The organism is Blautia hominis, from assembly GCA_002270465.1.
GTDB lineage: Bacteria > Bacillota > Clostridia > Lachnospirales > Lachnospiraceae > Blautia > Blautia hominis.
The window spans coordinates 807,401-865,071 of the sequence record NQOF01000003.1; the positions used below are offsets into that span (position 1 = coordinate 807,401).

A 57,671-nucleotide genomic window follows, 5' to 3' on the forward strand; every position below is an offset into this window, starting at 1 on the left:
GATACCAGCGGAAACCAGATAGCAGCTTTGCTTATGGCAGCAGAAGCGGGAGTGGACATTGTGGATACGGCCGTATCCAGCATGTCCTCCCTCACCAGTCAGCCGTCCATGAATTCCCTTGTAGCTGCACTTCAGGGGCAGGAGAGGGATACCGGATTGTCTCTGGAACGTTTGCAGGAACTGACGGATTACTGGAGTGATGTGAGAGAGAGATACCGTTCATTTGAAGGGGGAATCAAATACCCGGCAACAGACATTTACCGCTATGAGATCCCCGGAGGTCAGTATACCAACTTAAAGCCGCAGGTGGAAAGTTTGGGCTTAGGCCATAGGTTTGAGGAAGTAAAAGAGATGTACCGCACAGTCAATGAGATGCTGGGAGGACTGGTGAAAGTAACTCCATCTTCAAAAATGGTAGGTGATCTGGCAATTTTTATGGTACAAAATGACCTGACACCGAAAAATATTGTGGAACGCGGAGAAAATCTGACATTCCCGGACTCAGCAGTCAGCTATTTCAAGGGAATGATGGGACAGCCGCAGTGGGGATTCCCAAAGGAACTGCAGAGAGTGGTTTTGAAGGGGGAGGAACCTATTACATGCCGCCCGGGCGAATTGCTTCCGCCTATGGATTTTGAAGCGGCAAAAGAACGGCTGAAACAATTTGTTCCGGAGCCTGACTGGAGAATGGTCATAAGCTGGTGTTTTTATCCAAAAGTAGTGGAAGACTTTTTGAAGAGCCGCAGGGAATACGGTTATATCACCCGGCTGGGCAGTCATGTGTATTTCCACGGGCTTGCCGAGGGGGAGACCAATCGGGTGGAGATCGAAGATGGAAAGACACTGGTTATCAAATATCTGGGTAAGAGTGAATTGAATCCGGACGGGACCAGAACGGTATTCTTTGAACTGAACGGCATACGGAGAGAAGTGTCTGTACAGGATAAAGGTGCAAAGGTAACTGTGGAATCCATACCCATGGCAGACCCTAATGACTTGAGTCATGTGGGTGCCTCCATACCTGGTCTTGTGAGTAAGATACTAGTAAAGCCGGGAGAAAAAGTCAAGAGGAATCAGGTCCTGGCAGTGGTAGAGGCTATGAAGATGGAGACAAATGTAATTGCCCTCATGGATGGAGAGATGGATGAAATCCTTGTAAAAGAAGGAAAAGAGATTAAAGCTGGGGAACTGCTGATGACAGTTAAGACAGTAAAATAATTGACAGGTAAAAAATAACGTAACGATTCAGTAGGTCTGCGCATTCACTGCGCTGACCGTAAGAAAGTGTACCACGGCCAAGCAAAAATCCCATCGCCAAAGGCGATTTTGCATGGATTTTTGCCTGTAACTGTGAGGGGACTGAAAAGTTACAAAATAACTATAAAGGGATAAGTGCTGGTCTGAAAGGGCGGGAAAGTGCTTATCCCTTTATATATAGAAGGAAAAGTATTAGTATGGTAGAATGATTTTATACATTGCAGGTCTTTTTTACTATATTGTCTCACCTGTATTTTCCCATGTAAGAATAAAATCCAGAATTAAACTGGACTAAAATTGTTGAGTATACACTTCCTCTGTGTTACAATGTCAATGGCCCACATATCCGGATGGGATACATAACCGTGTTTGTGACTACCCGGTCATGATCATACAGGTATTAGAAAACAGACACAGTGGGCAGAATAGGGAAGAGGAGGCAGAAGAAAAACATGATCATTATGAAAAGAAATGGACAGTCAGAACCCTATGACATACAAAAAATTAAAAATGCGGTATTGCTGGCATTCAAAAGTGTCGGTCAGCCATATATGAATGAGGAGATTGAAAAAGTCGCAGAGCTGGCAGAGCATAAAATTGAAAAATATTGTATGGATGAGGCGCAAAGCGGACATAAGGAGACGTTGGAGTCCTGTCCGCTGCAGGTAGAACAAGTACAGGACATTGTAGAGCGTTCACTCACTGAACTGAATTACTACGAAGTGCTGAAAAGTTTCATATTATATAGGAACGAGAGAAGCAGAAGGCGGGAAGCAAGAGGAAAGATCATGGGGTATTTTGAGGAAGCCGGGGAACTGGATATGGTTCTCAAAGATATTCAGATCAAATATACAGACCATGTGTATCACCTGGAGCACCTGCTTGCCAAATTTCTCACTTTTTATAGAGAAGGGATCCAGGTGGAGGAACGCCTGGATTTACTGACAAAGGCTGCAGTGGAACTGACTACCCAGGAAGCACCTCTCTGGGAATTTGCCGCGGGCCGTATTTTACACCTGCAGTTTACCCGCAGATTAGAGCGTGAACTGGAAAAGTTTCAGATACACAATTTTTATGATAAGATTCATTGCCTGACGAAGATGGGTCTGTATGGCAGCTATATTTTGGAAAATTATTCAAAGGAAGAGATTCTCCAGTACGAGACATACATGCAGGAGGACAGAAATTATCTGTTCAATTATTCCGGTCTGGAGCTTCTTTTAAACCGATATGTGATCAAAAGCCGTCAGAATGTTCCCCTGGAAAGCGTGCAGGAGATGTTTCTGGGCATTGCCATGCATCTGGCTATGCCGGAAAAGAAGAACAGGGACAAGTGGGTCCGGCGTTTCTATGACATGCTCAGCACCTTAAAGGTGACTATGGCAACCCCCACACTGTCAAATGCCAGAAAACCATATCACCAGCTTTCCTCCTGCTTCATAGACACAGTGCCGGACAGTCTGGATGGGATTTACCGCAGTATCGACAATTTTGCAAAGGTCAGCAAATTTGGCGGCGGTATGGGGCTGTATTTTGGAAAAGTGAGGGCTGCAGGCAGTGATATCCGTGGGTTTGAAGGAGCAGCAGGAGGTGTTATCCGCTGGATCAAACTGGCAAATGATACGGCAGTGGCAGTGGACCAGCTCGGTGTCCGGCAGGGGGCAGTGGCTGTCTATCTGGATGTATGGCACAGAGATCTTCCTGAATTTTTAAGCCTGCGCACAAATAACGGAGATGACAGGATGAAAGCCCATGATGTATTTCCGGCGGTCTGTTATCCGGACCTGTTTTGGAAGACAGCGAAAGAAAACATAGAGGGCGACTGGTATCTCATGTGCCCTCACGAGATTCTTACCATCAAAGGGTATGCTCTGGAAGATTCCTTCGGTCAGGAGTGGGAGCGGAAATACTGGGAATGTGTGGCTGACAGCAGAATCAAAAAACGGGTGATTCCAATTAAGGAACTGATACGTCTGATCATCCGAAGTGCTGCGGAGACAGGAACTCCCTTTACTTTCAACAGGGATATTGTCAATAAAGCCAATCCAAACAGTCACAAAGGCATAATATACGGCAGTAATCTCTGCACGGAAATTGCCCAGAATATGAGCCCTATTGAGCAGGTGGAACAGAGGACGGAAGTTGTGGACAATGAGACTGTGGTTGTAACTGTTACACAACCGGGAGAATTTGTAGTGTGTAATCTGGCGAGTCTTTCACTGGGAAGGATTGATGTGGATAACAGACAGGAGATAGAGGAGATCACAAGAAATGCCATGCGTGCCCTGGATAATGTTATTGATCTGAATTTCTTTCCGGTTCCCTATGCCAGAATCAATAATATGAAATACCGCCCCGTAGGACTGGGAGTCAGTGGATATCATCATATGCTGGCAAAGAAGGGGATCCTCTGGGAGTCTGAGGAACATTTACAGCTGGTGGACCGGATTTTTGAGGACATTAATTTTGCGGCTGTGAGAGCGAGTTGTGAAAATGCGGAGGAAAAGGGAAGTTACACGTATTTTCCGGGAAGTGATTGGGAAAGTGGTGCTTATTTTGAAAAACGGGCATATGTTTCGGAGCGCTGGCGTTCTCTCAAAAACCAGGTGAAGTTAAAAGGGATGCGCAATGGTTATCTCCTGGCGGTTGCACCCACAAGCAGCACCAGCATGATCGCAGGAACAACAGCAGGTGTTGACCCGGTAATGAACCGGTATTTTCTGGAGGAGAAAAAGAACGGCCTTGTGCCCAGGGTGGCTCCTGAGCTTAATACAGACACTTATTGGTATTACAAAAATGCTCATCACATCAATCAGGAATGGTCTGTCCGTGCCTGTGGGATCCGGCAGCGCCATATTGATCAGGCACAGAGTATGAATCTGTATATTACCAATGACTATACTTTCCGCCAGGTACTTAATTTGTACCTGCTCGCCTGGGAGGAAGAGGTGAAGACCATATATTATATCCGTTCCAGGAGCCTGGAAGTGGAAGAATGCGAGGTGTGCGCAAGCTGATGGAAATGAAGAAAAAGCCTTTGTTTAATCCACAGGGTGACTGTGAAATACAGCACCGTAAAATGGTGGGAGGCAATACAACGAATCTCAATGACTTTAATAATATGAAATATACCTGGGTCAGTGACTGGTACCGCCAGGCCATGAACAATTTCTGGATTCCGGAGGAGATCAATCTGAATGTGGATGTGAGAGATTACCCCGGACTGTCACAAAAAGAGAGACGCGCTTATGATAAGATCCTATCCTTCCTTGTCTTTCTGGACAGTATTCAAACGGCCAACCTGCCTGCGGTCAGTGAGTATATTACTGCAAATGAGGTGAATCTCTGCCTGTCCATCCAGGCCTTCCAGGAGGCGGTACACAGCCAGAGCTACAGTTATATGTTGGACACTATCTGTGAGCCGCAGAAACGTACGGAAGTTTTGTACCAGTGGAGAGATGATGAGCATTTGCTGAAAAGAAATACTTTTATCGGCAGCCTGTATAATGATTTCCAACAGAAAAAGGACATGTTTACCTTTATGAAGACCATTGTAGCCAATTATGTATTGGAGGGCGTTTATTTTTACAGCGGATTTATGTTTTTTTACAATTTGGGCAGGAACCATAAAATGCCGGGCACTGCACAGGTCATCCGCTATATCAACCGGGACGAAAATACACATCTCTGGCTGTTCAGAAACATTCTTATGGAATTAAAAAAAGAGGAGCCGGAAATGTTTACGGAGGATAAAGTAAAAGTCTACCGGGAGATGATAAAAGAAGGTTGCGAACAGGAGATGACCTGGGGGGCCTATGTGATTGGGGAAGACATTGCGGGTCTTAACGGAGAAATGGTCAGGGATTATATAAAATATCTGGGTAATCTGAGATGTTTCAGCCTGGGATTTGATGGGATTTATCAGGGCCATGATACAGAACCGGAGAGCATGCGCTGGGTAGGTCAGTACAGCAATGCGAACCTGATCAAAACCGATTTTTTTGAAGCCAAAAGTACGGCCTATGCAAAGAGCAGCGCGCTGGTGGATGATCTTTAAGAAATATCGGTGCTGCCGGTGACAAGTATCAGATTGTGATTCTCAGTCCGATCATAAAAATAGTAGGCTGTGGTTTTTTCTGTCTGCGGCACAAGTGTTGTTTTCGGATTCTTTTTTATGTATAATTAACTGTATAGAAAAATGATTAAGGGAACATTTCATGCGGGTAAGTTACAGGGTGCAAAGGAAAAGCATCGAAAGAGTGCCGGAAAGGACAGTAAATGAGAAAGTATATAATGGGTATGGATCTGGGAGGAACGAATATCAAGACCTCTCTGTTTACAAAGGATTTCTCCCCGGTGGCTGAACAGAGGACACCTACCATGGTGCATCTGGGGGCAGAAGGGGTTTTGGAACGGATGCAAGAAAATATCAGGGAGCTGCTTTTAAAGGCAGGAACATCGCTTCGGGAAGTGGAAGTTATGGGAATTGGGGTGCCTGGTCTTCTGGATATAGAGAATGGCATATCCCTGTTTTCGCCAAATTTTCCAAAATGGGAAAATGTCCCCATTGTCCATTGGTTCAGGAAACGGTTAGGGATTCCGGTGTTCATTGACAATGACGTCCGTGTAAATCTGTATGGGGAATGTTTTTTTGGTGCAGGCAAAGGGAAAAAGAATGTTGTGCTTCTGACTTTGGGCACCGGATTGGGGGCAGGAGTCATGATTGATGGGCATATTCTATATGGGGCAACCGGCAGTATGGGTGAAATCGGCCATATGAATATGTACAGGGAGGGACGGCCCTGCCGCTGTAAAAGCTCGGGCTGCCTGGGACGGTATGTGTCAGCGTTGGGACTTTTGCGTACCGTGAAGGAAAAGATAGAGGCAAAAGAGGAGACCATACTTACAGCCTGGACCCATGACCCGGAAGAGATTACAGCTAAGATGGTATCCAGAGCCTTTGATGCGGGTGATACGCTTGCGAGAGAGGCTATGGAGGAAACAGGGGAAATCCTGGGGTATGGCCTTGTAAATGTGATCAACCTATATAACCCGGAGTGTATCATAATTGGTGGCGGCATGTCTGCGGCAGGGGAACGTCTGCTGTCAAAGGCAAGGGAGATTGTGGATACCCATGCATTGGAGAATTCCAGAAAAGCCTGCACAATTGTAACAGCCCAACTCGGCGACGCATCGGGAATGCTGGGGGCAGCCAAAGCCGCTGCTATTAAAAATAGTGACAGAACAGAGGTATAATATAAATATCCGGTTCACGCAAAGGAGTAGTCTCTGCATGAACCGGATATTTATATTTTTATCCTAGTGTTCCATCCAGTCAGAAATGATACTGCCAGTGCTGAATATTTTGTCAGCCTGCAAGGCGAAGGAAGGAGGCGGAGTGGTCCCTCCGCTGACTGACGACAACGCGGCAGATGGCAAAATAGGCAGTGCTGGCAGTATTGTTTCTGGCCGGATGGAGCACTAGCAAGGTCAGCCAACCAGTTTTTTTAGTTTCCATTTACCGCTCTGTACGCGGATAAAGGAGAATATAGCACCAATTCCCCAGCCGATGGGGATTGACCACCAGATTGCACTGGCACCGATGAAATGAGCCAGAAGGTATGCGATGGCAACTCTGGAAAACAGATTGGACATGGAACTCAGCATAAAGGCACCCATATCTCCGGCACCTCTCAAAAGGCCGTTGCCTACGAACATCAGTCCCATTAGTACATAAAATACGGAGACTGTTTTCATGTATTTCAGTCCGTATCCCATAGCACTTCCCTCTGAACCGCTGTTCAGGAACAGGCTGAGGAGCTGGGGGCCAAAGAGATAGATTATGCCGGTGATGATCAGAGAGAAAATAAGTACCATGAGCAGACACGCTTTATAACCCTGAACCACCCGTTTTTCTTTTCCGGCACCGATATTCTGCGCGGTATAACTTGACATGGCGTTTGAAAAGTTCATATTTGGCATCATAGCCAGCGTATCTATTTTTGTTGCCGCTGTATATCCGGCTACAAATACTTTGCCGTAGGAGTTCACCAGTCCCTGCATGAACATCATGCTCAGTGAGACAATGGACTGCTGCAGCATAGAGGGAACACCGACACGGGCGATTCTCCGGGCAGCGCCGGCTTCAAAAAGAGAAAACTTTTTATTTGCGGCAGCGGGTTCATTTTCCATATTCTTCATTCTTTTAATGAGTACAAAGAAAGAGGCCACTGCGCACAGGCCTTGTGCGATCAGCGTTGCCCAGGCGACACCTGCCACACCCATATGAAAACGAATGACAAAGAGCAGATCAAGCCCGATATTTGTAAGAGCTGATACCATAAGAAATTTAAGTGGTGTATTGCTGTCTCCCAGGGCGTTGTAAATGCCGTTTAATGTATTGTAGAGAAACAGGAAAACAGCGCCTCCAAAATAAATACGCAGATAGGTAAGTGAGTCTGCCATGATATCCGCATCTGTTCCCAAAAGTTTCAGAAGCGGTTCGGCAGCCAGCTCGCCGGCCGCCATGATCGCCAGTCCGATGACACCCAGAGCGATCAGTGCAGTGGAGATGGTGGTCTTCATTTCCCGGATCTGGCCGGCTCCGAAGAGCTGGGAAATGACAACCGTACATCCCATGGATAGGCCGGCAGCGATCGCTACAGCCAGAAAAACAACAGGGAAGGAGGAGCCTACCGCTGCAAGCGCATCCTCACCTACAAACTTTCCAACTACCATGGAATCCACCATATTGTAAAGCTGCTGAAAAAAGTTTCCGATAACCATAGGAAGAGCGAAGAAAAAAAGCAACTTCAGAGGTTTGCCTTCCGTCAGATTTTTTACCATTTAAATACCCCCTTTTTTTCTGTATGTAACTGCATTATCTGCAATTCGTTTGATGTGGTCCTGATGTATTTGCTGTTCCTCCTCGGAAAAGCCGGCATAGCATATTTGGTCCCAGGTTTTATAGATATCCCGGATATGTTCATAAATCTCCTCACCTTTATCCGTCAGAGATACAAATTTTTGACGGCGGTCGTGTTCATTGATCTTGCGGCATATGAGGCCTTTTTCCTCCAGAGATGCCAGGTTCTTTGCAATCCTGCCTTTATCCAGGTTCAGATACTCCGCCATTTCCTCTTGACTGCAGCTTTTATCCTTGAGGATACGGATCAGCCGGCCTTCCAGGGGGATCAGCCCGTATTTTTCCATCTCACCCCTTACATATGACAATTCGCAGCGTCGTATGATGCTGACAAAATGATTATTCATAAAACTGCCTCCTTGAAATTAGTTGTAATTTACAACTGTTGTATGAACAACTATTTATTATATGCATGTAAAAGGAAAATGTCAACATGAAATTTTTATATATGTTATACTGAGGTTACTATTCACGGCTGCTATCCCGCGAGGCGTTTTTATGCGCTTGCGCATGAAAATCCCGAGGCAGCCAGCGCGATATGGGGCAGAATGCTCCATATCTGTGCATCGCGAAGCGTGTTACTGTTTACAGAACTGCGTTTTTTGCAGGGCTGTGAATAGTAGCATACTGAGGATTAATAGGCGGCTGTTCATTGATGACAGTCCCGGGAAATATTTATAACATAAGGAGGCCGGGTGAGGCGGGGAAAATTTTTGGTTAGCCGGCCGCACAATGTGATTTAATGGGATCGTGAACAGCAGAAGAGAAAATCCTGTTGTGAAGGCATTTCTTTATGGGCTTTTACTCGTAACTGTGAAGGTAGGGAATAGTTATGCAAATTACAGACAATGTTCTGTCGGATTTTTCATCAATGGAGAGACTGTGGGATGAGAAAGGAGTATGAATGGAAAAAATAGTGGAGATCATGGATAAAAGCGTTATTACGGAATTGTTCGCAGGATGGGAGGAGACTTTGATCTGGTCTTGTCTTCAGGATTGTATGGGAAGAGCTTACGGAGATGATCCGGAGAATCCACGGTCCGCACAGATAGTAGTGGGAGATTTCTGCTTTTTTGCAGGGCGGCCGGCGGAGGCGCTTGTGCGAAATAAACCGGATGACAGAGAATCAGAGTTTATCATTATGGTGCCGGCTTCGGTAGAATGGGGAGATTTGATAGAGCAGGTTTATCAGGGATGTTCAAAAAAACGCAAACGATATGCTATCAGGAAAGAGTCGGATATATTTGACAAGGAGAGGCTCAGGGATATAGTAAAGCACTGTCCGGAGGGATTCTCCCTGCATAAAATTGACAAAGAGACTTACCGGCAGGTTATGGAGAATCCATGGTCCGCAGATCTGTGTTCTCAGTTTAAAGATTACGAAGACTACAGGAAACGCGGATTGGGGGTTGCAGCCTTCGATAATAAGATTCTGGCAGCCGGTGCGTCTTCCTACACGGTCTATAAAGAAGGGATTGAGATTGAGGTGGATACCCGTGAAGATTACCGAAGAAAGGGACTGGCGCTCTGCTGTGCCGCACAGCTTATTCTGGATTGTCTGGAGCGGGGCCTGTATCCAAGCTGGGATGCCCAGAATCCTGCTTCCGTGGCATTGTCAGAAAAACTGGGTTATCATTTTGATAAGGAGTATACAGCCTATGAGGTGTACAAATATACAGGGATAAAGAAAAATTAAATAGGTGAAAAATAGATAACGAATGATGCATTGGATTTCGGATTTTGGCAGGAGGGAAGATGTGGATTGATGATAATTAGTATATTTTCAGCAGATAGATACAAAATCGGAAAGTTTTAAGGGCGTGATTTTTCGCAGAGTTTACAAAAAATGTGAATATGCAATATGTCAATAGAAATATGCACTGCAATATGATAAGCTATACAGCATAACAGATAAAGTTTTATGTCTTACATCATTGCTGCCATGTCGATAAAAGCCGGCTCCCCATGACAACAGGTAAGACATGGGACACCAAGTAAAATAAATGAGTATTGGAAAGGAAGGGTACAATATGGGATTTACAACAGAGGATATCAATATGCTGGAAAAGTTGTTTGACAATAAGCTGCAGCCATTATATTTGCAGGTGGATGAAAAATTTGAACAGGTAAATAATCGCTTGAATGAAAACGCGGAAAGGATGGAGGAACGGTTTGAGCAGATAGATAGAAGATTTGAACAGGTAGATAAGAGGTTTGAGCAGATAGATGAAAAGCTTGAACAAATAGATGATAAATTTAGACAGATAGATAAAAGATTTGAATTAGTAGAGGAATCTATTAAGCAAATGAAAATTCAACTTAATAATGTTGAAACAAGGCTGGACCGTCTTGAGAAAGAGGTTGCGGCTGTGAGAGATGAATTGGAACAAACGAAATTTATTATAGAAAACGAAATTCAGAGAAATATTAAAATTATTGCGGAAAATCACGTTGATTTAAGCCGTAAATTTACAGATGCCCTGCGGGTTTCACAGACGGATGAGCTTTACCATTTAAAGGTTAACCAATTGGAATCCAGGCTTGTGATATTGGAAAGTAAATTTGATAGTTTGTCACAGGGGCAGAAAAAAGTTGTTTAATGTAACTGCTAGGCAAGTCTGTATATAGGCTGTATGTACTGTAAGGAAACGTTCAGCAGCCAGACGAAAACTCCATTGCCTAAGGTGATTCTCCATAGATCTTGCTGGTAATCATGCAGGTACTCAACCGTTAGGTTCAAACATAGAAGGGGAATTCCAAACCTGTCTTCATAGTAAGATAATTGTTTATTTTTGGAGAATCGAAATCCAGCAGCGGTATAACGCGGAGCCTGTCATCCTCAATTCCTTTTTTGACAAGGCTGAGAGGGAGAAAGCTGTAACCCAGGCCCGCCAGAACAAAGTCAAGAAGTTTTGTACTGTTGTCTATCTCAAAGGAAAAATGGTAATTATCAGGAAAAAGCTGACGGATAAAGAGACCCACTTCCTGCAGGGCAAAATTGCAGAAAAGGTAATTCAATTTAGGAAGATCTTTTCTGGTAATTCCCTTCTGATAGTTTATGTCACTGCTGCAACAGACAAGAACCAGTTCGTCTTTTTTAAAACATTGGCAGGTGAAACCTTGTTTCTTCAACGGAATATAGGTAAATGCAAAATCAAGCAAATCATCCTGGAGTGCATGAAGCAGTTCCATAGAATGGGAAATGGTGACTTTTGTATTCACATCCCTGTGTTCCTGCATATAGCCAAGGAGGGGTGCTCTTAAATGACACTCATAAATGGTGTTTGTTGTACCAATATGCAGATTCTCCCTGGAAAAATCCTGTGTGTTCAGCATCGTGACTGCTGATTTTTCCAAGGCAAGTATGCGGTTGGCATAATCAATAAACTTTATGCCGGCTTCTGTAAGTTTCAGGCTTCTCGGACTGCGGACAAACAAGGGCTGGCCAAGTTCTTTTTCCAATTCGGCAATTCTGTTTGTAACCGTAGACTGGGCTACAAAAAGTGCCTCGGAAGCTTTGGTAAAGTTTAAAATTTTACTGAGCGCTAAAAATGTTTCCAAGGATGTTGTATTCATATAAACTCCTATCGAAAAAACAAATCATAACAATGCGATTAATTTATTTTACAAATTATAAAGAATAAGATATAATTTGTCAAGAATTAAGTATGAAGACATTGTTATAAGGAGAGATAAAGATTATGGAGTACAATTTGAGAGAAGAGGGCTTTTATGGTAATATGGAGCCGGAACAAATTACAGAAATGTACGGCAGTCCGGTTTATGTATATAATGAAGAAACGCTGCGCTTACGATGTAGAGAATTGAAGAAAATGGTGAAATATCCTCACTTTGTCATTGATTATTCTATTAAAGCAAATTTCAACCCTGCCCTTCTGCAGATCGTCAAAGAGGAGGGGCTTGAGGTGGATGTCATGTCACCGGGAGAAATATCTCTGGCCAAAATGGCAGGTTATGAGGCAGATGAAATTTTCTATATCTGTAATAATGTATCTGAACAGGAAATGCGCTATGCCATAGAGGCAGGTGTGACTACCAGCGTGGATTCCCTCTCTCAGCTGGAACAGTATGGAAGACTGAATCCGGGAGGAAAAGTGGCTGTTCGCCTGAATCCCGGCCATGGTGCAGGACATCATCAGAAAGTCATTACAGCAGGCAAGAAAACAAAATTCGGAATTGATGTGGAGATGCTCCATGAAGTGAAGGCTATTCTTGCCCGCTATAGCCTTAAACTGGTTGGTGTGAACCAGCATATTGGCTCCCTTTTTTTAGAAAAAGAACAATATCTGAAGAGTGTGGATTCCCTACTGGAATGTGCAAAAGAATTTTCTGATTTGGAATTTGTGGATTTTGGCGGGGGATTTGGTATCGCCTATCATAAAGAGAATCAGATTCAGCGACTAGATTTGGCAGATCTGGGAAAATCCCTGGATGAGATCATGTACCGTTTTGTGAAGGAATACGGGAAGGAAATCACCTTCCGGGCAGAACCGGGCCGCTATGTAACGGCAGAATCGTCAGTCCTTTTGGGAACCGTAAATACGGTGAAAACCAACCACGGCAAAAAATATATTGGCACAGATATTGGATTTAATGTACTTATGCGTCCGGTATTATACGATTCTTATCATGAGATTGAGGTATATGAAAAAAATAGGAAGGTGTCAGGAAAAAGAGAGACAGTCACTGTTGTAGGCAATATTTGCGAGAGTGGTGACATTCTGGCAAAAGACAGGGAACTTCCCCATATAGAGGAAAAAGATGTGATTGGAGTTTTGGATGCAGGCGCTTATGGACATGTCATGAGCTCTAATTATAATGGAAGACTTAGGCCGGCAGAGGTTCTGGTAAGAACAGACGGAAAAATCCGCCTCATCAGAAAACGTGATACACTGGAAGATTTGGTGAAAAACTATGTATTGCTGCCATAACAGGCTGGTATCAGAAGGGAGCATTCTTCTCTGACGGGCAGAGTGGAATGCTCCCTTTTTTTCTTGAATTTTAGTTATCTTCCTCTGTCATGGTATATACCTGGCGTTTTCTTGCCATTTCATCGCTTGCCAGATATTCATCATAGGTAGTGATCTTATCGATAAGTACACCGTTTGGAAGTATTTCCATGATACGGTTCGCTGTGGTCTGTACAATCTGGTGGTCATGGGAGGCAAACAAAATGACACCGGGGAATTTTATCATACCGTTATTCAGTGCAGTAATGGATTCCATGTCCAAATGGTTGGTAGGCTCATCAAAAACCAGCACATTGGCACCGGATATCATCATTTTAGATAAAAGGCATCTTACCTTTTCGCCTCCGGAGAGTATACGGACTTTTTTTACACCGTCCTCACCTGGGAACAGCATACGTCCAAGAAAACCACGTACATAAGTCGCATCTTTTATTTCAGAATACTGCGTCAGCCAATCTGCTATCGTCAGGTCATTGTCAAACTCGGCTGTATTATCTTTAGGAAAATATGCCTGAGATGTAGTGACGCCCCATTTGTAGGTTCCTTCATCCGGCTCCATTTCTCCAATAAGGATTTTGAAAAGTACGGTTTTAGCCTGCTCATTTCCCCCGACAAATGCAACTTTATCATCATGACCGAGAGTAAAGGAAATGTTGTCCAATATTTTTACACCGTCAATGGTTTTTGAAAGGCCTTCTACCATGAGCACTTCGTTTCCGATTTCGCGGTTTGGACGGAAATCAATATACGGATATTTACGGCTGGAAGGACGCATATCATCCAGCTGTATTTTCTCCAGGGCACGTTTTCTGGATGTGGCCTGTTTGGATTTTGACGCGTTGGCGGAGAATCTGGATATAAACTCCTGTAACTCTTTGATCTTTTCTTCTTTTTTTCGGTTGGCTTCTTTCATCTGTTTGATCAGAAGCTGGCTGGACTCATACCAGAAATCATAGTTTCCGGCATAGAGCTGGATTTTACCGTAGTCAATATCCGCAGTATGTGTACATACCTTATTTAAAAAGTAACGGTCATGGGACACTACAATCACCGTGTTCTCAAAATTGATCAGGAATTCTTCCAGCCATTCTATGGCGTCCAGGTCTAAGTGGTTGGTAGGCTCATCCAGAAGAAGTATATCAGGGTTACCAAACAGGGCCTGTGCAAGAAGAACCTTCACTTTCTGGCTGCCTGTCAAATCGCCCATTATGGAATAGTGCAGTTCTGTTTCAATCCCCAGACCATTTAAGAGCTGTGCCGCATCGGATTCTGCTTCCCAGCCGTTCATCTCGGCAAACTCACCCTCCAGTTCACTGGCACGGATTCCATCCTCATCGGAAAAATCTTCTTTTGCGTAGATGGCTTCTTTTTCTTTCATAATATCATACAGACGTTTGTTGCCCATGATAACTGTGTCAAGAACCGTATAAGCATCATATTTGAAGTGATCCTGCTGTAAGAAGGAGAGACGCTGTCCGGGTGTAATGGTGATATCACCACTGGTGGTCTCAAGCTGACCGGAAAGGATTTTTAAGAACGTAGATTTGCCGGCGCCGTTGGCACCGATCAAACCATAACAGTTTCCTTCCGTAAACTTGATATTGACGTCCTCAAACAGTGCTTTTTTACCGATTCGTAAAGTGACATTATTTGCTGCAATCATGTTAATCCCTCACTTTATAAAAAACTTACAATTTTCTTTGCGTAATCTCTTCTTATTTTACAGTAAAATGTGGAATTTGCAAGCATTTCTTTTAAAATACTTGATAAATTAAGTATACAAAGGTATAATGGACACCATTAGGAAAAAAGAGGGACGAGAGAAGACCACAGAGAGTACAGGAAAGGAGCACAGGAAAAATGCTGATTACAAGAGAATGCGACTACGCGGTGCGGATTGTCCGGGCACTTGCTGGAGGAGATAAACTTTGCGTGAACCAGATATGCGAAAAGGAGGAACTGACTCCCGCGTTTGTATATAAAATACTCAAAAAATTGGAAAAAGGAGATTTGGTGAAGAGCTTCCGTGGAAGTAATGGAGGATATGCACTGAAGAAAGATATTGGCCAGATTACACTGCTGGATATCTACCTGGCAGTGGAGCCGGAATTTTACATGATCGAGTGTATGAATCCGGACAAGCCCTGTGTGCGCAACCAGGACGAAGAGGGATGTAAGGTCCATAAAGAGCTGTGCAAAATACAAAAAAACCTGCTCAGAGAGCTTGGTGCCAGGACGATTCGTGAAATTATGGAGGAAGAGTAGTCAGGATTTGTTTTTTTCAAAAAACATTCTACTTATTTTCGTTAAAAAATGGACATGCTTGGCGAATCGTGATATAATTTCGATAGACTTCGGGGAGCGAAGTGGAACATTGTTTATAACAATTTTCAAGGAGGAAAATAACAAATGGCTAGAAAGATGAAAACCATGGATGGTAATCATGCAGCAGCTCATGCGTCTTACGCATTTTCCGATGTTGCAGCGATTTACCCGATTACCCCGTCATCTGTAATGGCAGAGGCTACAGACGAATGGGCAACACAGGGAAGAAAGAACATTTTCGGACAAGAAGTACAGGTTACTGAGATGCAGTCTGAGGCTGGTGCAGCAGGTGCTGTGCATGGATCCCTGGCAGCAGGTGCCCTGACTACTACATATACCGCATCACAGGGTCTTCTGTTAATGATCCCTAATCTTTATAAAATCGCTGGTGAGCAGTTACCGGGTGTATTCAACGTGTCTGCCCGTGCACTTGCAAGCCACGCACTGTCAATCTTCGGAGACCATTCCGATGTATACGCATGTCGTCAGACAGGATGTGCTATGCTTTGTGAATCTTCCGTACAGGAAGTTATGGACCTGACACCGGTTGCACATATGGCATCTATCAAAGGTAAAGTTCCGTTCATCAACTTCTTTGATGGTTTCCGTACTTCTCATGAGATCCAGAAGATTGAGACATGGGATTACGAAGACTTAAAAGAGATGGTAGACATGGACGCTGTTGATGAATTCCGCGCTCGCGCACTGAATCCAAACCATCCGTGCCAGAGAGGTTCTGCACAGAACCCTGACATCTTCTTCCAGGCAAGAGAAGCATGTAATCCGTACTACGATGCTTTACCGGCAATCGTTCAGGAATACATGGACAAAGTAAACGCTAAGATCGGTACAGATTACAAACTGTTCAACTACTATGGTGCAGCGGATGCTGAGCACGTAATCGTTGCTATGGGTTCTGTAAACGATACAATTGAAGAGACTATCGATTATTTACTGGCAGCCGGCAAGAAAGTCGGTGTTGTAAAAGTTCGTCTGTACAGACCATTCTGCGCTGACGCATTGATCGAAGCTATTCCGGAAACTGTAAAACAGATCACTGTTTTAGACAGAACAAAAGAACCGGGCTCTCTGGGTGAGCCGTTATACTTAGACGTTGTTGCTGCATTAAAGGGAAGCAAATTCGATGCAGTTCCAATTCTTACAGGACGTTACGGCTTAGGTTCCAAAGACACCACACCGGCTCAGATTGTTGCTGTATATGAGAACACAGAGAAGAAAAAATTCACGGTAGGTATCGTGGATGATGTTACAAATCTGTCTCTGGAAGTTGGTACTCCTATCGTTACAACACCGGAAGGAACCATTAACTGTAAATTCTGGGGTCTGGGCGCTGACGGTACAGTAGGTGCTAACAAGAACTCCATCAAGATCATTGGTGACAACACAGATATGTACGCTCAGGCTTACTTTGACTATGACTCAAAGAAATCCGGCGGTGTTACTATGTCTCACCTGCGTTTTGGTAAAAAACCGATTAAATCTACATACCTGATCAAGAAAGCAAACTTCGTTGCATGCCATAATCCTTCCTATGTAAGAAAATACAACATGGTTCAGGAACTGGTAGACGGAGGTACATTCCTGCTGAACTGTCCTTGGGACATGGAAGGCCTGGAAAAACACTTACCGGGACAGGTAAAAGAATTTATTGCTAACCACAACATCAAATTCTATGTGATCGATGGTGTTAAGATTGGTATTGAGACAGGCATGGGCCCGACTCGTATCAACACAATCCTGCAGTCCGCATTCTTCAAACTGGCTGACATCATTCCGGAGGCTCAGGCTATTGATTTGATGAAAGCAGCAGCCAAAGCTACATACGGACGTAAAGGTGATGACGTAGTTGCGAAAAACTGGGCAGCTATTGATGAAGGTGCAAAACAGATCGTTGAAGTTCAGGTTCCGGAAAGCTGGAAAACTGCTACAGACGAAGGTCTTGACCTGACTCACGCAGAGAACGGAAGAAAAGAAGTTGTAGACTTCGTTAACAACGTTCAGGCTAAAGTTACAGCTCAGGAAGGTAACTCACTGCCTGTATCTGCATTCACAGAATATGTTGATGGTACAACTCCATCCGGAACATCTGCTTACGAGAAACGTGGTATTGCAGTAAATATCCCGGTATGGCAGCCTGAAAACTGTATCCAGTGTAACCGTTGTGCGTATGTATGCCCGCATGCATCCATTCGTCCGGTTGCTATGACAGAGGCTGAGGCAGCAAATGCTCCGGCAGCTCTTGATATGACTGGAATGAAAGAATATAAATTTGCTATCGCAGTATCCGCTCTTGACTGTACCGGATGTGGTTCCTGTGCAAATGTCTGCCCAGGCAAGAAAGGTGCAAAAGCCCTTGTTATGGAAAACATGGAAGCGAATGTTGAATCTCAGAAATTCTTTGATTACGCGGTATCTCTTCCGGTTAAAGAAGATGTTGTTGCTAAATTCAAAGAGACAACTGTAAAAGGTTCTCAGTTCAAACAGCCTCTGCTTGAGTTCTCAGGTGCTTGTGCAGGTTGTGGTGAGACACCGTACGCGAAGTTGATCACGCAGCTGTTCGGTGATAGAATGTACATTGCAAACGCAACAGGATGTTCCTCTATCTGGGGTAACTCCTCACCGTCTACACCGTACACTGTAAACGCAAAAGGACAGGGTCCTGCATGGGATAACTCTTTATTTGAGGATAATGCAGAGTTCGGTTACGGTATGTTACTGGCTCAGAACGCTATCCGCGGCGGCCTGAAAGAAAAAGTAGAATCCGTAATGGCAAGCGCAGAAGCTTCAGAGGAAGTGAAAGCTGCATGCAAAGAGTGGTTAGATACCTACAATTGTGGTGCTACCAACGGTGCGGCTACTGACAAACTGGTTGCAGCTCTGGAAGGAATTGATTGCGATACCTGCAAAGATATCGTTAAGAAAAAAGACTTCCTGGGTAAAAAATCCCAGTGGGTATTCGGTGGTGACGGATGGGCTTACGATATCGGATTCGGCGGTGTTGACCACGTATTAGCAAGTGGAAAAGACATCAACATTATGGTATTCGATACAGAGGTTTACTCTAACACAGGCGGACAGTCTTCCAAGGCTACTCCGACAGGTGCGATTGCACAGTTCGCTGCGGGCGGTAAAGAAGTTAAGAAGAAAGACCTTGCTTCCATCGCTATGAGCTATGGTTATGTATATGTTGCTCAGATTTCCATGGGTGCAGACTTTAACCAGACTGTAAAAGCAATTGCTGAGGCTGAGGCATATCCAGGACCATCCCTGATCATCGCTTACGCTCCTTGTATCAACCATGGTATCAAGAAAGGTATGAGCAAAGCTCAGACAGAGGAAGAATTGGCTGTTAAATCCGGCTACTGGCATAACTTCCGCTTCAATCCGGAAGCAGAAAGCAAATTCTCCCTGGATTCCAAAGAGCCGACAGAAGATTACCAGGCATTCCTGGATGGCGAGGTTCGTTACAATTCTCTGAAACGTTCTAATCCTGAAAAGGCTGCTAAACTCTTTGCTCTGAATGAAAAACAGGCTAAAGAAAGATATGAATATCTGAAGAAACTGGTTACTCTGTATGGAGATGCAGAAAACTAATCATTAGTTTCTTGAGTGAAATAAGAAACAGGCATCACCGGTGGGTGGCGCCTGTTTTTTTTGTGGAGTGTAAGGTGGATGGAATGAAATAGAGGTAGGGGTGCTGTACCTCCGTTTCTTGTACGCTTTCCAAACAACCCTTGTTATTCTGAGGCATTCATATTATACTGAAACGTATAGCAATTACTTAACAAGTCAGCGTATTCACTACGCTGACCATAAAAATTTCCCGCAGGTGGAAATGCTGCTGCCAAGGACGGTTTAGTGTGGGTTTTTATTCGTAACTGTGAAAGTAACTAACAGTTTTGACGTATTAATAATAAGGAGGTTATTATAATGAGTGACAATTTAATATGGGAAGACCGGAAACATTTTATGTGGTTCCCCTGGTCATTTACGAAGTATTATATAGAGAACGAGAGACTGATGATAGAAGCTGGACTGCTGAGAACCACTTTGGATGAGACACTTTTATATCGGATCGTGGATGTGACTATGGTACAGACACTGGCGGGTAAAATTTTTGGAACCGGAGATTTGATCGTTAAAACAAAAGTGGACAGCAATCCGGAAATTGTCCTGAAGAATATTTCGGACCCCAAAAGAGTTCGTTCCATGCTTTCCGAGATGGTGGAGGATTGCAGACAGAGAAAGAATGTAGTAGGAAGAGAGTTTTATGGGGAACATTCGCATGAAGAGGAAGAATATATCTATGAAAATGAGGATAATGATTGACTGAATTTATAAGGGGGATCTATGAAGAAAATGAAAATTTGGGCTCATAGAGGTGCATCCGGATACGCGCCGGAAAATACTATGGGCGCTTTTTCCGAAGCGGTACGCCGTAAGGCGGATGGCATTGAACTGGATGTACAGCTTACAAAAGACGGTGAGATCGTGGTCATTCATGATGAGAAACTGGGCAGAGTCAGCAATGGTTCAGGATGGGTAAAGGACCATACGTTGAAGGAACTGAGAAAGCTGAATTTTAACAAGACATTTCCGGAACAGGGAAATGCCAAAATTCCCACTCTTAAAGAAGTGTATGAACTTATGAGAAAAGAAGAGATGCTTGTGAATGTGGAGCTGAAGACCAGTATTATATTTTACGAAGGGCTGACAGATAAAGTGCTGGAGCTAACCGCCCGCATGGGGATGGAAGACAAGGTATTGTATTCTTCTTTTAATCATTATACGCTGTTGGAGATGAAACAGAAAAATTCCGGTATACGGACAGGTATGCTGTTTGAGGATGGAATTGTGGATGCACCTATATATGCCAAGCGTTTGGGCGTGGATGCCCTGCATCCTATTTATACGCATTTGCAGCATCCTGATTTTTTGAAACAGTGCAGGGAGGAAAAACTTCCTCTGCATGTATGGACTGTGAATACCAAAGAACGTTTCCAGGAAATGCAGAAGGCTGGCGTGGATGCAGTGATCACTAATTATCCCGATATCCAATACCGGTGATTTTCAGTTATTGTTCTAGGGACACGGTCCTGAGTGGTGTTTTCCTCGAAGAGATGATGTGCGATGCACAGCAAAATCCCGGGTTAGTCAGCGCAAAAATGCTAAAATGCAAAACAGTGTATCAGTGTATCACGACACATGTTACTGCACATGGAGCGAACAGTAACAATTTTCCTGAAAAATATCTATTTTCAGAAATCTTCTCTTTTTTCCTTAAAAGGAGTATGGTATAATAAGCATATGAAAAAAATAAGTGTAACTATTCCGCAGGCCCCTACATTTGTTGCGCAGACCGAATACATGTTCCTTGAGAAAAAGTATTCAGCAATCAGGTGTAATCATTGATAACGGCCATTCTGCATGGCTTTTTGCCCATAACGATGCAGGCGCCGAATAGTTACAAATAAGGAATTGGGGATTAAAAAGAGGAGGTATGATCTATGGAAATGGAAGAAAGAATGTTTAAGGTATATGCAGCCGGTGATGAAAAGATTCAGTTAAAAGTGATTCCGGGGCATTTTGCAACGCCGCAGTCTCATATCAGTCATTATTTGGAGATGACAACCATGAAGACCCGATGTGCGGAGGCTTCCAGAATCGCCAGGTATCTGTCTACTAAATATGAAACGTCTACCCCTGTGGATTCTATTATCTGTCTGGATGGGCTGGAAGTCGTGGGAGCATTTTTGGCGGAGGAGCTGGCAAAGGCAGGGGTTCTGTCCATGAATGCGCATAAGACTATTTATATTGTTACTCCGGAATTTAACGGTAACGGCCAGCTTATGTTCCGTGACAACATTCAGCACATGGTCCGGAACCGAAATGTGGTGATCCTGATGGGCTCCATCACAACCGGCGAGACGCTGCGGAAGTGTATGGAGAGCATACTCTACTATGGTGGTACCATCCAGGGAGTGTCAGCTATATTCAGTGCAGTGAACAAAGTGGCAGGCCTGGATATCAATGCCGTGTTCTATAAAAAGGATGTACCGGATTACCAGACGCACAAAGCAAGTGAATGTCCTATGTGCAGGAAGGGCGAAAAACTGGATGCCATTGTAAATGGATACGGATACTCTAAATTATAAAGGGGGGAGAATTTGAAGGGAAAACTCAGAAAACTATGCTTAGCGGTGCTGGTACCGCTGCTGCTTCTGGCCGGATGCGGACAGGGCAAAGAGCAGGCAAAGGAACAGAACCCGGAAGAACTGCTGAAAGAAGTGATCAGCAGTCAGAAACAGCTCAAATCAGGAAAACTGCAGATGACCATGAATTTTAAGGCAGCAGTACCCCTGGAAGAGGCGCAGGATTTGCTGGGGGATGTTCAGAATTCTGCCATCCAGATGGATATGGATGCAGATATGCAGTTTCAGGAGGAACGGATGCGCATGGACGGTGAGTTGAATATGCAGCTTATGTCAATGAACATACCGGTTCCCATTGAGAGCTATACGGTGAAGAATGATGACAAATATGTGACCTATACAAAAAACGGGGAAGAGTGGCAGAAGTCTGAGACGGATGTATCCAGCGGCAATATGGGAGCTCTGGTATTTGCCGGACAGGAACTGTACCAGGGAATTCAGGAAGATTCCCTGTCTATGACCGAGGAAACGGTTGTGCTGGACGATGAGAAGTCCATCGAGTGTTATGTGGTTCATTCTTCTATAGGCGGAGAGGTACTGAACAGCCTGTTTGGCATGGCAAGCCAGATGCAGGGGCAGGAAGATGTTTTGGGCAGCTTCCGGATCGATGATGAAAAAGTCGATGTGGATTTGTATATTGATCAGAAAAATAAAGAGATAGTCCGGACCAGAATTGATATGAAACAGCTCATGGAAAAGATGATGTCAGACCTTGCTGCTGAAGCTGGGTCAGGTGAGACGATGAAGATTGACAGATTTGAGATGGCTGTAACTATAAAAGAGCGCGGCGAAGCAGTGGAAGTGGAAATACCACAGGAAGCGCTGGATGCCACCGGACTTTGACTCAAGACAGAAGCTGTTGTCAGAATGCAGAGGCATAGACAGCAGCTTCTTTTTGGTGCCTTGATATAATTGGAAGAATATTTGTTCTTTTTCCGTTTTATAATTCCAACAAATGTGGTAAGATAAACAATAGAGCGTACACTGGCCCAAAACGGTCAGTAAATATAATAATCAAGGAGGCTGAACATGAAGAAAGAAAATGTGCCGGCATATGAACTGGTTTCCTGTCAGGACATTCCGGATATTCACTCCAAAGGTTCTCTGTGGAGACATAAAAAAAGCGGTGCCAGAGTTATGGTGCTGGAAAATGATGATGAAAACAAGGTGTTCAATATAGCATTCCGCACGCCGCCGGCAGACAGTACCGGTGTGGCTCATATTCTGGAACACAGCGTTCTGTGCGGTTCTCAGAAATTCCCCTTAAAAGATCCCTTTGTAGAATTGGTGAAAGGTTCTCTGAACACATTTTTGAACGCAATGACCTATCCGGATAAGACGATGTATCCGGTAGCCAGCTGCAATGATACGGATTTTAAAAACCTGATGCATGTATATCTGGATGCGGTATTTTTCCCTAATATTTATGAGCGGGAAGAGATCTTCCGCCAGGAGGGCTGGCATTATGAGCTTGAGGATGTGGACGGTCCGCTGAAACTAAACGGTGTTGTTTATAATGAAATGAAAGGCGCCTTCTCCTCACCGGAAGAAGTGCTTGACCGGGAGATTTTCAATTCCCTGTTTCCCGACACACCTTACGGTGTGGAGTCAGGCGGCGACCCTTCCGTGATCCCTGACCTGAAATATTCGGAGTTTCTGTCTTTTCACAGCCGCTATTACCATCCGGTCAACAGTTATATCTATCTGTATGGGAATATGGATATGGAGGAGCGGATGAACTGGATGGATAGGGAATACCTGTCGAAGTACGATGAGATTCCTGTAAACTCTGCAATCACCAGACAGAAGCCCTTTGAACAGGTGAAAGAAATCATCATGGATTACCCGATATCCGAAAATGAGCCTTTGGAGGAAAATTCTTACCTTTCCTATAACGTTGTAGTGGGTGACAGCCTGGATGTGGAGCAGTGTACTGCTTTTGAAATCCTGGATTATACCCTGCTGTCAGCTCCGGGGGCACCGCTTAAGCAGGCACTTTTGGATGCCGGAATGGGGAAAGATATCCTTGGATCCTATGATGACGGCATTTTCCAGCCATTTTTCTCTATTGTGGCAAAAAATGCAAAGCCAGAGAACAAGGATACCTTTGTGAATTTGATTCAGGAGACGCTCAGAAAAATTGCAAAAGAAGGAATTGACAAAAAAGCCATAGCCGCAGGAATCAATTTTCTGGAATTCCGATTCAGGGAAGCTGACTTTTCTTCCTTCCCCAAAGGGCTTATGTACGGCATTGATGTGTTTGACAGCTGGCTGTATGATGACAGCAAACCCTTTGACCATCTGAAGAAACTGGATATTTTTGAAAGTCTGAAACAGAAGGCGAAAGAGGGGTATTTTGAAAAACTGATCGAACAATATCTTCTGGACAACCCACATGCATCTATTGTGGTGGTCAATCCTAAACGCGGACTTGCAGCCCAGAGAGAGAAAGAATTGGAAGATAAACTTGCCGCCTATAAGGCATCTCTGCCAGCGGAAGCGATAGAGAAGATCGCAGCAGACACAAAGCATCTGAAAGAATACCAGGATGAACCGGAGACAGAGGAGGCACTGCAGAGTATTCCCATGCTGAAACGTTCCGATATCGGAACGGAGACGGTTCAGATACACAATACACCGGAATACGTGGATGAAACACTGGTGCTGCACCATGATCTGTACACCAATGGGATTGGCTATCTGACGCTGCTCTTTGATGTGAAAAAAGTTCCGGAAGAACTGATTCCCTATATGGGGATCTTAAAGTCTGTCCTGGGTTATGTGGACACGGAGAACTACAGCTATGCAGACCTGTTTAATGAAATTAACGCCAACAGCGGCGGGATTTTATTTGGGCTCCAGGTATTTGGGGATGCGAAAAATAACCAGAACACGACACAGATGCTGGGGATCAAGGCAAAGACACTGTACAGCGGGCTGCCCTTTGTATTTTCCATGATCAAGGAGATCATCTGCACCTCGAAGATGGATGACACCAAACGTCTCTATGAGATCATAGCCAAGATGAAATCCCGGTTACAGATGAGTATGGCCAGCTCGGGACACAGCACAGCGGTTATGCGGGCTACGTCATATTTCTCCGGCAATGCATATTTTCAGGAAAAAATAGCAGGGATTGAGTTTTATCAGTTCCTTGACAGGATTGAAAGCCATTTCCAGGAGGAGAAGGGAACGGTGATAGAGAAGCTCAAACTTCTTATGAAGATGATCTTCCGTCCTGAGAATCTGACGGTGAGTTATACGGCGGACAGCGAAGGATATAAAACCCTGGAGACACAGGTGCGCGGCCTGAAGGATGTGCTTTATACAGAACATGTGGAGTCGGCTCATGATGAGCCTGATTACCGGGTAAAAAATGAGGGATTCAAAACATCAGGCCAGGTGCAGTACGTGGCGGCAGCCGGTAATTTCCGGGAAGGCGGATTTGAATATACAGGATGTCTGCGGATTCTGAAAGTGATCCTAAGCTATGAGTATCTCTGGATGAACGTGCGTGTAAAAGGCGGGGCATATGGCTGTATGAGCAATTTCAGGAGAAGTGGTGACGGGTATCTGGTTTCTTACCGGGATCCGAATCTATCCAAAACGCTGGAAGTGTTCCGTAATACCCCGGACTTTATCCGCGGCTTTGAAGCTGACGAGAGAGAGATGACAAAATATATCATCGGTACGATCAGCGAGCTGGATACACCTATGACACCATCAGCGAAAGGAATATTGTCCCTGGAGGCGTATTTCAGCGGTATCACAGAGGAAGAGCTGAAAAAAGAGCGCATGCAGATTTTGAATGCCCAGCCTCAAGATATCCGTGCCTTGGGAGATGTGGTAGCGTGTGTTTTAGACCAGAACCGAATCTGTGTCATCGGTAGTGAAGAGAAAATCGAGCAGGAAAAAGAACTGTTTTTGGAAGTGAAGCACCTGCTGTAACAAAGGAGAATATATGAAAACAGACTACAAATCAGGATTTGCGGCGATTATCGGTCGGCCAAACGTGGGAAAATCCACATTAATGAATCATCTGATCGGACAGAAAATCGCCATCACATCCAGGAAGCCTCAGACAACCAGAAATAAAATTCAGACGGTTTACACCTGTGAGGAGGGACAGATTGTCTTTTTAGACACACCTGGTATCCACAAGGCAAAAAACAAACTGGGTGAATATATGGTAAATGTGGCGGAGAGAACTTTTAAGGATGCGGATGTGATCCTCTGGCTGGTAGAGCCAACCACATTTATCGGTGCAGGAGAGCGCCACATTGCAGAACAGCTGAAAAACGGCAATCTGCCGGTGATCTTGGTCATCAACAAGGTAGATACAGTGAAGAAGGAAGAAGTTCTGAGTTTTATTGACGCCTACCGAAAGATTATGGACTTTGCGGAGATCATCCCCGCATCTGCGCTCAGAGGGCAGAACCTGGAGACCGTGATCACCAGCATTTTTAAATATCTGCCTTATGGGCCTCAGTTTTACGATGAGGATACCGTGACAGACCAGCCCCAGCGCCAGATTGTGGCTGAAATGATACGGGAGAAGGCGCTGCGGACCCTGGAGGAGGAGATTCCCCACGGCATTGCCGTAACGATTGATACTATGAAGGAACGTCCCGGAGGAAATCTTGTAGATATCGAGGCCACGATCATTTGTGAACGTGAATCCCACAAGGGGATCATTATTGGCAAGCAGGGAGTCATGCTGAAGAAAATCGGAAGTGCGGCCCGGTTTGAGATTGAACGGATGCTGGAGCAGAAGGTAAATCTGAAACTCTGGGTAAAGGTTAAAAAAGACTGGAGAGACAGTGACTATCTGATCAAGAATTTCGGATACGATAAAAAAGAGATATGACAGATACAGTACAGGTGACCGGCATGGTGTTATCCTCCATGCCGGTGGGGGATTTTGATAAAAGGCTGGTGCTCCTCACAAGAGAGCGCGGAAAGATAACGGTATTTGCAAAGGGAGCGAGACGGCAGAACAGCTCCCTTCTTGCCGTGGCCAATCCTTTTGTATTTGGAACCTTTTCTGTCTATGAGGGAAGAACCAGCTATCAGATGAAATCCGCCTCTGTGCTCAATTATTTCACGGAACTGGCTTCCAGACAGCCGGGAGTTTATTATGGTTTTTATTTTCTGGAATTTGCCGATTATTATTCCAGGGAGTTCACAGATGAGAAGGAAATGCTGAATCTGCTCTATGTTACCATGAAAGCACTGGTCAGTGAAAAGATTGACAACAGGCTGATTCGCTGTATCTTTGAGCTAAAGGCAATGGTGATCAATGGGGAATATCCCAATCTGTTTGAATGCATGAAATGTGGGAAGCAGGAGGAGATTTACTGGTTTTCGGCAGAAAGATCCGGTGTTTTTTGTGATGGCTGTGCGGACGGGAAGGAAAGGTATAAGAGTATCCGTTTGGATGCCTCCTCCCTGTATGCGCTTCAGTATATCGCGGCATCAGAGATTTCCAGGCTCTATACTTTCACGGTCAGACCGGAGGTGCTGGCGATCATGCAGAAAGTTATGAGGGAATATACAGGGAAGTACATAGACAAAAAGATGAAGAGCCTTCAGGTCCTGGAGATGATGGAGGGGGAATAGGGAGAGGTTAACCTGTTACTGTACACAGGCCACTGTACCGGGAGGCGTTTTCATGCCGAAAGCATGAAAATCCCGAGGCAGTCAGCGCGATATGGGGCAGAATGCTCCATATCTGTGCATCGCGAAGCGTGTTACTGGACACGAAGTTACAGTAACGTTAACCTATAGATTTGTAGATTTTCAGGCAGATAGAGGTTGAAAAGAAGACATATAGCGGTTATAATGTTACTATTCGCAGCCGTGTCTTTGACAATTCTATAAGTTAAGTGGAATCGTTTGCGGGCAAATCTGCGGTGCGCAGCATGAAAAACAGTTTATAAGGCTGTGACAGGCAGTCAGTGATCATGTACCGGCAGCCTTGAAATGTCAACAGCCCCACTGAAGCAACGGGGTTGCTGATTCACGCGGCGTAACAGTTCAGACAAGCTGAACCGTTACGCATCCAGCCATTAAAAATCGCTTCGCGATGGGCTGGATAAAGCGGGCACTACTTTTTCATACGGTCAGCGCAGTAAATGCGCAGACCTGTCTGAACTGTTACCACGCGGCAGCCGCCAAATATGCATATATGTATGCCACTTGGCTCGTTGCCGGCGGGAATAAAGAAATAGATGAAAGTCGAGGAGATAACACGATGGAAAAGACCATGGAAAAAATCGTAGCACTTGCCAAATCCAGAGGATTTGTATATCCGGGTTCTGAGATTTACGGAGGACTTGCCAATACCTGGGATTACGGCAACCTTGGCGTGGAGCTGAAAAATAATGTGAAAAGGGCATGGTGGAAAAAATTCATCATGGAAAGCCCATACAATGTAGGTGTGGACTGTGCCATTTTGATGAACCCGCAGACATGGGTGGCATCCGGCCATCTGGGTGGTTTTTCTGATCCGTTGATGGATTGCAAAGAGTGCCACGAGCGTTTCCGCGCTGATAAGATCATTGAGGATTTCTGTGCAGAAAAAGGGATTGCCATTGAGGGCAGTGTGGATGCCTGGAGCCAGGAGAAAATGATGGAATTCATTGAAGAACATCAGATTCCCTGTCCCACCTGCGGCAAACACAATTTTACAGATATCCGCCAGTTTAACCTGATGTTTAAGACATTTCAGGGTGTGACTGAGGATGCAAAAAATACGGTTTATTTAAGACCTGAGACTGCACAGGGTATTTTTGTAAACTTTAAAAATGTACAGAGGACATCCAGGAAGAAGCTTCCCTTTGGTATCGGACAGGTGGGAAAATCCTTCCGTAATGAGATCACTCCCGGTAACTTTACGTTCCGTACCCGCGAATTCGAGCAGATGGAGCTGGAATTTTTCTGTAAGCCTGACACGGACCTGGAATGGTTTGCTTACTGGAAACAGTTCTGTCTTGACTGGCTGCACAGCCTGGGTCTGAAGGACGAGGAAGTTCGTTACCGTGACCATGACAAAGAGGAGCTGAGTTTCTACAGCAAGGCAACCACAGATGTGGAATTCCTGTTCCCATTCGGATGGGGCGAACTGTGGGGGATCGCGGACAGAACCGACTATGACCTGACGCAGCATCAGAATGTATCCGGCCAGGATATGACATATTTTGATGATGAGACCAATGAAAAATATATTCCTTATGTTATTGAGCCTTCCCTGGGAGCTGACCGTATGGTGCTGGCATTTTTGTGCAGTGCATATGATGAGGAAGTTCTGGATGCAGAGAGAAATGATGTGCGTACGGTACTGCATTTCCATCCTGCGCTGGCACCTGTAAAGATCGGTATTCTGCCGCTGTCCAAAAAACTGAATGAAGGCGCAGAAAAGATTTACCAGGAGCTGTCCAAACTTTACAACTGTGAATATGACGACAGGGGAAATATCGGAAAACGTTACCGTCGTCAGGACGAGATCGGTACTCCATTCTGCGTGACATATGACTTTGAATCTGAGACAGACGGAGCAGTTACGGTGCGTGACCGTGACACAATGGAGCAGGAGAGAGTAAAGATCCAGGATTTGAAAGCTTATTTTGAGGAAAAAATGGCTTTCTGATCATTGTCGTAAGAAATGATATTATGCTGCTGTATCCGGCCAAACATGGGCGGTGCAGCAGCTTCTGTTATATTACATGAAAAGAGGTGCAGTTTGAATGGCCAGTATCAGAGATGTGGCGAAACAAGCCGGTGTGGGCGTGGGTACTGTTTCGCGGGCTTTGAATGGAACCGGTTACGTGTCACCGGACACGAAAAAAAAGATTGAAAAGGCAGTCCGGAAGCTGGGATATACGCCTAATGAGCTTGCCAGAAATCTCTACAGAAACAGGACCGGCATAGTGGGGGTTATGGTGCCGGACCTGGACCATCCCTTTTTCTCCTGTCTGGCAAAGCATATTGAGATGGAGCTTTACCGCCAGGGCTATAAAACCATGATCTGTAATACGATAGGCATCAGTGACAGGGAAAAGGATTATCTGGATATGCTGGACAGAAATATGGTGGACGGTATCATTACAGGGGCTCACTCACTGGACGGGGAGGAGTATCTGAAACGGAAGAAACCTATTGTTTCCATAGACAGGGAATTCGGTCCCGGCATTCCTCTTATAGGAAGCGATCACGCTATGGGAGGACGTATGGCAGCAGAACTGCTGGTGAAGAACGGCTGCAGGAAGGTGCTGCAGGTATCCGGCGTTGCGCCCGGCGTTGCCGCCCAGGAACGCCACAGTGTCTTTAAACAGGTCATGCAGGAACAGGGGGTAGAGACACTGGATATGGTTATGGACTGGAACGTATTTGACTGGAATGCCCACTATGAAGGAATGGAGAAGTTCCTTAGCCGGCACCCGGACATTGACGGAGTATTTGGGGGGGATATGGCTGCGATTGCCTGTATGAATGCAGTGCTGCAGAAGGGCATCCGGGTTCCGGAGGAAGTAAAGATCATAGGATTTGACGGTATGGATGTGACCCGTATGGTATACCCCAGGCTGACGGCGGTTCGGCAGAATGTACAATTATTGGCAGAACTCTGCGTAAATACCCTTCTGGATTTGGTGGAGGAGAGGAAAGGTGTGCCTCACAGACAGATTTTAGATGTGGAAATGCAGCTTGGAGGAACAACTCTTTGAGGGAGAAGTAAATTAGTGTTGCGGATAACTTATAAAAATAGGTAATCATATTTGGATAAAATTCATATAAAAAATGAGTAATGGCCTGTGTTTGTGCAAAATGCACAAGAAAAACACAGGCCTTCTTTCATGCCTTATGAATTCATACGGAAAAGGTCTTGACAAACTCGTCAAAGCATCCTATACTCATTTATATGGAACGGGTTCCATGAAAATGTTCCGCATTTACTTAAAATAGCAAACTAAATGCTATAACTAAAGGGAAATAATTATAGAACCGGTTTTACAATGAGCGATACAGGAGGCGAGAATATGATACAAACAGGCGAGTATACATGTCTGGAAATTCTGCTCAGGACAGCGGAGGGGAAAAATGGATATGTGATACTGAGAGACACAGAGGGCAGGGAGTGCAGATATGATGCGGGTCAGAAATATTACCGGTGGCTGAAACTTCCGGTAAAAAGGCAGAGTTGTTATGAGATCATCAGCCGGGAGGCGGAAATATCGCTGGCGTATTTAAGCGGCTGCGAAAAGATCCTGGAAGAAGGTATCCGCTACATAGATCCTGTGGATGGAGGACAATGTCTGAGCAGCCGGGAAGCGGCAGAATACTATGACACCCCGTACCGGGAACAATATCACTTTGCACCCTGGAAGAACTGGATGAATGATCCAAATGGCCTTTGCTGGTATCAGGGATATTATCATATGTATTATCAGTATAACCCCCATGGGCAGGAGTGGAATAATATGTACTGGGGACATGCGGTAAGCCCGGATCTGGTACACTGGACCCATCTCCCCATTGTCCTGGAGCCTCAGAAAGAGGTGTTGGAACAGGCGGATATGCTGAAAGGCGGAGCATTTTCCGGGAGTGCCATAGCGCTGGAAAACGAGACGGTCTTTTATCTGACCAGGCATCTGGGGCCTATGGAGGACGGTGAGGAGACCGTGCAGCAGCAATGGATGACAAGAAGCCATGATATGCTGGAATTTGAACCGGAGAAGCTGGTGATTGAGGAGCGGCCAAAGGGGGCATCGTTTGATTTCAGGGACCCTAAGGTTGTAAAAATTGGCGATATGTGGTACATGGTCCTTGCCAGTACCATGAACGGGCAGGCAGCCATTCTGTTGTATAAGTCCCGGGATATGGAACATTGGAGTTATGTGAAACCCCTGCTCACAGAGGAAGAGGAGGGCGTCCGCTGTTTTGAATGTCCGGACTTTTTCCCTTTGGATGGCAGTTTTGCTGCCTGGGGCGCTCTTATGTGCCACAGGGATGCCAGCGGAAGGTATCAGATGTCCCGTTATTACATAGGGGAATTCAAAAACGAGGAATTTTCTGTGAAAAGTACGGGATGGTATGATTTTGGAAGTAACTGTTATGCCATGCAGAGCTTTGAACACGAGGGAAAAAGGATCGCCATTGGATGGATCTCCGATTTCTATGGGGAACATGTGGAAGTGGAGAACGGTGCCTACGGAAGCACAACGATACCAAGAGTGCTGCATGTGAAGAAGAATAAGCTTTATATGTCCCCGGTGGAGGAAATCTATACATTGAAAGGCCACAATCTCTATACCGGTGAGAAAGAAAATATTAACCTGCAGCACATACCGGGAAACAGTTTTTACGCGGGGATCACCTTTTCGGAAGATACGGATTTTAACCTTCTGCTGGGCAGGGACGGAGAGAAAGAGATACGTTTTATAAAGGAGAAGGGATTTACAGGAATCCGCACATTCGGTGTGAAAAGTGAGTGTGCCGTATTTCCCGCAGATGTGGATACCGTAACACAGATGGAGATTTTTGTAGACAGAAGAGTTGTGGAAATCTATTTAAACGGAGGGGAGGCAGCAGGTACCAAACTGTTCTACAACTCCGCGGAAGACGGATGTTTTGTCCTGGAGGCGGCAAAGCCTTGGGCAGTAAAACAGGCCGAGGTTTCAAAGATGCAGTCTATTTGGCAGTAACAGCAATGAGAAGGGAGAGAGGGAAATGAGAAAACGGGCAGTTGCCATACTTCTTGCAGCGGCAGTAATGTCATCCATGATATCCGGATGCGGAAGTACAAAAGAACGGGTGAATAAGGACGGGGAATCTGTCATCACGATCTGGAGTCCAAGCGATGAACCGGCCATTGAAGAGTGGTGGGAGGAAAAGATCGCTGCATTTAATGAGGACCACAGGGGAGAGATCCATCTGAAAAGGGAAGCTATAGTGCGGGCAGATTCTTATGCGTACGAGGATAAGGTAAACGCGGCGATCACCTCCAAGGACCTGCCGGATATTTTATACGTGGACGGCCCTACAGTTTCCGTATATGCGGCAAATGACATTATTCAGCCTCTGGATGATATGTTTACAGAGGCAGACTGGAATGATTTTTTGGATTCTACCAAGAACCAGGGGACGTATGACGGGAAAATCTATGCGATCGGAGCAACGGAAAGTTCGGTAGCCCTCTTTTATAATCAGGATATGCTGGATGAAGCAGGCATAAAGGCGCCGGATAAACTGGAGGATGCCTGGACCTGGTCCGAGTTTGCGGAGGTGGCAGAGAAGCTTACAAAAGACGGTGTGATGGGAACGAACATCATTATGGATAAAGGGGAAGGCATTCCTTATGTGCTGGAACAGTTCTGGATTTCAGCCGGCACAGATCTGGTCAGTGAGGACGGCAGTAAAGCGGATGGTTATATCAACAGTGAGGCCGGTGTGGAGGCCGCCACATTTTTAAACGGGCTGATCCAGAACGGATATGCCAATCTGGACCCTATCCAGAAAGAGTTTCACAATGAAAGGGCAGCCACAATGCTGGGCGGTTCCTGGGAGGTTGCCACACTGGAAAAAGATTACCCTGACTTAAACTGGGGTGTTACCTACTTTCCTGTTGCAGACAACGGCGGAATTCCCACTTCACCCACCGGAGACTGGGCCGCAGCTGTGACCAGGGATACGCAGGACAAGGACGCGGTGAAGGAAGTAATGAATTATCTGTTTTCCGCGGAAAATGTGACTACATATGCCAAGGCGATTTCTAAGCCGCCCACAAGGCAGTCCAGCTATGATGTGCTTACGGAATATAATGAGTATCCACGCTCCCTGTTCAAAGAACAGCTCATGGAGACCGGACATCCAAGACCGAGGACACCATCCTACAGCGTGCTCTCTGCAGGATTTTCAGAAGCTATGGTGAATATTTTTACAGGGGTGGATCCAAAGGAAGCACTTGATAAGGTAGCAGAAGATACAGATAAGGATTATAACAAGTATTACGCGCAGGAAGACTGATTCCGGGGAGGAGGAGAAAGATGGAAAAAGCCATAAACAAACGCAGTGAAAAGAAAGCAGCATACCTGTTTGTCATTCCGGCAGTGATTCTGCTGGCATCATTTCTGATATATCCGGCACTGCAGACTGTCAGATATGCATTTACCGATTACAATATTATGAGGCCGGACCATATTAAGTTCTGCGGGTTTAACAACTTTGTGGAATTGTTCCAGGACGGCGATTTCTGGAAGGCGGTGACGAATACACTGCACTTTACCGTGCTGGTGGTGCCGTTTCAGACGGTTCTGGCCTTGGCACTGGCAATGCTCATTTCATCCAAGAGAAAAGGAGTCTCTATTTTCAGGGCTGCATATTTCAGCCCCCAGGTTACCTCCATGGTTGTAGTGGCAATCCTCTGGACGGTACTTTACAACTCTAATCCTGACAGCGGACTTTTAAATGCACTGCTGGTAAAGCTGGGAATGGAACCTTGTGGATTCTTAAATGATCCCAAGACCTCTATGAATTCCATTATTTTCATGTCGGCATGGCAGGGGGCAGGCTATCAGATGATGATTTTTCTGGCAGGACTGCAGGGGATTCCGAAAGAGCAGTACGAAGCTGCATCTATTGACGGTGCAGGAAGTTTAAAAAGCTTCCTCTATGTCACTTTGCCGGGGTTAAAAAATGTAATAAAATATGTGATCATGATCACGGTCATCCAGGCAATGAAACTTTTTACACAGCCTTATGTTATGACAAAAGGTGGTCCTCAGAATTCCACCAGGACTATGGTGTATTATGTGTATGAACAGGGATTTCAGAAACGTAACTTTGGTTATGCCTGTGCAGTGGCTGCGGTTTTCTTCGTTATTGTAGTCATTTTGTCCCTGGGTATGAAGAAACTGATTAAAGCGGATTAGGAAGGAGTGGAGGACTATGACACAGAAACAGAGAAAACGTCTGGGACATGCAGCATTTTATATAGGGAATACGCTGGTTGCATTGATTTTTGTATCCCCTCTTATCTGGATGATCTCTTCATCCCTGAAACCGGAAGCAGGTATTTTTAAGGGCCTGAATTCCCTGAGTACATTTATTCCCACAGGTGCGTCGCTTAGTAATTATCTGGAGGTGTTCCAGAGGATTGATATGTGGAAATTCATTTGCAACAGCTTGTTTTATGTATTTGTCATTGTGGTACTGGATTTATTTGTGAACTCCATCTGTGGTTATGCACTGGCAAAATTTGAATTTAAGGGAAAAAGTATCCTTCTTACATTAGTGATCAGCCTTATGGTATTTCCGCCGGAAGCCATTATGCTTCCTATGTACAGGGAGATGGCTGACCTGGGATGGATCAATCAGTGGGCAGCGCTTGTTGTTCCTTTTGTGGCAAAATGCTTCAGCATTTACATGTTCCGCCAGTTCTTCCTGGATGTTCCAAACGACCTTCTGGAAGCGGCAGCCATTGACGGATGCGGGCCAATAAAAACATTTTTCAGGATCGTGATGCCCATTTCAGGAACGGTGTATGCTACAGTTCTGATCCTGGATTTTGTGGCCCACTGGAATGACTTTATGTGGCCTTTGCTTGTGGTGACAGGGGAGGAGAAGAGGACCATTCAGCTTGCCATACAGACTTTCTTCGGTTCCAAACCGATCAACTACGGACCTATTATGGCATCACTGACTATTTCAGCGATCCCTATGCTCATTATGTTTATTGTACTGCAGAAGTATTATGTGGAGGGAATCGCTTCCACGGGTATCAAGGGATAAGAGAAGATGCGGAGCTGCTGTTTACCCCGCCTCCGGTACACGTTTTGTCATGCTCCTGTTTTATTTGCTATTTTTCTCCTGTCCATATATAATATGGGGAGAAAAACAGAAATGAGGCATGTATAATGGAATTTAATGAGAAGCTGCAGCATCTCCGGAAACAGAAGCATTTGACCCAGGAACAGCTTGCGGAAAAGCTCTATGTATCGAGAGCGGCTGTTTCCAAGTGGGAGAGCGGAAAAGGATATCCTAATATTGAATCCCTGAAAGCTGTTTCTGAATTGTTTTCTGTTTCCATTGATGATCTGCTCTCCGGCAAGGAATTGCTGACTTTGGCGGAAAAAGAAAACAGGTCAAATATTAACACCATATATGGGCTGATATTTGGAATATTGGATATGATCACAGCCGTCTTTTTCGTTCTTCCTCTTTTCGGACAAGAGGACAAAGATTATATCCGTATGGTGACACTGTTCTCCAATACGACGATCTCTGCTCCTATAAAAACTATTTACTATGTATTACTTATATCTCTGACAGTGTTTGGCGCGGTTGAACTGTTCATACAGAATTTAAAAGATGAGAAGAAAATAAATCTGTGCAAAACCGGTTCTATCCTTTTGCACGCTCTGACCATCACTTTTTTTGCCATGTCCCAACAGCCATATGTAACCGTCTTTCTGTTTATGCTGTTTATGGTCAAAGTGGTTTTGCTGATCAAGAAAAATGGCATGAAATAAGCGGTAATAAAGGAAAAAGGCCCGTGATACGATAAGTATCACGGGTCTTTTGCCGTTGTGACAGTAGGTTTCTTGCCCTTTTTAGCTGCGTCTGACAATAATATAGGTGCAGTCTGCAGAATGCAAAATGATAGAGAAAAGAGGATAAAACATGAGTAAAAAAACACAGAGAAAATTTATTTTGACAGGATCTTTATTTTTATTTTTTACAGTTTTTACCGTTATGATCGCAAAAGTGGATGTGCAGCCTATTGGCCCGAAAGAGTCCGCAGTGGGTTTTGCCTCACTTAACCGGCTGATATTTGAACTGTTTGGTGTGAATCTTTTGTGGTACCATATCACAGACTGGCTGGGGGTCATTGCCATCATATTTGCCATGGGATTTGCCGGCTTGGGGTTGTATCAGCTTGTGAAAAGAAAGAGTTTATTCAAAGTTGATCCCTATCTTTTGCTTCTGGGTGTTTACTATATCCTGGTTGTGGCAATTTATGTTCTGTTTGAATATTTCGTTGTTAATTACAGACCCATTATTATGGATAAGAGTCTGGAAGCATCTTACCCTTCCTCACACACAATGATCGTGATCTGTATCATGGGTACAGCCATGATAGTGTTCCATCATCTGTTTGCAGGGAAAAGGGTTCGGCTATGGATCCTGGACAGCATCTCAAGTCTCCTGATCGGGGTGACAGTTGCAGGGAGGTTTATATCAGGGGTTCATTGGTTTACGGATATTATAGGAGGCATAATCCTTTCGTGTGCGCTGATTGTGTTGTACAAAGCTATGACCTCTTATTTGGAGGAAAAACAAAAGCATCAGCCTAAATAAGATTACCGGCCTTGTTTTACTGGAGGAAATCCATATTATAAAAGATATATATTAAAGATAAACTTAAAAATAATGGAAAAATTTGGAGATATATGCTGCTGAATATAGACAATTTTTGACAAACACAGTATAATGAAACTATATTTATAACTATTCAGCAGGTGCACCTTTACCGCGCTGACTGCAAAAACATTTGGCAGGCAAGCAAAAATCCCATTCCAAGGCGGTTTCATTTGGTTTTTTGCTTGTGGTTGTGAAGGTACGGAACAGTTGTCTATATTAAAAATCATCAAGGCGGAGGCGGATGTAAATTTCCGCTTCCCTGCACGCAGCACGTGAACTTTGCCGGATCATATAAGGGCATCTGCACCTGTAGGCCGGACAGATTCCGGCAGATCTGAAGGGGAGATAAGGGGAGAACAACATGGATGAAGTGGAAGAGGCACGCAAAAAAGAGAGGGAGAAAGACAGGAAACGGGAGGAACTCCGACTAAAACGCGAGGAAGAACTGAAGAAAAAGTTCATACGCACAGGTGCAGTCATAACAGCCATAGTTTTGTGCGTGATACTGGGAGTCGTTTCCGCGGTCCGATATTCAAAGACAAAAGCAGCGGCAGCGGCGGCAGAAAAGAAAAAGCAGCAGGAGGCAGCCCTTGAAAAAGAGCAGGAAGAAAATATCATTGATTTTCTGGCTGTGGGAGATAACATTGCACATCTAGGGATGCGGGAATCCGGAATGACAGAGTCAGGAGACTGGAATTATGATGCCATTTATCAGCCGGTGAAGGAGGATGTGGAGGCAGCGGACCTGGCGCTGGTAACCCAGGAGACTGTATTTGTGGAGAACCGTGAGGATATATCAGGATATCCTTCCTTCGGAACACCGCCGGAATTCGGAGACGCGCTGGTGCATACCGGATTTGACGTGGTGGCCCATGCGACAAATCATATTCTTGATAAAGGAACAGATTCTATTGAATATACCATGAAATGGTGGAAAGAGAACCATGCGGATACCCGTATACTGGGGATCCATGAAAGCCAGGCAGATGCGGATAACATGACGGTCATACAGTGCAAAGCATTAAAACTGGCAATGCTTGATTATACTTACGGGTTAAATGATATCCCCCTTGCGGAGGATAAATCCTATATGATAGATGTCTTTAACGAGGAAAAAGCCAGAGCGGATATAAAAAAAGCAAGGGAAGCGGCAGATGTGGTCATTGTGGTCATGCATGTAGGGGATGAATATGTGCAGGATGTGGATGACCAGACAAGGCAGTGGGTAAATCTGTTTTTGGAGGAGGATGTGGATATTGTCATTGGTTCCCATCCCCATGTCATCCGCACCATGGAGACTCTCACCGGGGAGGACGGCCATAAAATGCTGGTTTATTATTCACTTGGTAACTTTACCTCAACGCAGAATGATCTGCCCAGCCTTTTAGGGGCAATGGCTAAGATCACGATCAAAAAAGATGTAAAAACAGGAGCCATACAGATTCCGGAACATGAATTCATTCCGCTGCTCATGCATTACAATCATGACAGCCGTACTTATGGCATTTATAAACTGAATGAGTATACCCAGGAGCTGGCAGACCAGCATACGGCCAATGAGAGAAACCCCGGTGAATTTTCTATTCAGTATTATAAAGATTTCTTTGAGCAGATAAAAGCAAAGGGGAATGATGACGGAATTTAAAGAATTGTGCAAAAAGTACAAAAAAACAAGAACATAATGTAAATTAATATGCAAAAAATCCAGAAGGGCCTTGCCACTTCCGGATTTTTTTGCTATAATAATCGTCAGTGGTAATGAAATACAAGGAGGACGAGGCAAAATGGCAAAAAAAAGAAATATCATTGTAGGACAGTCAGGTGGACCCACATCCGTTATCAACTCCAGTCTTGCAGGCGTATATAAAAACGCAATTGAGAGAGGCTTCGACAAGGTATACGGCATGCTTCACGGAATTCAGGGACTTTTAGACGAACAGTATGTAGACCTTTCCACACAGATTCATTCCGAATTGGATATAGAGCTGTTGAAAAGAACACCATCCGCATTCTTAGGTTCCTGTCGGTTTAAAATGCCGGAGATACATGAAGATAAGGCAATCTATGAAAAAATATTTGCAATACTGAACAAGCTGGAAATTTATGCATTTATTTATATCGGCGGCAATGATTCCATGGATACCATTAAAAAGTTATCCGATTATGCCATCCTGACAGGGCAGACACAGAAGTTTTTAGGTGTGCCGAAGACCATTGATAATGATTTGGCCCTGACAGACCATACACCTGGTTTCGGAAGCGCAGCAAAATACATCGGTGCATCTACGAAAGAGGTCATCCGCGACGCACAGGGTCTTACTTATAAGAAAAATATGATCACCATCATGGAGATCATGGGACGTAATGCCGGGTGGCTGACAGGTGCCACAGCCCTGGCCAAAACGGAGGACTGCGATGGCCCGGATCTGATTTATCTTCCGGAGGCGGCCTTTGATATTGAGCGGTTCTTACATAAAGTAAAAGAACTGCTGAAGAAAAAGTCATCGATTGTGATCGCTGTCTCAGAGGGAATCAAGTTGGCTGACGGACGGTATGTGTGTGAACTGGGCAGTGTTGGCGATTATGTGGACGCGTTCGGTCACAAGCAGCTTCAGGGAACCGCTACATATCTGGCTAATTTCCTGGCAGCAGAGTGCGGATGCAAGACAAGGGCTGTAGAGCTTTCCACACTTCAGAGAAGCGCTTCCCATATGGCATCCCGTGTGGATATTGATGAGGCCTTTATGGTTGGCGGTGCTGCAGTCAAGGCTGCAGATGAAGGGGATACCGGTAAGATGGTGGTTATCGACCGTGTATCTGATGATCCGTATATGAGTGCCACAGGAATCTATGATGTGCATAGAATCGCAAATGAAGAAAAACTGGTTCCGAGAAGCTGGATGAACAAAGATGCTACATATGTGACAAAGGATTTTGTGGACTATGTAAAACCATTGATCCAGGGCGACTACCAGCCGATCATGGTAAATGGTCTGCCAAGACATCTTGTATTAAAAATGAAACGGAAATAAACCGGCAGTAGATTTTGGGGAAAAGAGAAGGTATATCCATATAGAAACCGGATGTATCAGCGCTTGGGGAAGCGTTGGTGCATTCGGTGTTTTATTTATGATAATAGAAAGTTCGCAGAGGGGGCTTTCTATTGTTTTGCACTTTTTTGTTCCGTACAGGGAAGTACAGGCTTTTTTCCATAAGGAAGCGCAATATCGATCAGAGTTCCCTGTCCGGGAAAGCTCTCAATGGTGAGCCCGTATTCTTTTCCGTAATAGCTCTGAATCCTCTGCTGTACATTCCGGATACCTATGGAATGATGTGAGGAAGTGTCAGCAGGGAAATCGATCTCTTTATCAAGAGAATCTATCAGTTCTTCCAGTTCCTTTTTTTTCATGCCCTGTCCATTGTCCGCGATGAAAAAATGCAGGGTATTTCCTTCCAGATTTGCACTTATACTGATGTAGCAGTTTTCTTCTTTTTCGGAAAAACCATGGCCAATGGCATTCTCCACAAAAGGCTGCAAAATGAAAGCAGGAATTTCCAATCCCAGAAATTCGTCGGGAACGTCATAATCAAATGAAAACTTCCCCGGGAACCGGATGTTCTGTATGGTCATATAGCGCTGAATCTGCAAAAGCTCCTCTTTCAGATATACAATAGGAACTTTTTTTAGATTATAGCGCAGCAGTTCAGACATGCACATGGCAATGGTCTTGATTTCCGGAACATTATGGATATCAGCCAGGGACTTTATCACGTTCAGGGTATTGTACAGAAAATGATGGTTGATCTGTGCCTGAAGAACCTGAATATGCATCTGCTGTTCATTCAGACGGCTTTGGTAATTCTGCTGTATACTCTGGGTCAGGCGGCTGTTCAGCCGGTTAAAACTGTGTACCACCTTCTGCAGTTCCTGATTGGAAATACGGCCTTCCACAGTAATATCGCTGTAATTGGAGGTATCTCTGGAATCTATCTTTTCACAGAGCTGCCGTATGGAGCGGGTCAGCCCCCTGGAAAGAAGAGCGGCCAGTATCAGACCCAGAAAGATCGCCAGTAAAAAAATACCTGCATAGTGATATAAATTATTCCGGTAAGCCTGGGTGATCAGAGAATTATTCATAAAATGTACAATATGCCATCCCGTGGTTTTATTGTAGCAACCATTGATCAGATAAGAGTCAGAGCCTATATTCAGCTTTTCTGTCCGTACAGAGCTTTCTTTTGTTATCTTCTGATTAAAGTCCTGTATGGCTTTTTTTAAGTCAGGAGAGGCATCCTTCCCTATAAAATCCTTATCAGAAGAATAGGCAAGCCCGCCGTCCGCATTGTAAATGAGCATTACATTATTCTGGGTCTGGGCAGAGTTGGCGATATTCTCCACAGCAGAAAAATTAATGCCCACATAACAGATTCCAATCTCCTTAAAAGTATAACTGTCGTACAGGACTTTCACCATGGGGAGAATACTTTTTTTCACTGAGGAGGACTGTTGTACCGGGGCAAAATAGGTATAGTAATCAGAATTTCTTGCCGTTCCGGCCCAGTCATCCATGTGATCCAGAATTGTGTTCTGGTCTTTCACACTTGGAATATTGTACTCAAAAGTGTAGTCATACCGGTTTTTGAACATACAGGTAGTGACATTGGAATTCAGACGGTTTGCCTGTATTAATTGGGAGGAGAGTAGGTAACTGTCCTGGGAATAGCCAAGGAGATCATCCTCATAATTGGTGATCATAATTTTTCGGATATCCTTATTCAGTATATGCAGGTCAGCAACCTTGGTAGCATCCTGAAGGAGTGTGTCCAGTGTCAGATTGGCCTGTGTGGTGATCGTGTCCATAGAGCGGCTGAAATCCTCCTGCACCTCATTGGAGGTCCTGTTTGCTGTGGCAATGCCCAGGATAATGGTGGGCAGAATGACAAGCAGAAGTGAGGAAAAAAATATCTGGGTTCTGTAAGAAAAATCCTGTAGTTTCATTTCTTGTCTCCTGTGGTTTGATATGTTGAAATTATAGGCTGAAAGTGAAATGATTACAAGGAGAAGAGAAGAAATAGATAAAAAATATGAGAAAAACTAAAAATAATTATATATTTTATCTAAGAAAAATCCTATTTTACAGACATCCCCTTAGGTATAATGAGTTCATCAAATACAACAGGGGGAAATGAAAAAATGAACAAGGCACAGCGTGTAAAAGCAGTTATGGAGCGGAAAGAAGCAGACTTTGTACCAGCCGGTTTCTGGTTCCATTACAAGCCGGATTTTACAGTGGAGGAGATGATTGAGGAGCACTTAAAACTTTACCGGGAAACAGATATGGATGTCATTAAGATCATGCAGGATTATGCGTATCCGGTCACAGGTGAAATACACTGCGCCGAGGACTGGTATCATATTGGCATAAAAGGGACAGACAGCCGGGAGATGGAAAAAATGACAGCCGTGATCAGGGGCATAAAAGAGCGTGCTGGGGAAGAGGTACTGATTTTCCAGACCATGTTCGGTCCATTCAAGGCGGCATCCATAGCCTTTGGGGATGATGTGCTTATGAAGTACAGCAAAGAGGCCCCTGAAGCAGTCATGGCGGGGATCAAAAATCTGGCGGACGGGCTTGAAGCATGGGCAAAGGCATATCTGGATGCAGGTGCGGACGGTATTTATTATTCGGCACAGTTTGGTGAGGAAGGCAGATTTTCAAAAGAAGAGTGGGAGCAGCTGGTTCGTCCCTTTGATCTACAGATTTTACAAGTGGCGGAGCAAAGGAAAGATAAGTATAATATTCTTCATATCTGCGGGGAACCGGAATATGCTTTTCAAACACATGTGGACTGGTTTTATGATTATCCGGCAGACCTGGCAAACTGGTCTGTAAAAGACAATGAATACCGCCTGGAAGAGGGCAGAGAGCACTTTTCCTGTGCTATTTTGGGCGGACTGAACAACAAGGGGAATATTCTTCACGGACCAAAAGAGGAGATACGAAAAGAGGTACAGGCAGTGCTTGATAGTTTCGGAACCGAAGGGATCATGATCGGGGCAGACTGCACCATACAAGGGGAAGGCATCCGCCTTGACTATATCCGGGAGGCAGTGAAGGCAGCGCATACATATAAAAAAGGAGAAGAGTGCTCATGAAAAAGAAATTAGCGGTTTTATTGTGTACAGCAATGGCGGTTTCCAGTTTGGCAGGCTGCAGCAGCGGCGCAAAAGAGGCCAGTGATACACAGGGGGAAAGCAAAAAAGAAGAGGCAAAGGACAAGGCAGAGAACAAGGAGGAAAGCAGCGGTGATGTATTGACACTGGAGTTTTTCCAGCAGAAATCAGAGGAAGCTGCCCAGGTAGGATACCAGAACATCATAGACAAATTCAATGAACAGAATCCTGATATTAAGATTGAGATGAATACCGTTCCCGACGCGCCCACAGTCCTTACATCCCGTGTGGCATCCGGTGATATACCGGTAATTTTTACGGACTTCCCCACACAGCTTCAGTTCCATCAGAAGGTGGCTAATGGGTATGTGCAGGATTTGTCGGAACAAGATTTTCTGGAAAATGTGGAGCAGTCAGCCATGGATATGACAAAGCAGGAGGACGGAAAATATTATGCGCTTCCTTTCAGCCGCAACTATATGGGTGTCTGGTACAACATGGAAATCTTTGAAGAAAACAACCTGGAAGTGCCGAAAACGTGGGAAGAATTTGTAAATGTATGCAATGCCCTAAAGGAAAAGGGCGTGACTCCTCTTGGGCTACACGGAAAAGATCCCGGACGTGTCGGGCACACATTCCAGTGCTGTACGGTGGCTTTTGACCCGGAAGGTGTGGAGACCATCGAGAAAGCAGTAGCAGGGGAAGGGAAGATAGAAGGAGATGAGGGTTTCAAAAAAGCTGCGGAGAAAATGCTTACCCTTCTGGATTACAGCAATGAGGATGCCCTGGCACTTTCAGACATGCAGTGCTATGAGAACTTTGCCAACGGGCAGTACGCTATGTGTATTACCGGTTCCTATGCCCGCGGCACCATTATGATCGCCAATCCTGATCTGAAGCTGGGAGTCTTCCCTCTTCCAAATGACACAAGAGAGACTACAAACACATTATCCGGCATTGATGCGGCTGTCTGCATTTCAGCCAAAGCCTCCGAGGAAGAAAAAGCCGGTGCTTACAGATTCCTGGAATTTTTGGCACAGCCGGAAAATGCACAGCTTTTCTGTGACGCGGAGGGCGCGCCTTCCTGTATTACCGGTGTGGTTCACAAAGATGAGGGGGTACAGCCGATGCTGGAGCTGATTTCTGACGGACAGGTGCATGACTGGATGGCCTCCACCATTGACAACAACGTGGTGACAGACCTTTACAATGTGACTCAGGGCTTCTGGAGTGAGAAAAACGTGGATGATTACCTGAAGCAGATGGATGAATCCATTACTATCACATCTGCGGAATAGGACGGAATATGCAGAGAAACGGCAGTGCCTGCATGGGGCTGCCGTTTCCTTTACAAAAAATTGAGTATTTTATAAGGGGGTTGAAAGAATGGAGACAAAATGGAAGAAAAAAGGCTCCGGAAAATGGATTTATTTTGGCTTTACGCTGATACCGGTGGTCCTATACAGCTTCTTTTATGTATATTCCGTGATAAATGGCATCCGCTACAGTTTTACGGACTGGGATGGGATGTCCACCACATTTCGTATGGTAGGGCTTAAGAACTATATTTCCCTGTTCAAAAATCCCAATTTCTGGGGTTCCTTAAAAACAACAGTGTGCTACAGTATTCTTTTGGTGGCGGGGGTTGTAACCCTATCCCTGGTACTGTCTTTATCACTGAATTCACTGAAAAGATTTAAGACCTTTACCAAATCTGTATTTTTTGTTCCCGCAATGATCGGAGGAATCACCATTGCCCTTATCTGGGACCAGCTTTTTTACAGAGTGGTCCCCTTGTTGGGCCAGGGGCTGGGCATTGGATGGCTGTCCCAGAGTCTTCTTATGACGGGAAAGACCGCTCTTCCGGCTGTAGTGTTTGTACATATCTGGCAGGCTGTGGCGCTTCCCACGGTTATCTTTGTGGCAGGTCTGCAGCAGATTCCGGATGAACAGTATGAATCAGCCAAGATGGACGGAGCCACCCCTTTTCAGAGGTTTCGGTTCGTGACATTTCCGTATCTGGTGCCAACGCTGACTGTAAATCTGGTGCTGATGGTCAAACAGGGATTTACGTCTTTTGATTTTCCTTTTGCATTGACGGGAGGAGGCCCGGTGCGGTCCACGGAAGTGATCGGTATCCTGATCTATAATGATGCATTTAAAAATATGCGTTTTTCCATGGCAAATGCAGAGGCATGTGTACTCTTTTTAGTAGTGGCTGTCTTTTCCCTGACGCAGTTAAAGCTTACCAGTAAAGGAGGAGTCCACGAATGAAAGTGAAAAAAGAAGGTATGGGATGGATCATTCTCAGAAATCTCCTGATTCTTATGGGGCTTTTTCTTATTCTGTTTCCCTTGTATCTGGTTGTTATTAACTCCTTTAAAACGCTGGAGGAGGCCGGAAAAGACTTTTTTGCCCTCCCGTCAGGACTGAACCTGCACAATTTTAAGGAACTGTTCCGGAACAATGATTACTGGATATTTGCGAAAAACTCTCTGATCATTTCGGCGGTATCCGTGGGGCTTATTCTTATCCTGGTTCCCTCAGTATCCTACGCCATAGCCAGAAATTTTAACAGGAAGTATTACAAAGGGGTGTATTATTATCTGCTTATGGGACTCTTTATCCCCTCCCAGGTCATCATGCTTCCGGTTACGAAACTGATGACAAATCTCAACATGCTGAACCGCCAGGGGCTGATCCTGCTCTATGCGGCATATAGTCTGACCCAGGGCGTATTCTTGTTTGTAAACTACATCAGAGGGCTGCCTTTTGAGATTGAGGAATCTGCCTATATGGACGGATGCAATGTATTTCAGACCTACGTCCGCATTGTCCTTCCCCTGGTGAAGCCTATGCTGGCCACGCTGCTGATCATGGATCTTCTGTGGATTTGGAATGACTTTATGCTTCCGCTGCTGATACTGAACCGCTCCAAGGAAATCTGGACACTTCCGCTGTTCCAGTATAATTTCAAGACGGAATATTCCTTTAATTATACCATGGCCTTTACCGCTTATCTGATGTCCATGCTGCCCATGCTGATCGTGTACTGTATGGGGCAGAAACATATTATAAAAGGTTTGACAGCCGGTTCTGTGAAGGGGTAAACTTTTTTCAGAAAGAAGGTATGCGCAGATGATGAAAATACTGATTGCTGAGGACGAAATTTACGCCAGAAAGTCTATGAAAAAACAGATTCTGGAGCTGGATCTCGGGCGGGAATTTCACATTCTGGAAGCCCAGAACGGGGAGCAGGGCCTGGAACTCTTCAGACAGGAAGAGCCGGATCTGGTATTCACGGATATCCGTATGCCTAAGATGGACGGCCTGGAGTTGCTCAAAGAGATAAAGAAAGAAGATCCGGAAGCAAAAGTTATCATGGTCAGCGCCTATGCGGACTTTGCCTATGCCAAATCTGCCATAAAATTTGGGGCGGAGGGATATCTGCTGAAGCCCATAGAGGACGGGGAGCTGAAAGAATTTATAATGAAATTCAGGCAGCAGAATACAAGAAAAAAAGAGCAGGCTATGTTCTCGGGAAAAGATATGGTAACCAGATTCATTGCCCAGAGTGTGCAGGAGGAGGAAGCAGGAAAAGATCTGCTGGCAGAGCGGATGTTTGGCAAAGTCTTTTGGAAATATCAGGTGCTGGTCCTTTGGTTTGCAGGGAGAAGATATCCTGACCGGGAGGAATTCATGCTCTGGCTCCACAACATATACGGGCAGGAAGTATGGACTGCTTTTCGTCTGATAGAGCTTGAGAAGGATATCTGGATGCTTGTTATGGAGGCTAACGGACAGAGCCGGTTCCGGCAGAAACGTATCATACAGAAACTTCTGGAAGAGGAGTATGACTGTTATCTGGGTATAAGCGCGGAATGTAAGACACCGGGGGAACTGAAAAGGGCACTTGCCCAGGCCACTGTTGCAGTGGAGAATAAGATTTACAGTGATGAACATCTTTTGGAATACCGTGTGGTCGCCGGGATAAAAGCAGTGAAGTATGAAATGTCGGAGGAACAGAAGAACTATCTGCAGATTTCCCTGGAGAGAAAGAGCAGGGATAAGATACAATCTGCGTTGTGTGAGATATTCCGCCATATGGAGGAAAAAGGAAGGATTCATGTGGACAGTCTGGAGATATTTCTTGCACAGGCAGCCGTGCTGACCCATCAGGCGGCTGGCAGGCCCATTCCCAGGCTGCGGCTCATAGATTTCTCCCATATGGAGGAGATGAAACAGAGGCTTTTAGAGATTGCAGAGGAATACTGCACCTGCGGTTCTAACGGACAGACTTTAAAAGGAGAAGACATTATCCGGGGCATGAAGGAATATGCCCGGAAAAATTACCACCTGGATATATCCATCCGGATGCTGGCGGAAAAGGTGTTTTATATGAACGCGGCGTATTTAAGCCATCTCTTTACAGAGAAAACAGGTATCAGTTATTCCGCGTATATCCGCCGGCTGCGCGTGGAAAAAGCGAGGGAATTTTTGGAGAAAGATACTTACTCGATCACGGATATCGCGTCTATGGTTGGGTATAATGATACGTCTCAGTTTATACGGATATTTAAACAGGAGATGGGGATGACACCAAAGAAATACAGGTGTAAAAAAACAGATGGAAATTAGCGGAGGACAGAATATGGAGGATAGCAGAAGGGCATTTTATCAAAGTCTGCTTCACCGGGAGATAGCTCCGGCGCTTGGATGTACAGAGCCTGCAGCCGCTGCCCTGACAGCGGCCTGTGCGGCTGCATGTCTGGGGCAGATACCGGAGGAGATCACGGTAAAGACAAGCCAGTATATCTTAAAGAATGCCATGAATGTGGGAATTCCGGGGATAGGTATGACGGGACTGGATATTGCAGTGGCTCTGGGGGCATTATCCGCCAGACCTAAGAAGGAACTGATGATCTTAAGCCATATCAGTGCCGGGGAAAAGAGGATGGCAAAGGCTCTGACAGAACAGGGAAAGGTACGGATAGAGCTTGCTCCCACAGAGGAAAAAATCTACATAGAAGTACAGGTGCGGGCAGGCAGTGAGACAGCCAAAGCAGTCACAGCGGAAACACATAAGAATATTATCTATGTGGAAAAAAACGGCAGGATATGCTATCAGAAGGAGCGGAAAAAGAAGAAAGAAGGGGAGTCCGAAAAGGAGCCTTATACGGTCACATTGGAGGAAATCTTTGATTTTTCAGAGGGCGTTGAATTGGAAAACCTGGAATTTTTAAGGGAGGTCATCCGGATGAACCGGGAGATCGCCCTGGAAGGGATCAACCGCAGATATGGTCTTCAGGTGGGGAAAAATCTCATGGATGGAACAGAGAACAGACTCGTAGGTCAGGATGCAGCCAACTATGCGGCTGCCATGACAGCAGCTGCGGCGGACGCTAGGATGGCGGGATGCGAAAAACCTGTGATGAGTGCAGCCGGAAGCGGCAACCAGGGATTGACGGCAACCATTCCCATTGCAGCTATTGGAGAAAAACTGGGGATGGAGGAGGAGAAGATCCTGCGTGCCTTAGCCCTGAGTATCTTACTTACGGTACATACCAAACATTACCTGGGGCGGCTTTCCGTCCTCTGCGGCTGTTCCATCTCTTCTGCCATAGGCGTGGCATGCGGCATTGTTTCTATGCTGGGCGGCAGTTATGCGCAGATGACCTGGGCAGTCAACAGCATGGTGGCCGATATTTCCGGTGTTGTCTGTGACGGGGCAAAACCGGGCTGTGCCCTGAAAATAGCAACCGCCGTCCAGTCTGCCGTGCGTGCGGCCAATATGGCACTGAACGGAAGCGGAGCGGACAGCCATGATGGAATCGTCCATATAAATGTGGAAAAGACATTGGAAAATCTGGGGATCCTAGGCAATTCGGGTATGAAGGATGCAAACCGTATTATACTTGATCTGATGCTGGAAAAGCAGAAAATATAAGGAGGATGTGATGGGAGGTTGGGAAGCAGACAGTGAACTGGAAGCATGGCTTTCAAAGAAAGAAGATGCTATGGTGGAGGACATCACTTCCCTGGTGGAGATTCCCAGTATTTCGGGGGAACAGGAGGGCAGTGCGCCCTACGGAAAAACGTGCAGAGCTGTTCTGTACAGGATGCTGGAAATTGCCGGAAGATATGGATTTACATGCTGCTCATTTCGGGACAAATGTGCGGTGATCCGGTATGGAAACGGCACAAAAAAGATAGGGATCTGGGGGCATTTGGATGTTGTGCCGGAGGGGACAGGATGGCTGTATCCGCCTTTTTCCTGTACCAGAAAAGGCGATTTCCTCATAGGAAGAGGTGTACAGGACAACAAAGGTCCGGCGATCGCCTTTCTGTATGCCATGAGATATCTGAAGGAAAAGGGTATGGTCCCTTGTGTGACATTTCTGCAGATATTGGGATGCAGGGAAGAGGTTGATATGGAGGATGTTTCTTCATATTTAAAAGAAAACCCGGCCCCGGAAGTCTCTTTTGTGACGGACTGCGCATTTCCGGTGTGCTATGGGGAAAAAGGAATCTGCAGAGCGGAATTCGTATCGGAGAAACTTGACGGAAATATGGTTCTATCGGGTGGAAGTGCAGTTAACAGCATTCCGGCATATGCGTGTGCAAAAATCCGGTCCCCGCAAGGAAAGTGGAAGAAGGTAGAGGCAGATGGAATTTCCGGTCATGCAGCATTTCCCCAGGGGGCAAATAATGCCCTGGGCATTCTGGCAGAGAGGATACTTTGCAAAAACCGGGAAGAGAATATACTCTCAGATAAGGAGGAAAGGGTGCTGAAATTCCTGAAAAAAGCCTGTGGGGATGGATATGGAAAAGAACTGAACATAGCCTGTGAGGATCATATCTCCGGTGTGCTGACAGCATCGGGTACTGTGGTGAGGATGGAGGGAGAAAAGGCCGTTGTGGAGATGGATATCCGCTATCCTGTCACTGCAAAAGCAGAGGATATTTGGAGACAACTGGAAAACGAAGCCGGGAAATACGGTTTTTCCATCCGCAGTTTTGAGGACAACGCGCCCTCTTATATAGATAAAAATACTCCTTTTGTCACCTATCTTAGCGGGGCTTACGAGGAAGTCATGAAGGACGGAAAGAAGCCCTATGTCATGGGAGGAGGGACATATGCCAGAAAGATACCAAACGCAGTGGGATTCGGCCCCGGTCTGGAGTTTGACCGGAAGGAAACCGGGCTGCCCATGGGACACGGAAACTGCCACAGTGCGGACGAAGTTCAGTCGGTCAGCAATCTGAAAACAGCAGTGAAAATTTACGTGAAAGCATTACAGAAACTGGATGCGCTGTGATACAAAGTATCAGCAGCCAATAAAGACAGCAAATTTCAAAATGCTAGCTGCAGTCAGAGGAAAAGAGAGAAAGGAAAATAACAATGAAGCGAATAGAGATTGGCAAAGGGAAGATAAATGCATCAGAGATAGGGCTGGGCTGTATGAGGATTACGGGCCTGTCCTCAGTAAAAGAGGTCAGAAGTCTTATTGATACGGCCATGGACTGTGGAATCGATTTTTTCGACCATGCGGACATTTATGCCGGAGGGGAGGCAGAGCAGATTTTTGGGCAGGCGATAGATACCGGCATCAGAGAGAAGATGATCCTGCAGACAAAATGTGCCATCCGTCCCGGGATCTGCTATGATTTTTCCAAAAAACATATCCTGGAATCTGTGGATAAAAGTCTGGCACGTCTGAATACGGATTATATAGATATCCTGCTTTTGCATCGTCCGGATACCTTGATGGAGCCGGAAGAGGTGGCAGAGGCATTTGAGATTTTGGAAAGATCAGGAAAGGTGCGCTGCTTTGGGGTCAGCAACCAGAATGCCATGCAGATAGAACTTCTGAACCACTACTGCGGAGGCAAGATCCTCGTGGACCAGCTTCAGTTCAGTATTGCACACTGTGATATTATTGATTCCGGAATCAACGTGAATGTCCACAATGATGCAGGAGCCAGCAGAGACGGCAGTGTGCTGGAATACTGCCGTCTGAAAGGAATCACCATTCAGGCCTGGTCTCCGTTCCAGTACGGGATGTTTGAGGGTGTTTTCCTGGACAATGAGAAATTTCCGGAGTTAAACCGCCTGATCGGCCAGCTTGCCCGGAAATACCAGGTGACCGATAATGCCATAGCCGTTGCCTGGATCCTCCGCCATCCGGCCAGGATCCAGACCATTGTGGGAAGCACCAGCAAAGAACGCGTGCGGGGAATCTGCCAGGCATCGGATGTACACCTCACCAGGGAAGAATGGTATGCCTTATATATGGCTGCGGGAAAGCAGCTTCCGTGAAAAAGGAAGGATCCGGGAATCATCAACAGCAGCAGTCCGAAATGACGAATTTCGGGCTGCTTTTTCCTTAAAATCATGAGAAACCCCCAATTTTCATGATTTTCACCATTCTTACTTGACTAATATTCCCAAAATGATTAAAATAGGTTGTGTGCGGGCTCTGCCCGCCAGCGTGATACGGCAGAGGGGGATACGCTTCTCTGTACAAGTCATACAACTACTTTTAGGAGGAATGTTCAAAATGGCAAAATGGGTTTACTTATTTAGTGAAGGAAACGCCAACATGAGAAACCTGCTCGGTGGTAAAGGTGCCAACCTGGCAGAAATGACCAACTTAGGCATGCCGATTCCGCAGGGCTTCACTGTTACAACTGAAGCTTGTACAAACTATTACGACAATGGCAAAAAGATCTCTGAAGAAATCCAGGGTCAGATCTTCGAGGCTCTGACAGAACTGGAAAAGATTCAGGGAAAGAAATTTGGAGATAATGAAGATCCGTTACTGGTATCTGTTCGTTCAGGTGCGAGAGCATCTATGCCCGGTATGATGGATACTATCCTGAACCTGGGTCTGAACGATATCGCAGTGGAAGGTTTTGCTAAGAAAACCGGAAACGCTAGATTCGCATACGATTCCTACAGACGTTTCATCCAGATGTATTCTGACGTAGTTATGGAAGTGCCCAAGTCTTTCTTTGAAAAGATCATTGATGAAGTAAAAGAAGCAAAAGGCGTTCAGTATGATACAGAATTAACTGTAGATGATTTAAAAGAACTGGTTCAGAGATTCAAAGCTATCTACTCTGAGGAGATGAATGGCGAAGAATTCCCGCAGGATCCGAAAGAGCAGTTACTGGGAGCAGTAAAAGCTGTATTCCGTTCTTGGGACAACCCGCGTGCTATTGTATACCGCCGTATGAACGACATCCCGGGTGACTGGGGAACAGCCGTTAACGTACAGGCAATGGTATTCGGTAACATGGGTGAGACATCCGGTACAGGTGTTGCATTTACACGTAACCCATCCACAGGTGAAAAAGGTATCTATGGTGAGTACCTGATCAATGCCCAGGGTGAGGACGTTGTTGCCGGTGTCCGTACACCGCAGCCAATCAGCAAACTGGCAGAAGATCTGCCGAAATGCTACAGACAGTTCATGGAACTGGCTATGAAACTGGAAAACCATTACCGCGATATGCAGGATATGGAATTCACCATCCAGGAAGGAAAACTGTACTTCCTGCAGACACGTAACGGTAAGAGAACTGCTCCGGCAGCCATCCAGATCGCCTGCGACCTGGTTGACGAAGGCATGATCACACCGGAAGAAGCTGTTTGCCGTATCGAAGCAAAATCCTTAGATCAGTTGCTGCATCCTACTTTCAATGCAGATGCATTAAAAGCAGGCGAAGTGATCGGTTCTGCTCTGCCGGCATCTCCTGGTGCTGCAGCAGGTAAAGTTTACTTCACAGCTGACGAAGCAAAAGCTGCTCACGAAGCGGGCGAGAGAGTTATCCTGGTTCGTCTGGAGACATCTCCGGAAGATATCGAGGGTATGCACGCTGCTCAGGGTATCCTGACAGTTCGTGGCGGTATGACATCTCATGCAGCCGTTGTTGCACGTGGTATGGGAACATGCTGTGTATCCGGATGCGGAGAGATCAAGATCAACGAAGAAGAGAAATGGTTTACATTAGGCGGATATACATTCAAAGAAGGAGATTACATCTCTCTGGATGGTACATCCGGTAAAATCTACAAAGGTGATATCCAGACAGAGGAAGCTTCTGTAGGCGGAAACTTCGGCCGTATCATGAGATGGGCTGACCAGTTCCGTAAACTGCAGGTTCGTACCAATGCAGATACACCGGTTGATACAGAAAACGCAGTAAAACTGGGCGCAGAAGGTATCGGTCTTTGCCGTACAGAGCATATGTTCTTTGAGCCGGACCGTATTCCGAAGATCCGTAAGATGATCCTGTCCGATAATGTGGAAGCAAGAGAAGCAGCACTGAATGAACTGATTCCTTTCCAGAAAGCAGACTTCAAGGCTATGTACAAAGCCCTGAGAGGACGCCCGATGACCGTTCGTTATTTAGATCCGCCGCTTCATGAGTTCGTTCCTACAGATCCGGAAGACATCAAAGCACTGGCAGCAGATATGGGTCTGACAGCAGAAGAAGTACAGGCTAAATGTGATGACCTGCACGAGTTCAACCCAATGATGGGACATCGTGGATGCCGTCTGGCAGTGACCTATCCGGAAATTGCTAAGATGCAGACAAGAGCCGTGATCGAAGCTGCGATCGAAGTAAAAGAAGAGATGGGATATGATATCGTTCCGGAGATCATGATTCCGTTAGTAGGCGAGAAGAAAGAGCTGAAATTCGTTAAAGATGTTGTTGTTGCAACAGCTGAGGAAGTTATGAAAGAGAAAGGCGAATACATCAACTACCATGTAGGAACCATGATCGAGATTCCTCGTGCAGCTCTGACAGCTGATGAGATCGCTGAAGAAGCAGAATTCTTCTCCTTCGGTACCAATGACTTAACACAGATGACATTCGGTTTCTCCCGTGATGATGCCGGTAAATTCTTAGGTTCCTACTACAGCAACAAAATCTACGAATCTGACCCATTTGCAAAACTGGATCAGACAGGTGTAGGCCAGTTAGTACAGATGGCTGCAGAAAAAGGACGTAAGACAAACCCGACTCTGAAAATGGGTATCTGCGGCGAGCACGGCGGAGATCCGTCTTCCGTAGAATTCTGCCACAAAGTTGGTCTGAACTACGTTTCCTGCTCACCGTTCCGTGTGCCGATCGCAAGACTTGCAGCAGCACAGGCAGCGCTGAATAATAAATAATCTATTTTGCCAATAGAATAAATGTACGCGAAAGCGTATTGTGTCCAAGCAGAAAGCACCCCCGCATGTAAGTGCGGGGGTGTTTTAATGGGGGAAGAAAAAATGTTTCAGCCGTATTTCCTGGAACAAATGGTAAATTTGATGCATGCGCCATTTTACATGTTCACTGACCGGAATGAAATGATACAAAAATTTGGCGGCAGAGAGATAGAGACAATTCTTTTTGAAAAAAACCCGGAATTGGTGCAGAATGCATTTTCTAAGAAAAATAAAGAGCATCCGGTTATCTTTACAGACAAGGTTCTGGTATTCGCGGTGTTTGACAGCGGCATGGCAGAGGGAAACATTATGATTGCCGGGCCTGTAACCATAGGACGTCTGACTCAGGAAACACTGCTCCAGCTACGCAGGGAATATAAACTGGGAAGAAAGAGCGGATATGTCCCTCCTGTGTGCCCGCTGGATAAATTTGTCTCAGGGATTTTGCTGCTGCACTGGCATCTGACGGGACAGGAACTGACATCCGCTGAACTTTGGCAGAAGAATCAGCGATACTATTCAGCGACTGTAAATATTCAGAACCGTATATCTCAGGATATTTTTATGAGGCAGGAGAATGCGGGGCTGCACAATCCCTATGAGCAGGAGCTAAGAGAGCTGGACAGCATTGAAAGAGGAGATACAGAGGCTTTGAAACGAAGTATCTCAGAGACCTATGAGGGTGAGATCGGAATCCTTGCAAAAGACCCTCTCCGCTCCCATAAAAACGTAGCGGTGGGTAATATTACATTGGCCTCAAGAGCTGCGATCCGGGGAGGGATGAGCGTAGAAAAATCATTTTCCATGGCGGACAGTTTTATACAGCAGGTGGAGGAAATTGACAATGTGCCGGAAGTGGAGGCATTTAAGCGGGAGTCCCAGTATTTTTATGCCAGACTTGTAAACGAGGAAAATACCCGGGGAGGAGAAAAGCAGAATGTTAGAACGAATCCGCTGATCGGACAGGTCAAGGATTATATTTTCAACCACCTGCACGATACTATACAGGTGTCAGACATCGCAGTGCACATGCAGGTGAATCCGGACTACCTCTCCCATCTGTTCAGTTCCCAGGAAAAAATGACCATCACCAGCTATATCCGTCAGGAGAAGGTCAGAAGAGGGGAGAACCTCCTGAAATATTCGGATTATCGGGTTCAGGAAATTGCATTTTATCTGGGTTTCTGTTCTCAAAGCCATTTTGCCAGAGTGTTTCAGCAGATTGTGGGTATAAGTCCAAATGAATACCGCAAGAAATTTGGAAATAGGAAAAAATGGAAAATGAAATAAGATTTGTGACTAACAGCTAAGATATATGATATATCTTGGCTGTTTTTTTCTTTATAATTATAAAAGGCAACAGCATGGCTGTGATCAGGACATGCATCTCAACAGTAATTGGGAAAGTACCGAAAAGGAGATTAGGAGGAAAGAAAATGAAAGGTTTTAAGAGAGGAATTGCTGCGGCATCCACAGTGGCACTCTGCCTGACGTCCATACCGATGAACGGGCTTTGCCTGGTTTCTGCGGCAGAACTGGACAGGACAGTTAAGCTTCAGCCCAGTCTCGCATCCACCTTCCATGACACCAATGAAGACGGTCTCGGTGAATTTGAAGGATGGGGAACGTCGCTCTGCTGGTGGGCAAACCGCATTGGCTACAGTGATGCAATGACAGATAAAGCGGCAGAAGTGTTCTTCAGTGATAAGGGACTGGACATGAACATTGGCCGTTATAATGTGGGCGGCGGTGACCATGTGGGAGTGCCCACGGAAGTGCCGGTAAATGAAAAGGCACAGTTTTACGATCTGGAAACAGAAGGGTATACACCGGAGTATTCGGGAAGTAAAATGGCAGTTGGTGAGAATGCAGCAATGAAGGACCTGCAGTATACAGTGTCGGATGCTGATTTTGGTATTACAAAGGGAAATAAAGTTGGGACTTTTAAGTCGATTGGCTGGATCAATAAGCTGGGAGATAAACCGGGTGACGGAGATAATCTTCGCTACACAGTCAATGCAAAAGAGGAAGGCAAATATACGGTAAAACTGTTATTGACCCTGACAGGCAGCAACAAAAGGGACGTGGCTATCCGGGTGAATGACAGTGAGGATCATATCATAGACGCGGATACCATCAACAGTAATCTGATCGCGTCGGGAAACAATAATCTGCTGTTTCTTGTGACAATTCCGGACGTGGTATTGAAGGCTGGAGAGAACACCATCAACATTGCAGGAAAAAATGACTGGACACTGGATTTTGTAAAGATGGCAGTGATCAAATCCGGTGAGGAAGGTACATTGCCTGAGGGGGAAGAATATCTTCACAGCCCACATATTACCCGTTCTGATTCCGCAGTTCCGGGATATGCGAAAGATGTGACAAAGATTGATACCAACAAGCATGAGTTATCATGGTATGAGACGGAATATGACAGAGCTGATGAGGCGTGCGGCTATGCGTGGAATTATGACTGGGATGCAGATGTAAACCAGCTCAACATTTTAAAAGCGGCAGCAGAAGCCAGCGGTGAAGATTTCATAGCAGAAGCCTTCTCCAACTCTCCGCCGTATTTTATGACAAACAGCGGCTGCAGTTCAGGCGCTGTGGATTCCGGCAAGGATAATCTGCGTGCGGACTCCTATCATGCGTTTGCGGTTTATATGGCAGATGTGATCGAACATTGGAATAATGAGGGCGTTATTACCTTCCAGAGTGCCACACCTATGAATGAGCCATATACAAACTATTGGGGAGCGTACAGCAACAAGCAGGAAGGATGTCATTTTGACCAGGGAGAATCCCAGTCAAAGATCATAGAGGCATTAAATGAAGAACTGGAGAAAAAAGGGATTGACATTATAATCTCAGGAACAGATGAGACAAGCATTGATACAGCTATCAGTTCCTACAATGCGCTCTCTGATGAGGCAAAGAATATTATCCAAAGAATCGATACCCATTCATACGGCGGTTCCAAACGTTCCGAGCTGAAAGCCCTGGCAGAAGATCAGGAAAAGAATCTGTGGATGTCAGAAGTGGACGGTGCGTACACAGAAGGAACCAATGCAGGAGAAATGAGTGCCGCCCTTGGCCTGGCAAAAGCCATGATGAAGGACG

The 57,671-nt window shown here is 45.4% G+C and carries 42 protein-coding genes (2 of these 42 running past the window's edge); 37 read left to right on the forward strand and 5 right to left on the reverse strand.

Annotated elements, in window-relative coordinates; all coding sequences use genetic code 11:
- The 4 genes from CI595_RS14055 to CI595_RS14070 form a co-directional block, all read left to right on the forward strand.
- Nucleotides 1–1,218: the 3' end of a pyruvate carboxylase gene (locus tag CI595_RS14055; protein WP_095174125.1), read on the forward strand. The gene continues 2,226 nt to the left of window position 1, outside the view; the window shows 1,218 of its 3,444 coding nt (coding positions 2,227–3,444); the start codon falls outside the window, past its left edge; its stop codon occupies nucleotides 1,216–1,218.
- A gap of 491 nt (nucleotides 1,219–1,709) precedes the next feature.
- Nucleotides 1,710–4,274, forward strand: coding sequence for a ribonucleoside-diphosphate reductase subunit alpha (locus tag CI595_RS14060; RefSeq protein WP_095174128.1), 2,565 nt, complete (start codon nucleotides 1,710–1,712; stop codon nucleotides 4,272–4,274).
- Nucleotides 4,271–5,314, forward strand: a complete 1,044-nt coding sequence (locus tag CI595_RS14065) for a ribonucleotide-diphosphate reductase subunit beta (RefSeq protein WP_095174349.1) — start codon at nucleotides 4,271–4,273, stop codon at nucleotides 5,312–5,314. Before CI595_RS14060 ends, CI595_RS14065 begins: the two co-directional genes overlap by 4 nt.
- A 221-nt stretch (nucleotides 5,315–5,535) precedes the next feature.
- Complete coding sequence (locus tag CI595_RS14070; protein WP_095174130.1) at nucleotides 5,536–6,513, forward strand: ROK family protein; 978 nt, start codon at nucleotides 5,536–5,538, stop codon at nucleotides 6,511–6,513.
- A 234-nt stretch (nucleotides 6,514–6,747) separates the two neighbouring features.
- Here CI595_RS14070 and CI595_RS14080 read toward each other — a convergent pair whose 3' ends face one another.
- Both CI595_RS14080 and CI595_RS14085 read right to left on the reverse strand, forming a co-directional pair.
- On the reverse strand, nucleotides 6,748–8,103 hold the full coding sequence (locus CI595_RS14080; RefSeq protein WP_095174132.1) for an MATE family efflux transporter: 1,356 nt from the start codon (nucleotides 8,101–8,103) through the stop codon (nucleotides 6,748–6,750).
- A complete protein-coding gene (locus CI595_RS14085) occupies nucleotides 8,104–8,529 on the reverse strand; it encodes a MarR family winged helix-turn-helix transcriptional regulator (RefSeq protein WP_095174135.1) in 426 nt (141 codons plus the stop codon). It abuts the gene before it with no gap.
- Nucleotides 8,530–9,086: 557 nt separating this feature from the next.
- On the opposite strand from CI595_RS14085, the gene CI595_RS14095 reads away from it, so the two are divergent.
- Together CI595_RS14095 and CI595_RS14100 are read left to right on the forward strand one after the other, a co-directional pair.
- On the forward strand, nucleotides 9,087–9,878 hold the full coding sequence (locus tag CI595_RS14095) for a GNAT family N-acetyltransferase (protein ID WP_095174139.1): 792 nt from the start codon (nucleotides 9,087–9,089) through the stop codon (nucleotides 9,876–9,878).
- Between the two features lie 334 nt (nucleotides 9,879–10,212).
- Nucleotides 10,213–10,782 carry a hypothetical protein gene (locus CI595_RS14100; RefSeq protein WP_095174152.1) on the forward strand — a complete coding sequence of 190 codons (570 nt, stop codon included), beginning with the start codon at nucleotides 10,213–10,215 and terminating at the stop codon, nucleotides 10,780–10,782.
- Between the two features lie 136 nt (nucleotides 10,783–10,918).
- Here CI595_RS14100 and CI595_RS14105 read toward each other — a convergent pair whose 3' ends face one another.
- On the reverse strand, nucleotides 10,919–11,758 hold the full coding sequence (locus tag CI595_RS14105; protein WP_095174166.1) for a LysR family transcriptional regulator: 840 nt from the start codon (nucleotides 11,756–11,758) through the stop codon (nucleotides 10,919–10,921).
- 125 nt (nucleotides 11,759–11,883) lie between these two features.
- Here CI595_RS14105 and lysA point away from each other — a divergent pair, with 125 nt between their 5' ends.
- On the forward strand, nucleotides 11,884–13,134 hold the full coding sequence (lysA, locus tag CI595_RS14110; RefSeq protein WP_095174187.1) for a diaminopimelate decarboxylase: 1,251 nt from the start codon (nucleotides 11,884–11,886) through the stop codon (nucleotides 13,132–13,134).
- A 70-nt stretch (nucleotides 13,135–13,204) separates the two neighbouring features.
- Here lysA and CI595_RS14115 read toward each other — a convergent pair whose 3' ends face one another.
- The gene (locus tag CI595_RS14115; protein WP_095174193.1) at nucleotides 13,205–14,836 is read right to left on the reverse strand and encodes an ABC-F family ATP-binding cassette domain-containing protein; all 1,632 of its coding nucleotides are present in this window, start codon (nucleotides 14,834–14,836) and stop codon (nucleotides 13,205–13,207) included.
- A gap of 197 nt (nucleotides 14,837–15,033) precedes the next feature.
- On the opposite strand from CI595_RS14115, the gene CI595_RS14120 reads away from it, so the two are divergent.
- The 19 genes from CI595_RS14120 to CI595_RS14220 all read left to right on the forward strand — a co-directional run bounded on the left by CI595_RS14120 (nucleotide 15,034) and on the right by CI595_RS14220 (nucleotide 40,180).
- Nucleotides 15,034–15,438 carry an RrF2 family transcriptional regulator gene (locus tag CI595_RS14120; RefSeq protein WP_095174197.1) on the forward strand — a complete coding sequence of 135 codons (405 nt, stop codon included), beginning with the start codon at nucleotides 15,034–15,036 and terminating at the stop codon, nucleotides 15,436–15,438.
- A gap of 144 nt (nucleotides 15,439–15,582) precedes the next feature.
- The gene (gene nifJ / locus CI595_RS14125) at nucleotides 15,583–19,113 is read left to right on the forward strand and encodes a pyruvate:ferredoxin (flavodoxin) oxidoreductase (protein ID WP_095174199.1); all 3,531 of its coding nucleotides are present in this window, start codon (nucleotides 15,583–15,585) and stop codon (nucleotides 19,111–19,113) included.
- A 336-nt stretch (nucleotides 19,114–19,449) separates the two neighbouring features.
- Nucleotides 19,450–19,848: a PH domain-containing protein gene (locus tag CI595_RS14130; RefSeq protein WP_095174201.1), complete on the forward strand. Its 399-nt coding sequence runs from the start codon at nucleotides 19,450–19,452 to the stop codon at nucleotides 19,846–19,848.
- A 21-nt stretch (nucleotides 19,849–19,869) separates the two neighbouring features.
- A complete protein-coding gene (locus CI595_RS14135; RefSeq protein WP_095174203.1) occupies nucleotides 19,870–20,586 on the forward strand; it encodes a glycerophosphodiester phosphodiesterase in 717 nt (238 codons plus the stop codon).
- 446 nt (nucleotides 20,587–21,032) lie between these two features.
- Nucleotides 21,033–21,674 (forward strand): phosphoribosyltransferase, encoded by a 642-nt coding sequence (locus tag CI595_RS14145; protein WP_095174350.1) that lies wholly within the window; start codon nucleotides 21,033–21,035, stop codon nucleotides 21,672–21,674.
- 12 nt (nucleotides 21,675–21,686) lie between these two features.
- Nucleotides 21,687–22,574, forward strand: coding sequence for a hypothetical protein (locus CI595_RS14150; RefSeq protein ID WP_095174207.1), 888 nt, complete (start codon nucleotides 21,687–21,689; stop codon nucleotides 22,572–22,574).
- Between the two features lie 186 nt (nucleotides 22,575–22,760).
- Complete coding sequence (locus CI595_RS14155) at nucleotides 22,761–25,679, forward strand: insulinase family protein (protein WP_095174209.1); 2,919 nt, start codon at nucleotides 22,761–22,763, stop codon at nucleotides 25,677–25,679.
- A gap of 13 nt (nucleotides 25,680–25,692) precedes the next feature.
- Complete coding sequence (era, locus tag CI595_RS14160; RefSeq protein WP_095174211.1) at nucleotides 25,693–26,598, forward strand: GTPase Era; 906 nt, start codon at nucleotides 25,693–25,695, stop codon at nucleotides 26,596–26,598.
- Nucleotides 26,595–27,350 (forward strand): DNA repair protein RecO, encoded by a 756-nt coding sequence (gene recO, locus CI595_RS14165; protein ID WP_095174214.1) that lies wholly within the window; start codon nucleotides 26,595–26,597, stop codon nucleotides 27,348–27,350. The genes era and recO overlap by 4 nt, the downstream gene beginning before the upstream one ends.
- Before the next feature lie 634 nt (nucleotides 27,351–27,984).
- Nucleotides 27,985–29,379: a glycine--tRNA ligase gene (locus tag CI595_RS14170; protein WP_095174216.1), complete on the forward strand. Its 1,395-nt coding sequence runs from the start codon at nucleotides 27,985–27,987 to the stop codon at nucleotides 29,377–29,379.
- A 97-nt stretch (nucleotides 29,380–29,476) separates the two neighbouring features.
- A complete protein-coding gene (locus tag CI595_RS14175) occupies nucleotides 29,477–30,454 on the forward strand; it encodes a LacI family DNA-binding transcriptional regulator (RefSeq protein WP_095174218.1) in 978 nt (325 codons plus the stop codon).
- Between the two features lie 312 nt (nucleotides 30,455–30,766).
- A complete protein-coding gene (locus tag CI595_RS14180) occupies nucleotides 30,767–32,431 on the forward strand; it encodes a glycoside hydrolase family 32 protein (protein ID WP_095174220.1) in 1,665 nt (554 codons plus the stop codon).
- 25 nt (nucleotides 32,432–32,456) lie between these two features.
- Nucleotides 32,457–33,752, forward strand: coding sequence for an ABC transporter substrate-binding protein (locus CI595_RS14185; RefSeq protein ID WP_095174222.1), 1,296 nt, complete (start codon nucleotides 32,457–32,459; stop codon nucleotides 33,750–33,752).
- A gap of 20 nt (nucleotides 33,753–33,772) precedes the next feature.
- A complete protein-coding gene (locus tag CI595_RS14190) occupies nucleotides 33,773–34,657 on the forward strand; it encodes a carbohydrate ABC transporter permease (RefSeq protein WP_095174224.1) in 885 nt (294 codons plus the stop codon).
- Nucleotides 34,658–34,673: 16 nt separating this feature from the next.
- The gene (locus CI595_RS14195; RefSeq protein ID WP_065541078.1) at nucleotides 34,674–35,516 is read left to right on the forward strand and encodes a carbohydrate ABC transporter permease; all 843 of its coding nucleotides are present in this window, start codon (nucleotides 34,674–34,676) and stop codon (nucleotides 35,514–35,516) included.
- A 125-nt stretch (nucleotides 35,517–35,641) separates the two neighbouring features.
- On the forward strand, nucleotides 35,642–36,256 hold the full coding sequence (locus CI595_RS14200; protein ID WP_095174226.1) for a helix-turn-helix domain-containing protein: 615 nt from the start codon (nucleotides 35,642–35,644) through the stop codon (nucleotides 36,254–36,256).
- 151 nt (nucleotides 36,257–36,407) lie between these two features.
- Nucleotides 36,408–37,085 (forward strand): phosphatase PAP2 family protein, encoded by a 678-nt coding sequence (locus CI595_RS14205; protein WP_095174228.1) that lies wholly within the window; start codon nucleotides 36,408–36,410, stop codon nucleotides 37,083–37,085.
- 424 nt (nucleotides 37,086–37,509) lie between these two features.
- Nucleotides 37,510–38,793: a CapA family protein gene (locus CI595_RS14215; RefSeq protein WP_095174233.1), complete on the forward strand. Its 1,284-nt coding sequence runs from the start codon at nucleotides 37,510–37,512 to the stop codon at nucleotides 38,791–38,793.
- Nucleotides 38,794–38,932: 139 nt separating this feature from the next.
- A complete protein-coding gene (locus tag CI595_RS14220; RefSeq protein ID WP_095174236.1) occupies nucleotides 38,933–40,180 on the forward strand; it encodes a 6-phosphofructokinase in 1,248 nt (415 codons plus the stop codon).
- 128 nt (nucleotides 40,181–40,308) lie between these two features.
- Here CI595_RS14220 and CI595_RS14225 read toward each other — a convergent pair whose 3' ends face one another.
- Nucleotides 40,309–42,147 (reverse strand): sensor histidine kinase, encoded by a 1,839-nt coding sequence (locus tag CI595_RS14225; RefSeq protein ID WP_095174238.1) that lies wholly within the window; start codon nucleotides 42,145–42,147, stop codon nucleotides 40,309–40,311.
- 195 nt (nucleotides 42,148–42,342) lie between these two features.
- On the opposite strand from CI595_RS14225, the gene CI595_RS14230 reads away from it, so the two are divergent.
- The 11 genes from CI595_RS14230 to CI595_RS14280 form a co-directional block, all read left to right on the forward strand.
- Nucleotides 42,343–43,305 carry a uroporphyrinogen decarboxylase family protein gene (locus CI595_RS14230; protein ID WP_095174240.1) on the forward strand — a complete coding sequence of 321 codons (963 nt, stop codon included), beginning with the start codon at nucleotides 42,343–42,345 and terminating at the stop codon, nucleotides 43,303–43,305.
- The gene (locus tag CI595_RS14235; RefSeq protein WP_243135167.1) at nucleotides 43,302–44,621 is read left to right on the forward strand and encodes an ABC transporter substrate-binding protein; all 1,320 of its coding nucleotides are present in this window, start codon (nucleotides 43,302–43,304) and stop codon (nucleotides 44,619–44,621) included. Before CI595_RS14230 ends, CI595_RS14235 begins: the two co-directional genes overlap by 4 nt.
- 88 nt (nucleotides 44,622–44,709) lie before the next feature.
- Nucleotides 44,710–45,597 carry a carbohydrate ABC transporter permease gene (locus CI595_RS14240; RefSeq protein WP_095174244.1) on the forward strand — a complete coding sequence of 296 codons (888 nt, stop codon included), beginning with the start codon at nucleotides 44,710–44,712 and terminating at the stop codon, nucleotides 45,595–45,597.
- Nucleotides 45,594–46,433: a carbohydrate ABC transporter permease gene (locus CI595_RS14245; RefSeq protein WP_095174246.1), complete on the forward strand. Its 840-nt coding sequence runs from the start codon at nucleotides 45,594–45,596 to the stop codon at nucleotides 46,431–46,433. Before CI595_RS14240 ends, CI595_RS14245 begins: the two co-directional genes overlap by 4 nt.
- A gap of 28 nt (nucleotides 46,434–46,461) precedes the next feature.
- Complete coding sequence (locus CI595_RS14250) at nucleotides 46,462–47,961, forward strand: response regulator (protein WP_095174248.1); 1,500 nt, start codon at nucleotides 46,462–46,464, stop codon at nucleotides 47,959–47,961.
- A gap of 13 nt (nucleotides 47,962–47,974) precedes the next feature.
- Nucleotides 47,975–49,270 carry an L-cysteine desulfidase family protein gene (locus tag CI595_RS14255; protein ID WP_162291882.1) on the forward strand — a complete coding sequence of 432 codons (1,296 nt, stop codon included), beginning with the start codon at nucleotides 47,975–47,977 and terminating at the stop codon, nucleotides 49,268–49,270.
- A gap of 10 nt (nucleotides 49,271–49,280) precedes the next feature.
- Nucleotides 49,281–50,642 carry a Sapep family Mn(2+)-dependent dipeptidase gene (locus CI595_RS14260; RefSeq protein ID WP_095174252.1) on the forward strand — a complete coding sequence of 454 codons (1,362 nt, stop codon included), beginning with the start codon at nucleotides 49,281–49,283 and terminating at the stop codon, nucleotides 50,640–50,642.
- An 83-nt stretch (nucleotides 50,643–50,725) separates the two neighbouring features.
- Complete coding sequence (locus tag CI595_RS14265; RefSeq protein ID WP_095174254.1) at nucleotides 50,726–51,643, forward strand: aldo/keto reductase; 918 nt, start codon at nucleotides 50,726–50,728, stop codon at nucleotides 51,641–51,643.
- Nucleotides 51,644–51,884: 241 nt separating this feature from the next.
- Nucleotides 51,885–54,509, forward strand: a complete 2,625-nt coding sequence (gene ppdK, locus CI595_RS14270; protein ID WP_095174256.1) for a pyruvate, phosphate dikinase — start codon at nucleotides 51,885–51,887, stop codon at nucleotides 54,507–54,509.
- An 87-nt stretch (nucleotides 54,510–54,596) separates the two neighbouring features.
- A complete protein-coding gene (locus CI595_RS14275; RefSeq protein WP_162291883.1) occupies nucleotides 54,597–55,838 on the forward strand; it encodes a helix-turn-helix domain-containing protein in 1,242 nt (413 codons plus the stop codon).
- Between the two features lie 146 nt (nucleotides 55,839–55,984).
- Nucleotides 55,985–57,671: the beginning of an Ig-like domain-containing protein gene (locus CI595_RS14280; protein WP_095174260.1), read on the forward strand. The gene runs 5,885 nt beyond the window's last position; the window shows 1,687 of its 7,572 coding nt (coding positions 1–1,687); it begins with the start codon at nucleotides 55,985–55,987; its stop codon lies off the right edge, out of view.

What these genes read in the sequence shown, in the direction of transcription:
- CI595_RS14255 (WP_162291882.1), top strand. Translation starts at nt 47,975, where the DNA reads ATGGAGGATAGCAGAAGGGCATTTTATCAAAGTCTGCTTCACCGGGAG.
- CI595_RS14145 (WP_095174350.1), top strand. Translation starts at nt 21,033, where the DNA reads ATGGAAGAAAGAATGTTTAAGGTATATGCAGCCGGTGATGAAAAGATT.
- CI595_RS14180 (WP_095174220.1), top strand. Translation starts at nt 30,767, where the DNA reads ATGATACAAACAGGCGAGTATACATGTCTGGAAATTCTGCTCAGGACA.
- CI595_RS14120 (WP_095174197.1), top strand. Translation starts at nt 15,034, where the DNA reads ATGCTGATTACAAGAGAATGCGACTACGCGGTGCGGATTGTCCGGGCA.
- lysA (WP_095174187.1), top strand. Translation starts at nt 11,884, where the DNA reads ATGGAGTACAATTTGAGAGAAGAGGGCTTTTATGGTAATATGGAGCCG.
- CI595_RS14185 (WP_095174222.1), top strand. Translation starts at nt 32,457, where the DNA reads ATGAGAAAACGGGCAGTTGCCATACTTCTTGCAGCGGCAGTAATGTCA.
- CI595_RS14105 (WP_095174166.1), bottom strand. Translation starts at nt 11,758, where the DNA reads ATGAATACAACATCCTTGGAAACATTTTTAGCGCTCAGTAAAATTTTA.
- CI595_RS14235 (WP_243135167.1), top strand. Translation starts at nt 43,302, where the DNA reads ATGAAAAAGAAATTAGCGGTTTTATTGTGTACAGCAATGGCGGTTTCC.
- CI595_RS14130 (WP_095174201.1), top strand. Translation starts at nt 19,450, where the DNA reads ATGAGTGACAATTTAATATGGGAAGACCGGAAACATTTTATGTGGTTC.
- CI595_RS14260 (WP_095174252.1), top strand. Translation starts at nt 49,281, where the DNA reads ATGGGAGGTTGGGAAGCAGACAGTGAACTGGAAGCATGGCTTTCAAAG.
- CI595_RS14070 (WP_095174130.1), top strand. Translation starts at nt 5,536, where the DNA reads ATGAGAAAGTATATAATGGGTATGGATCTGGGAGGAACGAATATCAAG.
- CI595_RS14135 (WP_095174203.1), top strand. Translation starts at nt 19,870, where the DNA reads ATGAAGAAAATGAAAATTTGGGCTCATAGAGGTGCATCCGGATACGCG.
- CI595_RS14095 (WP_095174139.1), top strand. Translation starts at nt 9,087, where the DNA reads ATGGAAAAAATAGTGGAGATCATGGATAAAAGCGTTATTACGGAATTG.
- CI595_RS14080 (WP_095174132.1), bottom strand. Translation starts at nt 8,103, where the DNA reads ATGGTAAAAAATCTGACGGAAGGCAAACCTCTGAAGTTGCTTTTTTTC.
- CI595_RS14115 (WP_095174193.1), bottom strand. Translation starts at nt 14,836, where the DNA reads ATGATTGCAGCAAATAATGTCACTTTACGAATCGGTAAAAAAGCACTG.
- CI595_RS14175 (WP_095174218.1), top strand. Translation starts at nt 29,477, where the DNA reads ATGGCCAGTATCAGAGATGTGGCGAAACAAGCCGGTGTGGGCGTGGGT.
- CI595_RS14100 (WP_095174152.1), top strand. Translation starts at nt 10,213, where the DNA reads ATGGGATTTACAACAGAGGATATCAATATGCTGGAAAAGTTGTTTGAC.
- CI595_RS14240 (WP_095174244.1), top strand. Translation starts at nt 44,710, where the DNA reads ATGGAGACAAAATGGAAGAAAAAAGGCTCCGGAAAATGGATTTATTTT.
- CI595_RS14200 (WP_095174226.1), top strand. Translation starts at nt 35,642, where the DNA reads ATGGAATTTAATGAGAAGCTGCAGCATCTCCGGAAACAGAAGCATTTG.
- CI595_RS14265 (WP_095174254.1), top strand. Translation starts at nt 50,726, where the DNA reads ATGAAGCGAATAGAGATTGGCAAAGGGAAGATAAATGCATCAGAGATA.
- CI595_RS14205 (WP_095174228.1), top strand. Translation starts at nt 36,408, where the DNA reads ATGAGTAAAAAAACACAGAGAAAATTTATTTTGACAGGATCTTTATTT.
- CI595_RS14085 (WP_095174135.1), bottom strand. Translation starts at nt 8,529, where the DNA reads ATGAATAATCATTTTGTCAGCATCATACGACGCTGCGAATTGTCATAT.
- CI595_RS14060 (WP_095174128.1), top strand. Translation starts at nt 1,710, where the DNA reads ATGATCATTATGAAAAGAAATGGACAGTCAGAACCCTATGACATACAA.
- CI595_RS14275 (WP_162291883.1), top strand. Translation starts at nt 54,597, where the DNA reads ATGGGGGAAGAAAAAATGTTTCAGCCGTATTTCCTGGAACAAATGGTA.
- CI595_RS14155 (WP_095174209.1), top strand. Translation starts at nt 22,761, where the DNA reads ATGAAGAAAGAAAATGTGCCGGCATATGAACTGGTTTCCTGTCAGGAC.
- CI595_RS14220 (WP_095174236.1), top strand. Translation starts at nt 38,933, where the DNA reads ATGGCAAAAAAAAGAAATATCATTGTAGGACAGTCAGGTGGACCCACA.
- nifJ (WP_095174199.1), top strand. Translation starts at nt 15,583, where the DNA reads ATGGCTAGAAAGATGAAAACCATGGATGGTAATCATGCAGCAGCTCAT.
- CI595_RS14245 (WP_095174246.1), top strand. Translation starts at nt 45,594, where the DNA reads ATGAAAGTGAAAAAAGAAGGTATGGGATGGATCATTCTCAGAAATCTC.
- CI595_RS14215 (WP_095174233.1), top strand. Translation starts at nt 37,510, where the DNA reads ATGGATGAAGTGGAAGAGGCACGCAAAAAAGAGAGGGAGAAAGACAGG.
- CI595_RS14250 (WP_095174248.1), top strand. Translation starts at nt 46,462, where the DNA reads ATGATGAAAATACTGATTGCTGAGGACGAAATTTACGCCAGAAAGTCT.
- ppdK (WP_095174256.1), top strand. Translation starts at nt 51,885, where the DNA reads ATGGCAAAATGGGTTTACTTATTTAGTGAAGGAAACGCCAACATGAGA.
- CI595_RS14225 (WP_095174238.1), bottom strand. Translation starts at nt 42,147, where the DNA reads ATGAAACTACAGGATTTTTCTTACAGAACCCAGATATTTTTTTCCTCA.
- era (WP_095174211.1), top strand. Translation starts at nt 25,693, where the DNA reads ATGAAAACAGACTACAAATCAGGATTTGCGGCGATTATCGGTCGGCCA.
- CI595_RS14170 (WP_095174216.1), top strand. Translation starts at nt 27,985, where the DNA reads ATGGAAAAGACCATGGAAAAAATCGTAGCACTTGCCAAATCCAGAGGA.
- CI595_RS14190 (WP_095174224.1), top strand. Translation starts at nt 33,773, where the DNA reads ATGGAAAAAGCCATAAACAAACGCAGTGAAAAGAAAGCAGCATACCTG.
- CI595_RS14195 (WP_065541078.1), top strand. Translation starts at nt 34,674, where the DNA reads ATGACACAGAAACAGAGAAAACGTCTGGGACATGCAGCATTTTATATA.
- recO (WP_095174214.1), top strand. Translation starts at nt 26,595, where the DNA reads ATGACAGATACAGTACAGGTGACCGGCATGGTGTTATCCTCCATGCCG.
- CI595_RS14230 (WP_095174240.1), top strand. Translation starts at nt 42,343, where the DNA reads ATGAACAAGGCACAGCGTGTAAAAGCAGTTATGGAGCGGAAAGAAGCA.